The organism is Streptomyces sp. XH2 (assembly GCF_049725035.1).
In the GTDB taxonomy this organism is placed as follows: domain Bacteria; phylum Actinomycetota; class Actinomycetes; order Streptomycetales; family Streptomycetaceae; genus Streptomyces; species Streptomyces roseoverticillatus.
Genome location: NZ_JBMMMZ010000025.1, coordinates 1 through 53605 on the forward strand (window position 1 = coordinate 1; position 53605 = coordinate 53605).

A 53605-nucleotide genomic window follows, 5' to 3' on the forward strand; every position below is an offset into this window, starting at 1 on the left:
CAAGCGCGGGAATTGAATTCCGCAAGCGGAATTCTAAAAGCACATCAATTCGCGCAAGCGCGAATTGCGGGGAGTCCCGCAAGCGGGACTCCTTCGGCTGGCTACGAGAGGCAGGTGCATCACGCGCTGGCCTGTGTAGCTACTGGGAAACCCAGCCACCATCCCCACAACGAGAGTGACGGACCGTCGGCCCGATTGGGTGCCGACTCCACCGCAGTGACGGGCTCCGCTGCGCTCCACCCGAACCCCTCCCCCATTCTCGAACGGCTGGACACGTTCACCAATACCCTGTCAGCATACCCTATGAACCGTGAGCGCGGGGCGAGATTCAGCCAAGTATCAGCCTACAGAGCGAACCTGCTGCCTGGGTGATGCATCACGGGTGATGGCTGTGTAGAGTCTGGGGTCAGACACCACCACACCCGGCCCGCCACACACCGCGCCGGGCTTTCTTTCTTATTGCGCGCCACATTCCGCGAAAAGGAGAGCACGGGAATGGCCGTGAAACTGCGTGAACACCAGATTGAGGCCGTAGCCGCCATTGTGCGCGGTCTCGATATCCCGCCGGGCGGCATTCCTTTCAATGGCCTGCGCGGGCAGGTGCACGCCGCGTGCGGAACGGGCAAGACCATCATCGCAGCGGCGTCCGCGAAGCGGATTGTTCCCAAGGGCCGCGTTCTCGTCCTGGTGCCCACCCTGGACCTCCTGGCGCAGACGGTGAAGGCGTGGCACAACGCCGGGCACAAGGGGCCGGCCATCACGGTGTGCGGCCCCCTGGACGACCCGGAGCTGTGGAACATGCAGGTGCGGTCCACCACAAACCCAGTGCGCCTGGCGATGTGGCATGGCACGGGGCCTGTGACCATCTACGCGACCTACGCGTCTCTTCCCGTCCTCGTGGAAGCGTTCGCGGGCGTCTACGGGCAGCGGCTGACCCCGATGGACCTCGCGGTGGTCGATGAGGCGCACAGGACGTCTGGGTCGATGGGTAAGGCGTGGGCGGACATCCACGACCAGACGAAGATCCCGGCGCACCGTCGGCTGTACCTGACCGCGACGCCGAGGATCTGGCAGGAGCGGCCCCCGCACTGGGAGGTCGCCGAAGGTGTCCGTGACGCGCTGCCGGAGGAGATGGCGGCGAGCATGGACGACGAAGCCGTCTTCGGGCCCGTGCTCTACAAGCTCAGCCTGGCATCGGCCGTGTCGCGCCAACTGCTCGCGCGGTACCAGATCATCGTCCTGGAGCTCCAGGACCCGGTCGTCACGCCCGAGCGCCTGATGGGCGAGGAACGGCACACCGAGGAAGTCCGCGGGCAGCGCCTCGGCGCGCTCCAGGCCGCGCTGCTGCACACTATGGCGCAGCACGGGCTCCAGACCTGCATCACTTTCCACCACCGGACCATAGAGGCCCAGGCGTACGCGGAGGGCCTTCAGCGGGTCGCGGCGAAGCTGCACGCGGACCAGCCGGAGACGTACCCGGCGAAGGTCTGGGCGGACTGGCTGTGCGGGGAGCACGTCCCCGAGCGCCGGCGGGAGGTCCTGGGCGACTTCGGCACCACCACGCGGCGCGCCGTCCTGTCCAACTGCCGCGTCCTCGGGGAGGGCGTGGACATCCGGGCCGTGGACTCCGTGGCTCTGCTGGACCCCAAGGGCGCGCCGCACGACATCGTGCAGGCGATCGGCCGGGCCCTGCGGCAGAAGCCCGGACAGGGGAAACTGGCGTCACTGATCGTCCCGGTATTCCTCCAGCCAGGAGAGCAGCCGGAGGACATGTTCACCTCCGGGTCGTACCGACCTTTGGTGAAAGTCCTCGAAGGACTACGCGCTCACGACGAAGAGGCCGTGGAATTGCTGGCGATTCCGCAGGAGCCGCAGAAGGACGTGGCGCAGCCGTCGGTGAATATCGGCGAGGCTCCGGGGGATGGCGAGGCGGAATCCCGTCTGCTGCTGCGCTTTGCGGCTCCGCGTGATCCGGTGATGGTCGCGGACTGGGTGAGCTTCAACGTGATCGACACGGAGCGGCAGGACTGGGCGCGCGGCTGGGCGAAGCTCAAGGAGTTCACCGAGCGTGAGGGGCACGCCCGCGTGCCGTACGAGCACAAGGAGGGCGCGTTTCCGCTCGGGACCTGGGTCGCGGAGCAGCGGCGGGCGTTCGGGGCCGGGCAGATGACCGGCAAGCGCGCGGCGCGGCTGGAGAAGCTGGGGATGGTCTGGTCGGTCGCCGATGAGCGGTTCCAGGAGAACCTGGCGGCGGCGCGGGTGTACTTCGAGGAGCACTGGACGCTGTGTGCGCCCCGGTCGGCGGCGGCGCTGGGGAAGCCGGTGGGGCAGTGGCTGTCCAACCTGCGGCGGCCGGGAGCGCTGGCCGAACGCCCGGAGTGGGAGGCGGCGTTGCAGGCCGTGGACGAGGACTGGAACCCGGTGTGGCCGGCGGAGTGGCAGCGGCACTTCGCCGCGCTCCGCGAGCTGGTGCGCGACGAGGACGGCCCGGCGGAAGTCCTGCCCGGGATCACAGTCCACGGCATGGACGTCGGGAAGTGGCTGGCCCGGCAGCGGAAGCCCGAGGTGTGGGCGGCCCTGACGAAGGGTCAGCGCGAGCGCCTGGAGACCATCGGCGTCACCCCGCTGCCCACAGTCCCGGTGGAGCCGTACGTGCCCGCGGAGCCGTCCACGGCGCCCGTGAGCGCCTTCGAGAGGGGCGTTGCGGCCCTGGCTCAGTACAAGGCCCGCACGGGCTCTGTGACGGTCCCCCGGGCCCACGTGGAGGCGTTGCCGGACGGGTCCGAGGTGAAGCTCGGGGTGTTCCTCAGCAACAGCAAGAGCCGCCGGGCCAAGCTGACCGCCGACAAGCTCCGGGCGCTGGCCGACCTCGGACTGGAATGGGCCGCCCAGGAGGGAGCAGCGCGATGACCACTGGCGATGAAGAGCGGCAGGTGCAGGAAGCCGTGCGACGGCACGTCCGCAGCAGCGCCTTCGCGGAGGCGGAGGACGTCATCTCGTTCGTGCTGTCCGCCCCGCAGGTGCAGGAGGCGAGGGCACAGGTCGAGGCGGCGGAAACGCAGCTTGGCATGGAACTGCGCGCCCGCCTCCAGCCTTTCCAGGACCGCTACGACCAGGCCGTGCGCGACGGCGACGCGGCCCGGCTCGCCGGGATCTGCCCGGGCAAGCACGGCCGCTGGGGACGGATCTGCGTCCTGCCCGACGGGCACGAGACCTCAATGAAGGAACCACACTGGGGCCGCAACAGCGAGGGACAGCCGATCGCGTGGGTGGGCAGCGCACCCGACGACTGGTGAACGCACCAGGTCGCGCCGCCGCCCTCGCACTGGAGTTGGGGTGGTGTGAGGCCGACGGACAGGTCCCCGGGCGCGCTGGCGCCCGGGGCCCTTCGCTGCCCGGGGTCAACAACATCATGTCCCAGGACCTACACGCACTTGAGTGCGATGCCGTGGCTCTGAGCAGCGACATCGCACTGGCGTGCGTGTAGGTCCTGGGACCTTCGGCCGCTCCCCCTCTGCCGGCTACGTGACGGCCGGGACGTGCTCGATGAGATGGCTCAGCCGCATGTAGCGAGCCGATACAAGGCGGGCCCGGGCGAAGCGGGCGGTACCGCCCAGCGGTGCGGACAGGCGCCGGAGCCGAACCCGGGGATATCAGGCTCGATCCCCCGGGAGCCCGTGGGGTGTGCGACTCGGGGTCAGTTCTCCCCGGCCGCCGTGGCGGCGAGCCAGTCGGCGGCTTCGGCGTCGGTCATGAGGAGCACCTGCGTGGGGTGGGCGGTGCCCTCCTGGATGACGTGGGCACGGCCCGGGTGCGCGCTGCTCTTCGGGGCGGGGCCGGCTATCGGGGCAAGCCGCTGCCAGGTGTCGGCGGTGACCCGCGCGAGGATCACGGTGGCGAACTGCTCGCGGGCGGCGGGGGCGAGGCCACCGTCGACGGCCCGGCCGTTGTAGAGGACGTGGATGCGGGCCTGGCGTCCCGCGTACAGGACGTCCTCGAGCGCGGCGACGGCCGGGGACTGCTTGGGGTCGTCCTTCTGCCGGAAGGTCTCCCAGTAGCGGGTGAGCTGCCGCAGAGTGGTGTCAGCCTGGTCGAGGACGACCATCAGGCGCGGCACGTCGTCGAGGTCGCCGTCGAAGTTGATGCGGCGCTGCAGTTCGGCGGCGAGGCCGACCAGGGCGTCGTGGATGCCGGCGACGTTGCCGCGGTGCGTCACCGTGGGCAGGTCCTTGGCCCACAGGTGGGGGAGCAGCTTGGGGTCCAGGATCAGGGCGTGGGCGCCCTGGTGGAGGAACTGGGCGGTGAGGGTGCGCAGGATGGTCGTGCTGCCGCCGGTGCCGGTGCAGACCAGGATGTGGGGTGCGGTGTCGATGTCGACGGCGATGGCGGTGCCGTTGGTGCTGATGCCGATGAGGGCGGTGGAGTCGGGCAGGGCCTCCAGCTGCTCGCGCAGGCCGGGGTCGGTGAGGCGCAGCATCTTCGGGAGCGCGGTCGTGTTCGTCATGGTGCGGTGTTCCTTTTCTGTGCTGTGCCTGGTGAACCGGGTGTTCCCCAGGGCCATGGGGATCGTGTCGGCCGATCCGGACAGGGCCGGTTTCGCGGGTTCTGGGCGGGCCGGGGTGGTCAGGTGAGGTCGGTGGTGCCGGATGCGGCGCGGGGCCGGTTGCGGGCCCAGCGCTTGAGGTCGCCGAGGCGGTAGAGGAGTTCGGCGCCGCGCTTGTCGACCGAGCCGGGGAAGGTGGGGTCGTTGGCGCGGGCGTAGCGCAGGGCGGCGAGGGTGATGTCCGGCAGGTGGTGTTCGTGGGCCTCGCGCAGCCCGACCGCCTGGTCGTCGTCGACCGGGGCCGGGGCCGCCGGCGACGTCGCCGCTGGGGGCGCGTCGCCGGGACCGGCGGCCGGGGGCTTGAAGCTCCAGGCGTCGGCGAGGAGGCCGCGGTCGGCGGCCGGAGTCGGGGCCGGGCCAGGCGCGGCCGCCGTGGTGCTCCAGGCGTGGGTGTGGAAGTCAGCGGGCGCGGCGGCGGGCTGGGTTTCGGGGGTCGGCGGCTTCTGCAGCTGCACCGGGCCCGGCTGCGTGGGGAGGGCTGCCGGCTGCGGGCCGTCGGCGGCCTTCTTGCCGGTGGTGGCCCACTCGCGGGCTTCGGTCTCGGTGAAGAACAGCACCTGCGTCTCGCGGGCGGAGCCGCCGATGACGACCTGGGCGCGGCCGTGGTGCTTGGTGGACTTCGGCGCCGGGTGGACCTCGGGGGCGAGCATCCGCCAGGCGTTGACGCTGTAGCGGGCGAGGATGCGGGTGGCGAACTGCTCGCGGACCTCCGGGCCTCCCAGGGCGCGGGCGGTGGCGGACTGGGCGACCAGGAGCACGTGCATGCGCAGCTGGCGGCCCATGTAGAGGATCTCGTTGAGCGCGTCGACGGCCGGGGAGACCTTCGGGTCTCCGGACTCGCGGGTCTTTTCCCAGTAGCGGGCCAGCTGCTTCATGGTGGCGTTGATCTCTTCGAGGAGGATCAGCACCCGTGGGCCGATGGCTTTCGGGTCGGCGTCGATGCCGAGTTCGTCGGCGATCCGGGTGCGCAGCCGGCCCAGCTGGCCGAGCTCGATGAGCTGGTCGTGGATGTCGGCGATGTCGCGGCAGTAGGTGACGCCGTCGATGCCGTGGGCCCACGGGTGGGAGATGCGCTTGGTGTCGAGGACGAACACGAGCGAGCTGTGGTGGAGCATCTGGCAGGCGATGCAGCGCAGGGTGGCCGACTTGCCGCCGCCGGTGGAGGCGTTGACCAGGATGTGCGGGGAGTCGGCGTCCAGGTCGACGGAGACGATCCGGCCCCCGGACCCGAGCCCGATGATGGGCGCGGACTCCGGGGCCTTGGCCACCAGCTCGCGGACCTTGGGGTCCTTGAAGAGGGCTTTCGCCGGGGGTTTGCGGGTCTTCTTCACCCGCACGTACGGCTTGCGGCCCTCCGGGTGCCAGTCGAACGTCACGCCCTGAAGGGCGAGCTTCTGGGTGGTGAGGTCGGCGACGACGTCGCGGGAGAAGCCGAGGCCGGTGGGCAGGTCGATGCGTATCTCCGCGTCGTCGTCGGAGAAGTTCTTCGGGATGCGGAGGTAGCGGCGCGGGTCGGTCTGCTCCGCGTATCCGAGCGGCCGGTGGATGGCTTCGTGCAGCGGATGGACCCACTCGCGCATCAGCTCGCGGCGCTCGCGGGTGAGGACCATGTACGCCGCGGTGCCCACGGTGAGGACGGAGGCCGCGCCGATCCCGCCAGGCTCCAGCGCGGCGAGCGCCTGGTCCCGGTTCTCCCACAGCTCCTGGACGGCTTCCCGGGTGGCGTCCAGGTCCCGGGTGGACAGGTAGCCGGCCTCCGCGACGCCCGCACCGAGGGCGAGACGGAAGGACAGGCGCCGCCACCCGGGCTTGTAGGAGCGGCGCCGGACCTTGCCCTCCACCTTCGGCAGGACTCGGGTACCCGCGCGCCAGAACGTGGCGTCGGTCCGCTTCACGCCGTCCAGGTCCCGGCCGACCAGGACCCGGCCGATCCCGCGCACGAGGGAGTCGGCGGTCTCCTCCACCTGCTTGTCGAACTTCGTCTGCGCCATGGTCGTGCCCTTTCGGTGTGCGTCCAGGCACCTCACACCCAGAAGCGGACACCGAACGTAAATCAGGAGACCTGTGGATATTTTTCGCAAACGAGACGCGCTCTTGTGGATAAAGGCGTGATAAGGCACAAGTGCGTGTGAAGTGAGGCGACTCTGGCGCCCCACAGACATCAACCCGTCACGATTTGGCACCGCAAGACCCATCAGGCGAGGCCCCTCGCCCCGGGCCTCAACCGTGACCCCGTCCCCGCCACCCTGCCGGCACCGCGACAGTCGGCCTCGGCCACCTCATCCACTAAATAGAACACACATGCGATGCGGGGGTAGGATTGAGCCGCAATGGCTGATACCTATGACTTCCCCGCTTCGCTCCGCCAGGCGCAGCTCGAACTGCACCGGGTGACCGCCGATCTTGCCGCGCTCGGGCGGACGCTGCCGTGGTCGGTCGTCCCGCTGCCCGGGTGGAGCAGGCCGGACGGGCACTGGTCCCCCAGCAGCCGGCCCGACAGCCCCGGCTGGACCGAGGAGCAGCAGGAACAGGTGGCTGCGCTGCGGGCCCGTGCACGGGAGCTGTCGATCGCCGTCGGCACGCACCTCTTCTGGGACACGGTGGAGAAGGGGAAGCTGGTCGAGGCGCGGATGGCTCTCAAGCGCGTGCACGAGGATGCCGGCGGCGACGAGGCCGCGGCCGACGGCGCGGCGTAGGTCCAGGTCATGGACGGGCAGTTCCAGGGCGAGGTGCCGGAACGGACGCCCACACCGCAGATCTGGATCCGGCTCTACGACGGGCAGGAGCTCCTCGGGCGTCTCCTGCGCCGCTGGCAAGCCGCCAACGGTCTGTGGTTCTACGAGGTGTCGCTGACCCTCTGGGCGCATGCCATCGTCCGCGGCAAGGACACCGCCGAACCCGCCGACATCATCGTCTCCGTCCCCGCCACCCACGTCGCCCCCGTCGCCGAGGAGGCGGAGGCGTACAAGCGCGTGCCGGTACGGCGGCATCCCGCCGCCATCGCCCGCGCACGCACCGGCCACCGTCCCTCCGCTCCTCCGGCCTCACCGCGGTCACGTGCGAGTACGGTCATCAGGGAGCCGTTGTCTCGTTGGCCGGAGGTACGCGGGGACGACACCGACCGCTGGAAGATCACGTACCTCCGCCGTCCGTACAACGACACCGGCCCACGCCGCAGTGTCCTTCACCACGCGTCATGCTTCGTCACGGGCGGCGCTGCCGATCTCACCACCGACCAGGCACGGGAGGCACTGCGCCAACCGGGCGCGCAGGCATGCGACGCATGCGGCGCCAACCTGCTCGCCACGTAGACGCCGGGGGAGTCCCGCGTCAGGGGCCCCTCGGCTTTCAGCCGGTCCGGCGCTTCCGCCCGCCTGTCGTCTTCTTCGCCGCAGCCTTCTTGGCAGTCGTCTTCTTCGTCGGCGCTTTCTTCGCCCTGGTCTTCGCAGCCGCCGGTGCCCCGGTCTCCTTGCTGCCCTCGTCAGCGCGGTCGATGGACGCCTGCAGCGCAGCCATCAGGTCCACGACGTTCGACGGCGCGGCCGCCGTCGCCACCGGCTCCTTCGCGGGCCTGTCCTCGACCTTCGAGAGCACCAGCTCCCTCAGGGCCACCTGGTAGGAGTCCTCGAGGGCGTCGAGGTCGAAGTCCTTCGACATCCGGTGTGTTAACTGCACCTTCCCTGGCTCGTTGAGCGGGTTGATACGAACCCCCAAGGAGACTTGTGCAGGACCTTTGCCGCGATCTGATCGAGGGGCGGGCCATTGTGCCCCGCGTCGGCTCCGTCATCGAGCTGGAGACCGTGCACCCGCGGTACGCCGTTCTCGATGCCCTCGGTAACCCTGTCGAGCCTGTCGTTCCGTACCTGCGGGAGCTCGCGCTTGACGACAACCGACCGCTGACAGGCCGGAGCTACGCGTACGACGTGCTGCGCTGGTACCGGCTGCTGTGGTTCCTCGGAGTGCCGTGGGACCGGGCCACCGAGGCCGAGGCATCCGCCCTGGTGGGTTGGCTCCGTGTCGCCGCGAACCCACAGCGTCGCCGGAAGAACCCGGACACCCCGCCGCCCGGCTCGGTCAACGCCCGCACCGGCAAGCGCTACCTCAAGGCCGGTTACGCGCCGGCGACGATCAACCACAGCCTCACGGTGGTCAGCAGCTTCTACGCCTTCCACCGGCGCCACAACCGCGGCCCGCTGGTGAACCCGGTGCCGGAATCGCTGGCGCGTCGGCGGGCTCTGGCTCACCGGGATCCCGACACGGCTGTCCCGGTGTTCCGACGGGCCCGGTTGCGTCAGCGGGTCCGTCAGACGGACCCGCGAGCGATCCCGGACGCGATGTGGGACGAGCTTTTCGCGGCCATGACGCACGACCGGGACCGGGCCGCCGTCCTGCTCTACGTCTCCAGCGGCTCCCGGGCCGGCGAACTCCTCGGGGTCACGCCCGGTGACATCGACTGGGCCGGCCAGCAGTTCTACGTGGTGACCAAGGGAACCGACGACCGCGAACCAGTCCCGGCAAGTCCGCAGGCCCTGGTCATCCTGGCCGCCTATCTCGACCAGGTCGGCCTGCCGGCGGCTCACGAGCCGGTCTTCCGCACCCGCCGGGGCCCCGACAAGCCGCTGAGCTACTGGGCGATGAGGCGGGTCCTTCAGAGGGCGAACGAGAAACTCAAAACGAACTGGACCCTGCACGACCTGCGGCACACAGCCGCGAACCGGATGGCCAACGATCCCAATCTCACCCTCGCCCAGGTCCGCGCGATCCTGCGGCACACCGACCTGGCGACGACCGGCCGCTACCTCAATGCCCGCGTCGAGGACCTCTTCGACGCCTTGCAGCAGCACTACAACCGGCCCCGCGTCGAGCGGAGCTTTGCTCCGGGATACGACCCCGACGACTTCAAGGCGGTGTTCGGTGGCTAGCCGCACCACAGTCGAGGTCTACACGGTCCGCAACAGGCGTCAGAACTACCGTGAGGAACCCCGGCCGCAACAGCCGAGCCGGTTCACCCTTGCCACAATCAAGGCGGCTCCAGCACCGCGACCGGAGAACCCGCCGGCTCCGTTCGGTGACCTGTCGAGGGTCGGCATCACTGAGCTGTGCGATCTGTGCATGGACACCCTGCCGAACCGGTCCAAGGCGGTGGCTGAGAAGCGGCGGGCGGGTGTTCGGGTGTTGTTCGGTCACCTGGTGGCACTTCCTGGCGAAACCTGGCAGGAACGCTGGGAGGCCAGTGATTTCAATGGTGAGGACGCCACTCCCATCAATGTCTTGGCCCGGCCCGGTCGGCGCCTGGACAGTTACAACCTGTTGGCTGCACTGAAGATGGCGTTCGGGCTGCGGATCATCCAGCCTTCGCTGCCGGGCTTCAGAGCGAACAAGTTCAACGACTATGCCGAGCCGTTCCGCGTGATGCAGAGAGACCCGCAGCTGGACGAGTTCTTCAAGACTGCCGACTCCCAGGCACAGCTGGCTGCGGTCCACCAGCACCGCGCGAAGTTCGACCTCGCGTGCGCGCTCACCACACAAGGCATCGCCCTGGAACACCTGACGCCAGCTGCACTGCTGCACTACGCACTGGAGAACAGACGGCTCGGTCTGACCCACGGGGCCAAGAGCAACACCTCCCGTGTCGCTGCCCTTGGCACCTGGGAGGTGCTGCACCGAATGGGGCACTTCCCGCCGGATGTCCCCCCGACAATGCGGACATTCATCTACGGAGGACAGCTCACCGTTGAAGGGCTCGTCGACCGTTACAACATCAAGAACGCTGGTGTCCGCCAGCTCCTGATCGACTACCTGGCTCGCCGACGCTCGGACACCGACTACATCACCATCGAGGGGCTTGCCCGCAACCTGGCCAGCGTGTTCTGGGCAACGATCGAGCGCATCAACCCCGAGCAGAAAGACCTTGCGCTCAGCCAAGAGGTCTATGACCAGTGGCGGGCCGAGATCCAGTACCGGACGAGAGACAGAACAAAGCTTCGCAAGGACACCGCCAGCGTGCTGCTGGCCGTTCGCGGCCTATATATCGATCTCCACAGCTGGGCCATCGGCGAGCCTGAACGATGGGCTCAGTGGGTGGTTCCCTGCCCGATCCAGCCGCGAGACCTCAAGGGCTTCGGCAAACGCCGGCGGGAAGTCGTCCGGCAGATGGCCGACCGGACCCGGGTCCGCCAGCCGCTGCTTCCCGTGCTCGTCCAGCACGTCGAAGCCCGTCACGGGCACCTGGTCAGTCTGCTCGAAGCTGCCACCCCGGTCCCGATGGGTGCCTCTTTCGTCCACCAGGGGCGCCGCTACAGCCGCACCGACTCCACACAGGACCGGCGCCTGGCCAGGATCCACGGCGAGCCGCCCATCAGGGTCATCGACCACGGCACCGGTGAGACGATCCACCTCACCATGGCCGAAGACTCGGCCTTCTGGGAGTGGGCAGTGATCGAGGTCCTGCGGCACAGCGGCATCCGGATCGAGGAGCTCTGCGAGCTGACTCACCTCAGCATCCGTCAATACCAGCGACCCAACGGCGAGGTCATTGCCCTCTTGGTCGTCGCCCCTTCCAAGAGTGAGCGCGAGCGTGTCATCCCGATGTCCGCCGAGCTCTTCCACGCCATCGCTCAGATCGTCCGTCGCCAGACCCCCCACGGGCAGGCCATCCCCCTCGTTACCCGCTACGACGGTCACGAAAGGACCTGGTCAGAGCCCATGCCATTCCTACTCCAGCGGCAGCACGGAGCCGTCCGCGGGGTCCTGGCACAAGGCACCATTCAGGGCATGCTCAAGCGGACTTGCGAGGAGATCGGCAAGACGAACAAAGCGTTCGCCGCGACAAAGTTCACCCCGCACGACTTCCGCCGGCTCTTCGCAACCGAGATCGTCAACGGCGGCCTCCCCATCCACATCGGCGCCGCCCTGCTCGGCCATCTGAATCTGCAAACCACACAGGGCTACGTCGCGGTGTTCGCGGAGGACCTTGTCAAGCACTACCAAGAGTTTCTCGATCACCGCCGATCGCTCCGGCCCGAGGGCGAGTACGGCGATGTCACCCCCAAGGAATGGGCCGAGTTCGAGGAACACTTCGACAAGCGCAAGGTCGAGCTGGGCAACTGCGCACGCCCCTACGGATCGCCCTGCCAACATGAGCACGCTTGCATCCGATGCCCGATGCTCCAGGTCAACCCGAAGATGCTGCCCCGGCTCGCCGAGATCGAGAAGGACCTCATCCTTCGACGCAAAAAGGCTGAGGAAGAGCAGTGGCTGGGTGAGATCGAGGGCATCGATCTGACCTTGACCTTCGTCCGCAGCAAGCAAGCCGAAGCTGCACGGCTCACACGGCGGGCCCCAGTCGACCTGGGCCTGCCCCGACCCCGTCCAAGTCAGAACTAACCCCTCCAGTCGCCCCGCCGAGTGAAGTGCAGAGAAGCTCCATGAGGCTGGAGGCCATCTCGATCTCCTGTGCGCGTACCTTCACCGATGCGGGTGGTGCGAGGCCTTCCGGGTCGCGGATCTCATCGGGCCAGAGCATCGTGTGGACCGCCATCAGGTCTCCGTGGACCCGCAGCAGGGCGAGGGACTCCCGGGTGCGGATGGTGATCTTGCCGATGGCGACGCGGTCGGTCTGCCGGAGCGTGTCGCGAAGGAGGACGTAGGGCTTGTTCGCGGCGGCGCTGGCCGGGGCGAGGAGGTAGGCGCGGTCCATCTGGAGCACGTCGATCTCGGTGGCGTCGACGAAGGCCAGGACGTCGAAGAGTTTCTTGCTGGGCAGGGGCAGCTCGGCCATGTCCTCCTCGGTCAGGACCGCCTGCTTGCCGTCCTTCTCGATCCCCCGGGCGACGTGCTCGTAGGGCACGTCTTCTCCGCACACACTGCACTCGCGCCGGCGGCGCACCCGGCCGGCGTCGGCATCGTGCACCTCGTGGAGCTCTAGGCCGTGCTCGCTGATCGCGGGCACCAGCTGGACGGGCACGGACACCAGTCCGAACCCGATCGCACCTGACCACAACGCGTGCCCTCTCGGCATGCCACCAGCCTGCGGGAGGCGCCGGCATCCCGCAGCCCGGCACACTCTCTCCGGAGGCACAGGCCCGCCGCCGGGCGCTCGGCCACGAACGCCTGGCCTTGGAGAGGCAGAGGTCAGCGGACGGTGCGGTGTTCGTAGACCGCCAGGGTCAGATCCTTCACTGCGGCCTGAGCCTGCTCGGCGTCCAGTCCGTGGTCGATGGCCTCCAGAGCCCCGGCCGCCGCAACCCGCACCCGCAGAGGCAGGCCGTCATACGCACAGACCCGGTAGGCGAGAGTGCGGCGGGCGTCCCGCTCTTCCTCGCTCACCCCGTCGGGGACCAGAGGGAAGACGGCCGCGTGGTACGTCGCGATGCTCATCAAGGCCGCGTCGGCGATGCCCTCCGCGTACCCGTCGGCCAGCACGGCCTCAGCCCGGAAGAAGGACACCACCTGGCGGCGAGCCAGGAACGACCCGATCCCCGCACCCAGGCCGGCCGCACCCGCAGCAACCACCGCCCCCAGGCGCCCGCCTGCGAGAAGACCGAAGCAGGCTCCGCCCACCACCGCGCCCGTCACCAGCACAAAGGTGACCAGCAGATGTATCCGGGTGGCGAGGGAAGACTCCATGCCCAGCAGTATGCACACGGCCACCACGCCCCCGGCCAACACAATGGCGCTACCGGCTTCCGCTCGCGAGCGTGAACACACCACGAGGGCGTGACAGTGCCCAGGGCGGCGTCGTTGAACCAGACAGCGGCGGCCGCTTCCATGCGAACCCGGGTGCACACGCACAGAACCCGGCCGCCGCACCACCAGGCTCCGGCCGGTCCCCTGCCTCCCGACCGGCCGGCCCTCACGCCGAACCCCGCGCTGCAACGACCGCAACGCGACACCGGCATGGCAACCAGCAGCTGTCGTCGGTGCCCGGCATACCCAGCGGCAAGGCGGGAGCAGAAGGGGGCAGAACCTGCCGCCCGGTTGCGCGACCCCTGGAACGCCAAAGGGAACGGGCGGGGAGGGTCGCCTTCGGCTTGCCCGGGTCAGGTGCGGAAGCGGGACAGCCAGCCGCCGGACTTCTGCGCGGCCTGCTCCGCCTCCACCTCCGCCTCCTGGCGCCGCCGCTCGTGCTCCTGGCGCTCGCGCTCGTCGGCTTCGGCCTGCTTCTCGGCCACGATGGTCCGGCTCTGGCATGCGTCGCACAGGTGCGGATGGGATGCGCGGGGCTGGCTCCAGCCCCGGGAGTCGACCGCCTTCCACCGGGCGTCGGTGAACTTCTGCCCGCAGTCCGCGCACACGGGACGGCGGCCCTCCCGCTCCGCGGCCTCCTTCTCCGCGCGGCGCCGTTCCTCCGCTCGGGCGGCATCCCGGCGGCGGGCGAGGGCGGCGTCCCGGCGGGGGTTGCCGATCGCCTCCAGCAGCGGCTGACGGCCCTCGCGGCCGAAGCGCCAGAACGCGGGGCCGGCCGGGCCGTATTCGCGCAGCCACTCCAGCGTGGTCGCCACGATGGGGATGCGGCCGTCGTAGGAGTGGAAGCCGTCCCCGCGGTGGAAGGTGCCTTGCCAGTGCTGGCGGGTGAGTGCGGCGACCTTCTTCATCTGGCCGGTGGCGGGGCGCGGGCCGACCTGGTGGAAGACGAGCAGGACCGGCGGGTGCACGCGTTCGTACGGCTCCGACTCGGGTGCGGACCAGCGGGTGCGCCACAAGGGCTTGGCGATACCGTCGGCGTCCGTCTCCTTCCTCTGGAAAAAGCGGGCGTACTTGTCGAACTTCGCGGCGATGAGGGCGGCGTCCTCGAAGCAGTTGTCGGCCTCGATGAACAGCAGCGGCACCCCGGCCTCCGGCGCGGTCAGGACGATGTCGGCCCGGACGCTACCCAGGCCGGGGTTCTTCCAGGTGCCCTTCGCCGGGAGCGCGACCTCGGTGAAGTAAGAGGCGATGGTGCCGACACCGTCCGGGGCATCGACGGCGGCCCGGGCGGCGGCAACCGCGTCGGCCGGCTCTCCCGCGACCAGGGCGAGGCTAGGCTTGGGGCGGATCATCGCGATGACCGTCTCGGTGACCGTCATGGGATGTGACGCCCCAGAACGGCCCACGCCCTTGGGTATGCCGCCCATCTCCTCCGGCACGCGGTCCAGCTCGACCCCGGCGGCGGCCAGACCGGCCGGGGTGAGGATGCGCACCTCTTCCCCGTCCCGGGTGCGGCCGCCGCCCAGGACCAGGCCGTGCCTGCGCAGGTCGTTCGCCGCGCTCCGGTGGGAGGCGGTGCGCGCTTCCTTCCGCTTGGCCGCCGTCGGCTTGAGGGTATGCCGGTAGGTCAGGTGCGGAGAGGACAGCCGCTGGATCTGATCGGCGGTGGCGACCTTCAGCACCCCCAGGACGCGCAGCACATCAGCGCGCAGATCGTTCGACGACCCCGCCGGGTTCGCCTTGCGCTGGCTCGCCATCAGATCCGCCCTCCCGACGTCCACGACCCGTCAGCGGCCAGGCGCCGGCCCCCGGCCGGTGAGGGCTCTGGGTTCCCGGGCCCGATGCTCTCCTCCGCCACTAGTCCGTTCAGGTCCAGGAGCGGAGAAGAGGGTTGTGACGATCCGCCGCATCCCCGGAAAGCCGGGGTGAGCAGGGGAAATGCGAGCCTGGTGGGTGCCGGGCACGGAAGTGGCATCGGCAGTGGGAACGCAAGCGCCAGCAGCAGGGGCTCACCAAGGCTTGCCCTGGACCGGGCGTGGTGAGCGTGGCCGGGGCAGGCGGCGACGTCGCGGCGGCGTGCGCAGCTCCAGGATCTGGGACGGGCGCGGCGCGGAGAAGGGGCGGTGGGGTCGGGCGGGGGCACGGTGGGCCTCGCTTTCTCCCGGCCGGGGCCGGGATGGGGTGGCTGTTTGTCCGTCCCGCGCGCATCCGTACGCGTGCGGGACGGGCGCCACCCTGCGAGATCGCCCCTTGACCGCGGTCTGTTCACCCCTGCTAGCGCTGTCCGTTATGCCCCTTGACCACCCCTTGCACGACTGGTTTGTCCGTGACCGGGAACATCCCCGCGCGGGCGCGAGGGATCCGTAGCCCGCCGTCCTCACCGGGCGGGGCGGGTGCTGGACGGGGAGGAACCCAGCCGCCAGTCCGAGGGCTTGCGGGAGCGGAACGTCTCCCCGCTCTCGATCGCGGCCTTGTTCCGCGCGAACGCCAGCTCGGCCGCCGACATCCGGCGAGGCGCGCACCCCGGGTGCCCCCAGCCCTCGGTCACCTTCGTGATGACCTCACCCTTGCCGTAGCCCTTGGAGCAGGCCGGGCAGGTGCCCGCATACGCGGCGCGGACCGCACCACGCGGCAGCGATACCGCCTTCTTCGCCACGGCCTTCTTCACGGCCGGCTTGCCGCCGGACTTCTTCGCCGCCTGCGCCCGCTTGACCGCCTCGCGTTGCGCCTTGCCGTACCGCTTCTTCTTCGACTGCTGCCCGCCAGCCGCCTTGGCGCCTCTCTGCGCCGGAGTCTGTCCCACGGGCGGAGCGTAGGACCGCCGTACGGCGACAGCCGCGCGCCACGCGCACCATGACGCGCGACCTGGCATCGCATCGGTGCGCGGTGCGGTGCGCACCGATGCGATGCGCGTGCACGATGCACCGCACTCCCCCACCCCCGACGCGCACCCCGACGCGGCGCTCTCCCCCGGCGCGCATGATGCGGTGCACTCCCTCCGCGCGGTGCGCCGCCCGGTGCCGGGGTGCGCGCCACTCTCCCGCCCCAGTTGACACAGAGTGACAATGCGCGAGCCGGGGTGCGGAGGGAGATCTCTCCTCTCGGTGCGCCGCATCGCGCACACACAACGGGACAATGTGGGCGCCTAGCGGGGGTTGTCAAGGGGATTCACCCGCACTGACGACCCTGGTCAAGGGGTCGGTGCGGTGCGGTCCAGGGGCTGGTCAAGGGGCACCAACCTCCCGCACCGCCTTACCCACCGTGACCGCACGCCCGCACCAGTGCCGAGGACGCGACGCACTCGATGCGCACCGGGTACCCGACGGCGCATCGCCGGTGCGCTTCGCGGTGCACTCGGCGCACCGCACTGCCCGCACCGAATGCGCACTGGGTGCGCGCGAGAGTGCCGTGCATCGTCGGACGGCGCGCACTCGGTGCGGTACGGGACATCGTGCGGTCCACTCGATGGACGTTGCCCGGAACCGTCACCACTACCAGGTGCTGGATTGCCGCTCCCCTACTTCCCGCTGGTGGGGAAGTGGTAGTGGCCGAAGCCTCACCGGAGCACCCGCCGGACAGGCCGCCACGGCAGCCCGAGACGGTAAGCCGCCGCCCTGTGCACCCTCCCGCCCATGAGCTACCAACCCATTCACAAAGACCTCTGCCCGCTGTGCCGCCGACCGCTCCGGATCGAGTACGGCCGCACCCGCCCCTCCGGCCAGCAGGGCCACCCGGCCCGTGTCTGGATCACAGACCGCCGCTGCCCCGGCTGCGAGACCGTCCGGCCCCAGCAGTGGGCGGACGTGATGCGCGCCCTCTACGAGATCTGACCCCGGACGCGCGAATGCTGCACCCCGAGAACATGAGCCCCACCCGCCCCGGAATCGCACTGCAACCGGCTCCACCGCCATCGAGCGCACAACCGCGCGCGACTTCCGCGACCACCCACCACTACTGAGCGCACCGCGTCACCGACGCCTTCACACGAACAGCCACCCCCGCCCCCGGCCGCCGGCCGGGGGCTTCGTGCATTTCTGGAGGAGTTCGCTGTGCCTACGTACGAGGCCCTGCCCCGCTTCACCGCCGATCTTGGTCGCCTCACCCCCGAACAGCGCCGTACCTTCCGCCGCGTCGTCGCTCGCGCCTTCGTCCCCGACCTCCGCACCGGCCGCTTCCGCGCGGGCCTTCGCATCAAACGCGTCCGCTGCGCGCCGGGCGTCTACGAGCTCACGTGGTCCGGAGGGGGTCGTGCAACCTGGTCGTACGGGACGGAGCGGATACGAGGCGCGCAGCACATCGTCTGGCGGCGCATCGGCGGACACGACATCTTCACCGGCCCATGAGGCGCCCGCGAACGGCGAATTACCCGCGCCGTTGTGGTCTCCCGCGCATCCTGGGTCGAAGTTATCCACAGGCCGGAACGTGATCGGCGGTTCCTTCGTACCCTGCTGCCGAGCCGATCACATGGGGGGTGTGCGGGTGCGGTACGGCGTGGTGGTGGAGGAGCTCGCAGTCGAGGTCATGGCGCAGCTGCCCAGCGACGAGGCCCGATGGGAAGTCATGGCGCTCGTGGAGGTCGCCCGGATGGATCCGCGAGCCTGGCCCGACGTCCGCGATCCCGGCTCCGTGGAGGAGATCCGGGAGGCGTTCGGACGGCGGTGCTGGATCCAGTACATGCCGCATGCCGGAGCGATCGAGGTCCGGGACATCGGGTGGGCGGGCTGATCGGTCAGCGGTTGGACGTGTATCCCGGTGCTCCTGGACGTCGCGGACCGCACCGTCACCGCGCCACTGTGCACCAATGCCGAAGACGCGCCGTGCACGCGCTCGATCGCGTGGGAGGACCTCGGCCCCGGCCCTTGCTGGACCGTACGGCAGACTCCTGACGTGACCACAGCGCAGCCGCGTCGCGCCCTCGGCCGAGGACTCCGCACTCTTATCGCCCCCGTCCCCGAACCGCCCCTCGTGGAGCAGGCGATAGATCTCTCCGCCGGTGCCGCACCGGGTGTCGAGGAATACGCCGATGCCGTGGCGGAGGCGGCCTGCCGTCTCGCCGAGGCCGCGCACCCCACGGGCTGGAGCGCCGTCGCTGTCGAGGACGCCGTGGACGCGATCGACACCCTTGTGGAGGCGCTCTCCACCCTGGACGCGTACTCCGCGCAGCTCCTCGCCCCGATCACGGGTACGACCGCAGCACTGCTCGAGCACCTCACCCGAGCCCAGGGCAATGATCAGATCGCCGTGGTCGCGGACGTCCCCGTCCGACAACGGCGACGCCGGCTCGGACCCGGCCGACAGCACGAGGACCGGAGGGGATAACCGCATCCCTACGCCAGTTCTTGGGACGGCCAATAGGAGATGTAGCAGCATTCGGCTGCCTCTGGTCATCGGATCGAAGTCACGAGAGAGTGCGGACATGAGCGAGAGGAAGAGCCAAGCGCGGACGCCAAGAACCACGTGGGAATACGCCGTCAGCGCGGCCGACCAGATGGTGCTGTGGCACGCCGACGCCTCCCCCGGGATGAGTGGAGAGCCGCTGCGTACGCAGGCCGTGGTGCTGCTGGCCGCCTCGATCTCCCAGTGGGCAGCCACGGCCGGCCGGGAAGGCCCGGAGATCATCGGGGCACCGCTGGAGGCTTTGTCACAGAGTCTGCGTGAATGCCCGGTGAGCGCGCTGCGGGAATGCCCAGCGGTGGAATCCTGCGGCGCTGCCGAGCGGGCTCACCTCCTGGACGCCCACGGCGGCCCCGTCTTCGCGGCCGTCCAGCACGCGACTCTCGATGTTCTCCGGCACCACCTTCGTGACAGCAGTACTACCGGTTCTGCTGTCACCATCGCCGACCGGCGCGCTGCCCTGCAAGCCGCCGCCGCAGCGAGATCCCGGTACCAGGACCCTGACGAGGGAGACTTCTGACGTGACCAGCGACGCCGTGTCGTCCCTGCTCCAAGCCTCGAGCGACCTGCTGGACGACTACCGGGCCGGCATCTGGTGGCCCACCTCGCATGAGCAGACCGTCGTCACAGGACTGTTCCGCGCCGGGCTCTTCACCGCCCGGCACATTCACGGCTACCGCCAGCTCGCCGGTGAGACGACCCTGTCCAAAGGGCGGCTGATCGGGGCCCTGCAGCCGGCCGAGGCCGTCCTCGACGCTCACGACACCACCGACGGCACTCCGGCCCACGCCGCCCTCGACCGCTTCCAAATGCTCATCGACACCCTGGCCACCGACGAGCAGGGCCACAGCATCCGGCCTTCACGGCAGGAGCTCCATGTCCGCGGCACCATCACACTCACCTGGGACGCCGGACTCAGCCGCATCCCGCTGGAGTGCCCCCAGTGCCACGCCCGCACCAACGCCACCCTGACCGTCACCGATGGCAGCGTCACCTACACCTGCAGCGCGCAACACACCAGCCCCGACCACCGGCTGGACGCGGAATCCGTCGAAGCAGCGATCGGCAGCATGCTGGGCTTCCACCGGGTCCTGGGCGACCTCGCACTACCCGGCGCACCCAGCCCGACACCGTCCTAGAAGAAGGCGCCAACGCCTCGGCCCTGGCCGAGGCGTAAGGATGCCCCCTACCCGACGGTCTCCGCTCGTGGCCACCCTCGGCTATGGACCATCGGGCGCTGTCGGGAGCTACTTGGGCAACCGGGTCCGCGGCAACGGCGTCAATCGTCTGCGCCTTCCTGAAGCTTGTAGAGCTCGAAGAACAGGCCGCCCAGGGCGATGAGCTCGTCGAAGGTGCCCGTCTCGGTGACGCGGCCCTGGTCGAGGACGACGATGCGGTCGGCGAGGCGCGTGTTGGCCAGGCGGTGGGTGATGAAGAGAGCGGCGCGGCCGCCAGCAAGGCCCCGGAGCCGGGAGAAGACCTGGTGTTCGGCTCGGGCATCGAGGGCGGCGGTGGGTTCGTCCATGACGAGGACGGCGGTGTCGCGGTGGAAGGCGCGGGCGATGGCGATGCGCTGCCACTGGCCGCCGGACAGGTCGTGTCCTCCCCACCAGGAGCGGGCCAGTGAAGTGTCCAGGCCGTCGGGGAGGGCAGCGATGACCTTGTCGGCTCCGGCGGCCTGGGCGGCGGTGTGTACCGCTGCGTCGCCGGTGGGTTGGGGCTGGCCGAGGGTGATGTTCTCCCGGGCGGCGAGCGGCCAGCGGGTGTAGTCCTGGGGCACGAGCGAGACGGTGCGCATCACCGCGGTCGTGTCGGCGTCGGCGAGGTCGGTGCCGTCCCAGGCGATAGTGCCGCTGGTGGGCAGGAACAGGCCGGTGAGGAGCTTGGCGAGGGTCGTCTTGCCGGAACCGTTCTCGCCGACCAGAGCCACGACCTCGCCCCGGCTGATGGTCAGCGTGACGTCCTGCAGAGCAGGTGTGGCAGCGCCGGGGTAGACGAACGCCACCGCCGATGCGGTGATGGTGCGCGGACCGTCTGCGGGTACGGCGGCTGCGCCACGCTGGTTCGCCCAGTCCTTGGCGACGCTCAAAAAGCGCGCCCAGTCGTCCAGGAGCAGCGACAGCTTGAAGAGGCCGGCTCCGGCAGTGACGGCCGAGCCGAGGGCGGCGCCGCATGTCCGCATGCCCACGGCAGCTGCGCCGGCGGAGGCCGGGCTGATCCGGCCGGTGGCGATCAAGGCCACCAGCATGCCCCAGGCGAGCAGCATCGCGGCTTGCGCGAGGGAGTCGCCCGCGCCCTTGACGAAGAGGGCCTGACGGGCCGCGGTGGCCTGTTCGGCTTCCAGGCGGGTGGAGATCACCCGGTACTGGTCGGTGAGGTAGGGGGCCATGGTGCCCGCGCGGACCTCGGGGGCGGTGTTGCGGTCGGTGATGTGGTCGCGGAAGGTCTGCCGCAGCCGGCGGTCGGAGACGGAGCGATGGTGGGCCGCGTGCTCGGTCCTCGCTGCGCGCACCGCTCCCCACGCCCGGGGCAGGACGGCCAGGACGAGCAGGGGAAGCAGCAGGGGGTGGAGCACCGTGACCACGCCGACGGCGGCAACGAGCTGGGCCATGGCGGAGGTGAGGATCTGCGCGCCGGTGATGAGGTCCTTGGCGGCCTGGGCGCCTTCGCTACTGGCCCGGTAGGCGTCCATGAAGGCCGGGTCCTCGTAGGCGACGAGCTCGGCACTCGTGGCCGCATCGATCACCGCGAGGTCGGCTTCACGGACCGCCTTCGGGCCCAGCTGCGCCGCGGCCGCGCGGGCGAAGGCGTCGGCCACGTACCGGCCGGCGCCCGCCACCGCGACCACGATCAGGGGCACCGCGGCGTGGCGCAGCCCGGTGGGGATGTCCGTGCGGCTGGAGAAGGCGATGGCCAGGACGCGGGCGGTGGCTGCGAGAGCGAAGGCGGTCAGCACGGCCGCGGCGAGCTGGGCGAGCAGGAGGCGCAGCATGGCGTGCCGGTCGGTGTGCCAGCCGAGGCGGACTGCCTGCCGCAGGGCCTGCGGCAGGCGGCGGGCGATTTGCCGGGTGCTGAGGTTGGTGGAGGCGTCGTGGTGCCGGCCGGGTTTGAGGTGCATCACCGGGGCCGTGCCCGGGACGGTGGAGGGGTGTGTCACGTGCCTATGACGCTCGTAAATTCTCCGCGTCGGCAAGGGTGATTTGTCCCGGCCCGGGACCGTCTTCGCAGGCCACCCCTCCAGTGCGTCAACCTCGAAAGAGTTAATTCACCCTTGCGAGTGAATGGGGGTCAGGTGATCAGCACCGCCATCCACGGGCGGTCTGCAGCGTCTTGCCCGTCACGGCCCGATGCCCCGCCGGGGACCTCCGCCCACGCGTGCGCGGCGTGCGGCAGGAACCGGGCGCCCAGCACCCACCGAGCCCGGCGTCCCACCAGCGCGGCGGCCACGACCACCGTCAGGCTGGTCTCCATGCACGCGAGCCGCCCGCGCCACCACGGCGGCCGCACCGACAGCACGGCCGCGTGCAGCATGCCCAGGGTCTTCGGCGAGGCGTAGGGCAGATGGGAAGTGGCCCGTACCAGCCGTATGCGAGTGCGCAACGGCAGCCGCAGGACGACGAGCGCCAGGGCGAGCGCCACCAGCGCCACCAGACGGAATCGGAGGGGAACCTGCTCCGGGACGGCCACGGCGGGCGGCGCCGGCTGCTGCGCCAGGTCCTCGAGCGCGGGTGCCGACTGGCTCAGGGCGGTGTCGGTGAGCAGCCCGCGGGCCACCAGGTGCTCGACGGTCGACGCGACCGCAGGAGCGACGGTGGCTTCGTCCGCCCCGCACCATGTGACTATCTCGTGGGCGAGGCCGTCGGTGGTGCCGCGCGCGAGGAGTGTTTGCCAGATGCGGGAGGCGTCCGGATCGAGCATCACCCACCGGTCGGAGCGGGTGTCGAGGATCGCCGTGCCCTCGCAGCACGAGGCGTGATGGACCCCTTCGGGTGTGGTCAGCACCGTGTCGCCCCTTCCGTGTGTCCGGCGGCGGGCGCGGGTGTGGGCGGGTGGGCGAGCCAGTGGCAGGCCACGAGGAGCATGTGGAGGTCGGCCAGCCCCATCGAGTCCTCGCCCCGGGCCAGAACATCCAGCGACCGCATGGCCGCGCCCGCGTCGATGAGCCCCTCGGTGACCAGTGGGGAGGTGCGGATGAAGTCCCGGAGGCGGGGCAGGTGCCGGGCCAGGCCGGCGATTCGCCACGGGGTGAAGTTGCCCTTCGACTGGCGGCCGGTCAGCCACGGTGGCAGGTCGGGAAGCGCAGCGGCAAGCAGCGGCTTGAAGACGCGGGGACGGTCGAAGGGATCGACGGCGAACGCGGCCCGCACGACCTCGTTGTCGAGGAACGGGTGCTCGGGGCGTATCTGGCGGGAGGTGTCCAGCGGGGCGGCGGCCCGGGAGCAGGCGCCTGTGAAGTGCAGCGCATCCCACTGGGCGAACTCGACCGCCGGCCGGTCCATAGCCCGGTGCGCGGCCTGCCGCAGCAGATCCGCCACAGCTTCGCGCCCGCCGGCAGTCAGCCAGGATGCCGCAGCGCCCAGTTGCACCCACGACCAGGCCCTCACCCGGCCGGGCGCCGGGAGGCGCCCGGAAGCTACCTGGTCGGCGGCATGGGCGAGCGCGGAGGGGTACCCGGCGGACGCGTCCTTGACCTGCTGCCACACGGGGCCGGGCGCAGTGCTCTGGGCCCGCGCCCAGGCGACGGCCTTCCGGTGCGCCTCGCGGCGGTGACCGGCCTGCAGCAGGCCGACGAAGCGCGCCGAACCGATGCTCAGGACGACGTCGCCGCCGTGCCCGGTCAGGTGCCAGCGCAGCCCGGCGACCGGGGCGAGGTACGCGGCTTCCATCGCCGAGTTCGCCACGCTCAGGCACGGCTCGTCGCCGGCCGGGACGCCCTCGGCGAAGTCAAAGCACAGCTGCGCCGGGCCGCCGGCGACGACCTGGTGGCGTACGCCCGCGTGCTCGGCGACGCGGATGGCGAAGGCCGTGTCCTCGCTGCTGGTGTAGGGGTCGCTGTAGGTCACCGCGCGGACCTCGCCCAGGGGCGCGGCAAGCAGGACGGCGGTGGAGGAGTCGAGCCCACCGGACAGGTCCGCGCCGACCGGCCCCGGCCCGCTGCGCATGCGCAGGGCCACCGCGTCGGTGAGGGCCTGCCCGAAGACGGGGGCGCCCTCATCGAGGGACCGCCGACAGGGCACGGCCGTGACGTCGATCAGCCGCACCAGGCCGCGGGTCAGCAGCAGCGCCTGGCCCCCAGGCACGGCGCGCACGCCGGGGTAGAGGCTGCGGTCGGGCCAGTGGTCGGTGGCCACCAGGCGTGCGGCCAGCAGCGGCAGATCCGGCGATCCGTCAGCCAAGTCCCGAGCCCGGCTCGCCCACCGGGCGGTGTCTCCGGTGACCGTGTAGAACACGGCGCGCAGGCCAGCGAGATCCCCGGCAACCAGCCGCTCGCCGGGCCGGTCCCCGATGACCCAGTACGAGCCCGGCCACCTCGTCAGCTGCACCCACTGGCCGGCGGCGACCGCGCCCAAGGCCGCGTGCAGCTGCTCCTCAGTGGCGCCGCACTCCCCCACGACCGTCAGCCGCACCGGACCGTCGACGACCGTACGTACCGTGGCCCCGCCGCCGGACCGTACGGCCGTGCCGGGCCCGTTGCCAGCGGTCCACATCACCTCGAACGTGCTGCTCATCGCGCTCCTTCCAGGGCATGGGCCGGGGCCCAAGCCGTGTGCGCTTGGGCCCCGGAGGTGACGATCGATGTGCCTGAAGAGGCCGAGGTCAGGTGGTCTCGGACTCCCAGTACTGCGAGCCATCGGCGTTGTTGAAGGTCTTGTCGCCGAGGGTGAGCTCGTCCACGTCGTGCTCACTGATCTGCGGGTCGAACCCGCGGATGGGCTGCTCGTTCATCTGTGCCTCCGTGTGGCTGGTGAGCCGCCCTCTGGTGGTGCTGTGTGACGGCGGCCCTCGATGTCGGACAGGTGCACGTTGCGCCGTAGAGCAAGATCCCTGCTGGTCAGCGGGGCTGCTGCCCTCGGCCTGGTATCGAGTGAACCGCTATCAGGCGGACGGGGGCAGTGCCGGGATGTGTGCCAAGCCGTCTGCCAAAACGGGGGCGGCCGTCACGCGGGCGGAGCGTCCCACAGGGCGAGGACTTCGGCGATTTCCGGCACTCGGCGGTGATGCCGCAGGGCGGCGAGGACTACGTCGCCGCGTTCGGCCGCGCGCGCCGAGGGGACCGAGGCCGCCATCTCGAACATGCGATGCGCCTGGGCGGCTGCTTCTTCCGCCTCGTTCGCGTCCAGGAGCGCGGTGACCAGCCAGGACAGGTACAGGGCGTACTCGCGGACGTGGGTCGGGTCGTAGCCGCTCAGCGCGCGGCGCAGCAGCGGGACGGCCCGCAGGGGGCGGTGGAGCTGGGTGGCCACCCGGGCCTCCATGACCTCCTGCTCGGGCATGTCCACCCAGTACAGCCACAGCCGGTCGGCAGCCTCGCCCGGGCCGGCGTCGGTGATCTGCTCCATCGCCTCCCCCATCGCGCGCAAGGCTCCTTGGGCGTCGCCGGCCAGCGCACTTGTCCAGGCCAGCCGGGCCGCCGTCAGCGACCGCGCCACGAGCGGAGCATCGGTGCCGGCCGCGGCCTCGGCGGCGCGTACGAGTTCCAGGCCCCGGCGGGGGTTGCCGGTGTTCGCCGTCCAGTAGCCCCAGGAGCCGAGCAGGTGGGCGGCCAGGGCGCCGTCCTCGGCCTGGCGGGCGGCCGAGGCACCGAGCCGGAAGAGCGGTTCGGGGTCGACCCGACCGCCGGTGTCGGTGGCCACCCAGCCCGCGAGCTGTGCCATCTCGGCGACGGCGACCAGCAGGCGCTGCCCCACCACTTCGGTGTGGGAGGTCTGGTTGAAGAGGTTCACGGCCTGCCGCAGCTCGCGCACGCACGTCTCGACCAGGTCGCCCCCGGCGAGGACATCATCGGCCAGGCGCAGGCCGTGCACGCGTCGCAGGAGCGCCTCCGCGTCGTCCAGGCCGATCCGGCGCCCGGCATGTGTGCCGCACGGGGCGAGGGGTTCGCCGGGTGGGAGGAGGGAGGACAGAACCTCGGTGGGGGTGGCGGTGGCGATGTGGCCGATCCGGCGAGCCGCCTTCGAGGCCGCCCGCGCGGCTTTTAAGCGGGTGAGCGGGACGTTCAGGACGTGAGCGAGGTGCGGGAGCCAGAAGGGGCCCGTCGTGCGGCCCTCGTACTCCACCTCCCACCGCCACACCTCGGTCCGGGTGATCGTGGTCCGGCCGGAGTCGGCGACGAGGGCACGCGCGAGGTCGTCTTCCGTCCATCCCGCGCGCAGACGCAGCATGCGGATCAGCGGGCCCAGTCGCTCGCCGGTCACCGGAGGTTCAGGCATCACAGACATTCATACCCCTTCACGAACGAGTAGGGGAGAGGCCGGAGGTCAGCCAGTCGGCGAGGAGTCCGGCTGGCCGCCGGCGCCGGACCGGCACCCCGCTCCTCATGGTGGCGGCCGGCCTGGTCGTGGAGCACGACAGCCGGTCCCGCGAGGCCGATCACCAAAAGGAGAGGATCAGGGCGCCCCGTAACGGTGGTCGATGATCCCGGCGCGGGCGTTCACCACGTCGTAGCACCACCGATGCGAGTCCGGCGCCGAGGACGTGATGGGAGGAGACGAGCATGCATCTGGAGGGATGGCAGCCCCGACGAGCAGGACCAGGACGGCGCGCAGCGGATGATCGACATCGATCAGCTCGCCCTCGTTGGCGTGAAGCCGCTCACCGGCCGCCCGCCTTCTTCAGCGCCTTCGGGTTCTCCACGACCCATTCCCGGCCGCCGCTCACGGGGCGCAGGAAGATCGCCTGCGGGATGCGGCGCCGTGTGTTGGGGTCCTCCCACTCCCCGATGAACTGCACGATCGCCTCCGTCTCCGCAACGGAGTCGAAGATGTGCGCTCCCTCGTGCAGCCATGCGGGGAGCGACGGGCGGGAAGACATGCGAGGGTTCATGGCGGGTGACCTCCAAGCGGGAGGGCAGCTCTGATCGCACGAGGGGGAAGCACGGGAGGGCTGCCGGCGTGGGTGCCGCCGGATGCGGGGAGTCGTGCCGGAAGCTGGGAGCCGGCGGCTTCCATGACGGTAGGAAGAGCTGGCGGGAACCCTCAATGAAATTGCGGCTGATTGCGGAAACTCACCCGAGAGCGTTGATCGCTGCGGTGATCAGTTGCCGGGCCTGCGCGCCGTGGACGGCCATGCTGGCCAGGTCGGTGAACATCTGGGTGTAACCGGCAATCTCTCGGGGCTGGGTGATGCGCAGGTAGCCGGAGGTCAGCTCGACCGCAACCTCGGCCTCGTCGAACATGTAGAAGTCCTCAACCGGCAGGTGGGGGCGGTCGCATGCGGTGGGAATGACGCCGAGGCTGACGAACGGGTGGGCGCTCACGCTGATCAGGTGCCCGAGCTGGCCCACCATCGTCTCCGCATCGCACACCGCCGCGTGCAGCACGTACTCCTCGATGAGCAGCCCGAACCGGTGCCGGCCGGAGAACAGCTTCTGCTGCCGTTCCACGCGGGCCTCGACGGCCTCTTCGACGTCATCGACAGCCACGCGCTCGCGCTGGATGGAGCGCAGCACGGCCGCGGTGTACGCGCGGGTCTGCACCATGCCGGGCATCACGCGGCTCGCGTAGACGCGGAAGAGGCCGGTGCGCTCGTAGAGGCTGTTCACGGACTCCTGCGCGGCACGCAGTCCGGTGCGCTCCATGCGGCGCCACTCGGTGTACATCGTCTGCACCGCTCGGGCCTCGGCTATCAGGTCGGGGACCTGACCTTCGGCCCCACACGTGGCACACCACGCCTTGATGTCGGCCTCGGACGGGGTGGACTTCCCGCTCTGGATGCGGCTGGTCTTGGCGGGGTGCCAGCCGCACTGGGCAGACAGCTGGTCCCCGCTGAGACCGGCGTCCTTACGGATGTCGGAAAGGCGGCGTGCGAGAGCCTGACGCGCTTCAACGACGCTGGAGGACGAGGACATGGCTGGCTGCCGGGTGCGGTCGGAGGATATTGCTCAGACGGTGTACTGCTCGTGCGGGATGGCACGCTCCCACACGGTTTCGAAGGCGGTGGTGACCATCTTCACCACGGCGGGGTCATCGTTGAACTCGTGCCCGGCCCAGTCGCCGTCCCCGGTGAACCAGTGGAACATCACCCGGCGGTCGTCGATCAGCCACAGGTCGTTCCCGGGCAGCGCGATATCCGAGGCGAGACGACGCGGGAGCCAGCGGACCTGCTCGCCGGCCGCGATGTTGTGCTCAGTGGTGATGGCGTGCTCCCACCGGATGTAGTCGGTGACCGGCTCGGAGACGATGCGTGCCCGGCGCAAGGTCACGCCCCGGCCCACGGTCTCCTTCACCAGACCCGACCACTCCTGGTACTCCTCCGGCAGCTCGCCGGTCCGCCCGTCGCGCCAGGCGGTGAACACCGGGTCGTCCATGTAGGAGTCGCGCATCTCCAGGTGCGCCGCCGAACGCTCAGCACTCCTCAGCAGGGCGGTGAAGTCCGGCACGTTCTGCTGCATCGCACGCCTTCCTCAAAATCGGGATCATCCGGACGGGAATGCGCACCACGGCCTCATGGTCGGGCACACCGATGGGGTGGCCCTGCACCCACTCCGTCTCACTGATCTTGGTGCACGTCTCATCGTCGGGACGCCAGCCCTGGACGAGGATCTCGGCCTTCTCCGTCTCCAGCCACACCTGCGGGGACCCGCCATTCGGTGTGTCCGGGTCTATGCCCATGAACTGTAGGTCCACAATCGCCTCCTGTACCAAGCAAGTTGCGCGGACTTGCGCCAGGCTTCTCTCGCTGCGGCAGCTCGTCAAGCGCCTCGATGGAGACTGGGCTGCGGTCGGTGCCGGCCGCTCCCCCGCAGACCAGCAGCTGACCTAGACCCCTCACCTAGCCCGTCCAGGTTCTCCAGGTCGCCGGTTGCCCTGCTGCTTCTGACCGCCCCGCCCCGTTGCAGGGCATCAGCCGGACGGGTGGCCCCGGGATGGAACCTCCGCCCTCGCCGCCGACGCCTCTCTAGGTGTGCCGTCTCATGAGGTTGGTGCCACGGCCGCGATCAACGGGCGGCCGGGCCCGCCTTCCTGCTGACCTCCTCGCAATCCGCTGAAGCCGGGCGAGCGGGGAGGTCGTTGGTGTCGCCGACGAGCCAGCGCAGGAAGCCGATGATGTGCGCGTTCATGTCGGAGCCGACGTCGGCGACGGCGGTCTTGGCGCGCTGGTGGAGCTCGGGGTCCGGACGGTAGACCGCGGCGGGGTTCCGGTGCTGGCTGGGCATGGATCTCAGCATTTCATGGTGGCTAGCCACCGGTCCATCATGTCCGTAAAATAGAGGTGGCTAGCCACCTTGAGCAGGGACATTGCATCCATCGGACAGGAGGATCTCTTGAACGAGACACTGCTTGATCACGTCGCACGCGTCCTCGGTCACGTCCCAATCGACCAGAGCGATGGCGTCAACGTCACCTTGGGTCCGTCCATCTGCCATGAGATGGCTTATGCCGCTCTCGCGGTGGTGCAGCCGGAGATTGATCGGCTTCGTCAGCGGATCGCCGAGCTGGAGCCCGATCAGTCCCGGGTCCTGCCGGCGAAGTTCATCACCGATGCCATGGCCCAGATCCCTGACGCACTTCCGCCTGACTTCGCCTGACCACACCGAAACTGCTGCGTGGAGCGCATCGCATCCACGTGACCTGCGTCCACGGGCCGTTGTCAGTGGCACCGTTCACCATGGACTGTCAGATGGCCCAGTGGTGAACGGTGAGGTGCACATGGTTCAGCACGACGGTGGCCGCGAAGGCCCCGGCATAGCCCAGCCCGGCAAGTCCAGCCGGCACGGGGGACCATGGCCGGGCACCGCAACGCCCCGCTAACCCCGGAGGGCCGCCTGCGGCTGTGCCTGCGAGTCGACGCCGGACGACCGATCGCCCACGTCGCCGCCGAAGCCGGCATCTCCCGCCGCTGCGCGGCCAAGTGGTACGCCCGCTGGCGAGCCCACGGTGAGGACGGCCTTGCCGACCACTCCTCCCGCCCCGACCACAGCCCCCACCGCACCCCAGAGGACATCGCGGACCTCGTGGAGGCGCTGCGACGGCAGACCAAACACGGGCCCGCCCGCCTCGCCGCCGATCTGCACCGCCTCCACGGCGTCACCGTGGCGCCGGCCACCATCCACCGCGTCCTCGTGCGCCGGGGGCTGAACCGGCTCCGCGACCTGGACCCGCCCACGGGCGAGCAGCTCCGTGAGGTCATCCGCTATGAACACGAGCGGCCCGGCGACCTGGTCCACGTCGACATCAAGAAACTTGGCCGCATCCCGGACGGCGGCGGCTGGCGCATGCACGGCGTCGGCACCGACGCCGCACGCGCCTCCAAACGCACGGGACCAGGCACGGGCAAGGTCGGATACACCTACCTGCACTCGGCACTCGACGACCACTCCCGACTCGCCTACACCGAGGCCCTGGAAGACGAGAAGGCCGTCACCGCGGTCGCGTTCTGGCACCGCGCCGTCGCCTTCTTCGCCGCCCACGGCATCACCCCGATCAGCCGCTGCCTCACCGACAACGGCTCGTGCTACCGGTCCACGACCTGGGCCAACGCCCTCACCGCGACCGGCACGAAGCACAAGCGGACCAGGCCGTACACACCGCGCACGAACGGGAAGGTGGAGCGGTACAACGGGACGCTCGCCCGCGAGTGGGCGTATGTGCGCGACTACACGTCCGAGCACGACCGCCGCGTCGCGCTCGCCGAGTTCGTGAACTACTACAACCACGACCGGCCGCACGCCGCGCTCGGCGGCCGACCGCCCATCAGCCGGACCGCCGGGAGCGACTACCGGCTCGTCTTCGACCAGCCGCCCGAACCGCTCGTCGACATCCCGCAGCAGCTCAGCTTCGAGGACTTCGTGTAACCAACGTCCTGAAACACCACATCTAGGGTGGGCGGAGTCCACCCCGGCACAACCGGCTCTCCGACCTCTCGGAGAACCACCGCCCCAGCCTCGGCAATTCACGTCTGCAGTGGGCACCCGGGAAAGGGAGAGGCACGGCGCCCGGCCGCAGCCCCCCATCTGGCGACGAAATGAACGGTCGCTGCTACTTTCACGCGTGAAACCAGAGGGGTCTGACTGAGCCCCGGGCGCCCGGACGCTAGGGTTCCGTCGAACAGGTTGCACCATCTCGGAGGATACGAATGACGACGCCGCTGCCTCGGCCGAAGCGCAAGAAGAAAGGCGAAGGCGGCAGTAGCAGCACGCTAAGGGCCGACCGCGAGAAGGCTGGTCTGACCGGTGGCAGCGGAGACATCCACGCGCTGCCGCCTGAGGACGGTGAGCTGCTGGAGCTGGATCCGGAGACCATCTCGCCCAACCCGATGAACATGCGGCTTGAGCTGCGCGACATGGACGCGATGATCGCGGATGTGCGGGAGCGCGGCGTCCACACGCCGGGCATCGTGATGCACACCAAGGTCTTCCTGGAGTGCTACCCGCAGTGGGCGTCCAGGGTGAAGCACCCCGAGCGGCAGTTCATCCTCGGTCCCGGCCATCGGCGGCACGCCGCCGCACTCGCGACCGGGCGCGTCATGCCTGCGGTTCTCCGCGATGACCTCGCCCGGGACCGCCGCGTAGAGGAAGAGCTGGTCTCCGAGAACAACAGCCGCGACGGTCTGTCCCCGATCGAGCAGGCCCTGGCGATCGACCTGCTGAGGCAGCGCGTTCACGAAGACGAGGACCGGACCCTCAGCTTCGACGAAGTCGTGGAGCGCGCCGGGTACACCGGCGGGACAGTGTCGAAGTACCTCGCGCTGCTCAAGCTCCCCCAGGAGGTCCAGCAGGCGATCCACGTCGGCGACCTGTCGATGCGCGCCGGCTACTCGCTCTCCCTCCTCAAGGACGCCGCCGGCTCGAAGGAGTCGGAAGAGGCCCACGCCCTGCAGCTTCGCGGCTGGCGGCTGATGCAAGACGAGAAGCTGTCCGTGGAAGCGGCGAAGAACAGGCTGGCTCTGGAGGGGCAGAAGCAGTTTCACGCGGGAAAGTCGCCCGCTGCGCCTGTCCCCCTTCCGGAGCCACGCGAGGAGAGCAACGCCGAGGCCGGGGAGGTCCAGGGCGCTGCTGGTGAGCCCGCGAAGCCAGTGACGACCTCCGGCGGGAGCGGCGAGGCTCCGCAGGGCGAGAAGGCCGCTGCGCCGGCTGCCGTCGCAGTGCTTGAGAACACGGAGACTTCGAGGCCCGCAGCCCCGGAGCCCACGGCCGTCGACCCCAAGGCCCTCCGGAAGGCCGCTGCGGATCTGCGGGACCTGGCATGCCGACTGCTGCTCGCTGAGGACCGGTACGCGAAGGGAGCGGAGTCGAGCGCCCGGCTCGTCACCGTGGTGCTCAACCCGAACGAGTGGAAGCAGGCCGCGGCCAAGGCCCATGGGTGGCTGGTGGAGCTCAAGAAGGGGCCGTCCAGCAAGAAGCGACCCACCGAATACTTCGCTGCCGTCGCCGCGTCCGAGGAGCCCGGCCTGATGCTCCGCGCCGCCTTCGCGATCGGTCTGGCCGCTGACGAAGTGCGCGCCGCTCAGCTGGACCGGGAGTGGGACGCTCGCGATGTCGCGCACGTTCAGTTTCTCGCCGCCAGCCGCGCCTCGTACCAGCTCAGCGAGTGGGAACAGCAGCAGGTTGAGCGACTTTCACGCGTGAAACAGTGACCGCGCGCCCACGACAGGACGGCTCAGCCTCCACGGAGACCAGATGACCAGCACACTCGCGAAGACCAGGGCGCAAAACGTCGCGCGCGCCTACAAGGTGTTCATCTTCGCTCTCAAGGCCGGCGGTACGGCCAAGACCTCCACGACCACGGCACTCGCCGTGCAGCTGGGCCTGCGCGGCTACCGCGTCCTCGTCATTGACCTGGACCCGCAGTGCAACGCCACCCGGGTGCTGGGCCGCCGCGTGTTCAAGCCGGGGCAGAAGAGCCTCACCGACGTGATGGCGGACAAGGCGCAGCTCAAGGACATCATCGTCCAGGCCCGGTACCGCATCGACCCGGACGGCGACGGCGACGACTGCTTCACGGAGATCCCGAACGTCTGGATCGCTCCCGGCGACCTTGACCACCCGGACATCGACGACGCGGAGCGGATCCTCAATGCTGAGGATGGGAACGTCTTCTGGCTCAAGGACGGCCTGGACGACCTGGCGGAGGAGTTCGAGGTCGACGTGGTCCTCATCGACCCGCCGGCCACCTACGGCCGTCTGACGGTCACGGCGCTCGTGCTCCTGGACGAAGAGACCGAGGGCGCGGTGATCCCGCCGGTGTTGTGCACCTACAAGGAGGCCGATGCGCTGGTCCGGCTGGAGAAGAAGCTCAAGGAGATCAGTGAGCGCCGCATGTACCAGCGGCGCGGCATCCGGCCTCAGATGAAGTACGTGATGGCCTGTGCCGCCCCCACTGCTTCCTTCGGCACCGAGGAGCACTGGGAGACGTTCAACGAGCTCAAGGAGGAGTACGGCGACATACTGCTTCCGCCGGTGCATTGGTCGGGTGTCGCCACGAAGATCTACCGCAACGAGTGCGCGGTGCCGATCCTGTCGCCGAACTCCCGGCCGTCGCAGGACTACGCGAAGGTGGCGACGGCGCTGGGCTTCCCTCAGCGCTGACTTTCACGCGTGAAAGTGGCCTGAGCGGCCCCTGAAACGCAAGAAGGCCCGGTTCCCCCGCGATCACCTGCGGGGGAACCGGGCCTTCGGCTGTCAGGTCGCCCAGGTCGCGGGCGCGCCTTCATCGGGGTTGGGGATGCTGGCGGCGGTCGCCAGAGCGGCGGGGTGCCGCAGGGCGGTGATCGGCACGGCGCCGGGTTCGGTGGCCGGCGCCCAGACCATGCGCCAGGTGTCATCCCACTCGCACCCGCAGCCGTGGTCCGGGTGCGGGTGCCGTAAGAAGACGCCGTGGGTGTGGACGGCGCGCGGGATGCGGGGAATGAGCTCCGAGGGGTCATCGCCGGGGTAGAGGTGGAGGTTGCGCCAGCCGTGGACGCGGGCCATGTATGCGGCGGCGGCCTCGATGATGTCGGCCCACTCCTGGTGTCCGAGGACGATGAAGCCGACCGGATAGAGGTGATCATCGGTGGCGTCGTCGATCCCTGTGACGTACAGACCGCGATGGGCGAGGAAGCCGCTGTCAGCCGCGTCGTCGGCGCAGGGGTTCCAGAGCTGTTCGACGGGGTGCATGGTGCCGTCGTCGCCCTCGCTGGTCTCGATCTCGTACAGGGTGGCGGTCATGCGCTCACCCCCGCGACGGCGGCGTCCAGGAGTGCCACGGCGTCAACCTCGTACGGGTCGGCGAACAGCTGGTGGTCGCTGACGTCGAGCGGCGAGTACCGAGCGTCGATGCGGTAGCCGGGCATGAGGGTGGTCTCCTGCCCGTCCAGCGCGGCGGTGAGCCGGTCGTAGTCCTGCTCGGCATGGCGGGTCTGGGTGTACGGGCCGAGGCGCAGCAGGGTGAAGCCGTCGCGGCTGTCGTCGCGCTTGCGGGCCTCGATGTAGAGGGCGTAGTGCGCGGGTTCCATGCCGATGTCGTCAGGCAGGGGTAGTCCGGCGGCGGCGTGGGTGAGCATCACGTAGCCGGGCTGCCAGAAGCCGAGGATCGCGCTCGTCTTGCAGCGCAGCCAGCCGCGTTCGGTGTAGCCGAGCTGGCGGCTGTGAAGGTAGGCGCCGGCGTGCGGGGTGCCGGGGTGGACCAGGGCGACAGCGATCATGTCGGGGCCGTGGTCGTCGCCGGGCCGGGTGTGCGCGCGCTCGATGAACGGCCCAACGCGCACGGCGATGTCCTGGGCGCCGCCGGGAGTCCAGGGCTGCGGGTTGCGCAGGGCGGTGAGCATCGCGCGGAACTGGTCGATGTCGGCCTGGTCCTCGGGGGAGAGGGCTTCGGGGCCGTGGCCGCAGCGGCGGAAGCGACGGATCATCGGGCGGTCTCCTGCTCGGTGTTGGCGGTGCGAGGGCCGGCGGGCGTCTCGAGGACGCGCGGCAGGTGGACGTGCAGGTGCTCGACTACGACCTCGCGGCCGCGGTCCCGGAGTGCTCGGGCAAGGAGTTCGGTAAGACCGCTGGCCCTGTGCCTACCTCCCGCACAACCGATGGCGATGCGGCTGGGGCCGGCGGGCAAGTCGGCGTAGTCGGCGAGGTTGGCGAGCAGCTCGCGGGCGCCGGGGGTCTTCAGGACGACGTCCTGGACGCGGGGGTTGAGGCCGTCGAGGTCGAGGATGTCGCGGGCGGCGGCCGGGTCGCGGAGCCGGTCACGGACGTCTTCGATCCGGTCGGCGGCGGGCGGCACGGGGGAGCCGTCCGGGCCGGTGGGCAGGTGCAGGTAGCCGAACGAGGTCAGACAGATCGGGCGCAAGGGAGAGCCTCCTGCTCGGTGGTGAGGGGCGGGAACACACGGAGCGCCGCGCCCGGCCGGGAAGGGCGAGGCGCGGCGCTCTGGGGTGGTGCTACTGGGTGGTGGTGTCGGTGACCACGAGGAACTGGTCGCTGGGTAGGTCCATCACGACCTGTGCGTTGGTGCCCTGGGCGCGCTGGGCGGCGGCGTACTCTTCGGCCGGCCAGGAGCCGCGGGGGCCTCCGGCGGGGAACCGTTCCAGGACGGTCCGGGCCTGCGCGGTGGTGGCGGTCATCAGGCGTCGCCGCCGTTCACGCGCTCGTGGATGTCGATGAGGGTGGCGATGGCGTCGGGGTTGTCCGCCCGGCCGACCCACGCCCCGTGCGCGGTGAAGACGGGCACTGCGTCGGTGTCGGCGTCAAAGATGACGACGTAGTCGCCGTACCTGTCGAGCACCATCTCCCGCAGGACCGGGACCGGCGCGGTGTCCAGGACCTCCAGGGCGTCGACGGTGAGCCGGGCGGGCTCGCCGGGCGCCGGCGGCTGGACCAGGGTGCCGGTCGCGCGGAGCAGGTCGCCGGGCTGTATGCCTTTCAGCAGCTCGTGGGTGATCTGGGGGTTGTCGCTGGTGCAGGTGACGACCGTGTCGGGGGCGTCGTCGGCGAGCGCGTCGATGTCGGCGGGCCGGACGACCAGGTCGAAGGAGGCGGTGCCGTGCGGGCCGGGGACGGGGATCGCGTCGACCCAGCCGTCGACGGCGCAGTGCTTGGTGTCCATCAGCTGGCCTCCGCCAGGGTCTCGGCGGGGCGAGGGGAGCGGGGTCGGGTGGTGCGCTGGGCGATGTCCAGCAGCTCGCGGTTGCGCCGCTGCTGTTCGGGGGTGATCGGGCGGGCCTGCGCGCCGTGGCGGTGCCACAGCGGGGAGGCGGGCGGCTCGGGGTAGGCGAGGGCGTGGTCGACGTCGCGTTCGGTGCTGCTCATGGGGGCCTCCGTCTGGAGGGGAAGTTCAGGCGTGGTCCTTGCTCTTGCCGCTCTTGGGCGGGTCGGAGACGAACCGGGTCTCGCCGGGATTTCACGCGTTCCAGAGCTCCGCGCACGTCTTGTGCACGGCCTCTCCGGCGTGGGACCTCAGCGGAGTGGTCTTCCGGCACAGCACGCACCGCTCGGGCCAGGCGAAGTGCCTGCCCTCGTGCCAGTCCAGGAGTGGGACCGGCACGGCGGGCGGCTCGGGCGGTGCGGGTGCGGGGCGACGGCGGGCAGGTTCAGGACCACGGCGAACTCATCGCCTCCGAGACGGCCGACGGCGGCGAGCGGGCCCGCCCAGGCTGTGAGCCGGGCGCCGAACGCAGCGAGTACGGCGTCCCCGGCCGGGTGCCCGGCCGTGTCGTTGATCCGCTTGAAGTGGTCGACGTCGACGATGACCACGGCCGTGGTGTCGCCGTGGCAGGCGAGGATCCGGCAGGCGCGGGCGGTGTAGGCGTCGCGGCGTAGCAGGCCGGTCAGCGGGTCCTTCCGCGTGGCAGCGAGTTGCTTGTGCAGCGCGATGGCGTGCACCGCCCAACTGGCCAACGGAACGACGGCGGTGGCCAGCAGGAGTGCGTGCGAGCCGATCCTGCCCCGATTGAGTGGGACGGAGTCCATACTGAGGGTCTCCCTCTCGTCTCGTACGGGTTGGGTGGGCCCGGGACAGGCGGTTGGTTTCCACGCCTTGGCGCCTGTCCCGGGGCAGAGCTACAGCTCGACGTCGCCGTCGTCGGCGCGGGTCCAGCTGTACGGGTTGTTCCAGCGGCCGGCCGTCGCGGCGGGCCAGTCGGGTTCCCAGCCGGGCCGGTAGCCGCAGGCGCACCAGCCGTCCGGCCGTCCGTGGGGGATCTCGAGTCCGGCGTCCTGGGCTGCGCGTGCCGCGTCGTAGACCTCGTGTGCGATCCGTACGGCCGCGCTGCGGCTGTCGGCGCGGCCGGTGAAGACGTGCACGCCTCTCAGGCCGGGTTGATCGGTGCGGTGTATCGGGACGTCGACCTCGAAGTAGGGCAAGGGCATGACGTCCATCTCCTCTCGTGCTGCCGGTGGTTGAGGGGCCACTGCGACCGCCCCGGCCCGGCAGTGCGCGTCCGGGGCGGCACAGAGTGCGCTCATCTCGGGCAAATCAGCTGGCCGTCGCGATGCCGTCGCGCAGGTGGGTGCGCGCCCAGGCCAGAAGCGAGCGCTGGTCGCCGTCCGGGCTGGTCAGTGCGTCGGTGAGGTAGCTGACGGCGGAGTCCAGTTCCTCGCTGGCGTCCTGCCAGTGGCCCAGGCTGGACGAACCGAGGACGTCGCGGACTTCTTCGACCAGGTCGATGAAGTCGTTCGGGGTGGCACCGCGCTGCGACTGGTCGCCGATGAGGGCGGCGAGGTCGGTGGCGAAGCAGTCGCGGAGCGCGGCGAAGGTGTCGGTCCTGGTCTGGACGGCCATGAGGATCTCCTTGTCAGAAGTCGAGCTGGATGGTGATCGGGGGGCGGGGGTCGTCGCGGTGGTGATGGGCGGTACGGCGATGAGCGGCGAGACCGGTGCTTCCGCCCTGGATCGGCAGGTGGCAGTCCGGGCAGCTGTGCCACCACTGGTCCCCGGCTGGCAGGTCGGCCGGGGTGAGCGGGTGCGGGTGGGCAGGAGTACTCACGCGTTGCCTCCTGTGCGGGCCAGTCTTTGGGCGAGGGCGAGGAATTCGATGCCGAGGTCCGGTGCGGACAGGACCGTGCGGAGTACCGAGGCGAGGCCGTCCCGCTCGGTGGGGGTCAGGCCGTCCCATACGGCGTGCGCGTCGGTGTGCACGCCGACGGCCTGGAGGTAGGCCGCTTCCGTGGTGACGGTGTTCTCGGCACCGCACCGGCCGCACCGGTAGGTGGCCTGGTCCCAGCCGGAAGCGATGTCGGTGGGCTCGGTGGTCATCCGCGGGCCGCTTCCATCGCCTGCGCTTCGAGGTCGGCGCGGCCCTCGAGGTCGACGGCCTGGGCGTGGTCGTCGGCTTCCGGGTCGGTGTTGTGCGGGAATCTGCCGTGGAGGGTGCAGACGATGTCCTCGTTGTTGTCCAGCTCACCGGTGAGTGCGCGGTGGAGGCAGCTGATGCTGTAGGCCGGCGCCCAGGCGTAGCCGCGGCATTCCGGGTCGACCGGGCAGGGGACCATGACGTCGAAGCCGACGTCGCCCTCGCCGTCGGTGTTCTCGCGGAGGGCGAGGGTGAGGTATTGCTGCCCGAGGCGGATCTCCGCGACGCGGTCCCCGCCGGCCACGGTGGAGCCCGGTTTCCAGCGCCACAGCGGGAGGATCTCCGGGCCGAAGAAGCGGCGCGCCATCAGCAGGTTGCCCAGGCCCTCCCTGCCGTCCAGTCCGAGCTCGGCGTTCCGTGCCTGGCTCAGGCGCTGCAGGTGCGGCTCCAGGCGGTAGAGGCTGTCGGCGAACACCACATGGTTGAAGCCCTCACCAGCAAGGCGCGGGTGGGAATGGACCATCGCCTTGTGCTGTGCGAGGACCGTGGTGTCGGGCACGCGCCGGTTGGTCGGGCGCGGGCTCTGCCGCTCCACGCACACGGAGGCCGGCGTCGCGACGATGACCGCGATGGCGGGCATGCCGTGCTGCTGGGCGGCCGCGACCAGGGGTGCCCTGGCCGATCGCTCGACGTTCGTCGCGTCCACGATCGTGGTGCACTTCCTGGCCATCCGCCGGGCCAGGATCAGGTGCAGGACGTCGACAGCGTCGGCGGTCGCCTGCTGGCTGCCGGGGTCGTCGCTGACCGTGCCGCGCAGGGCGTCGAGTGAGAGGACCTGGGTGGCGGGCCAGGTGCTGGCCAGGGTGCTCTTCCCAGCCCCGGAGGCGCCGATCAGCACCCACAGGGCGTGCTTCGGCAGGTCCGGATACAGCAGCCTGGTCATACGCGTTCTCCTTCGGGTCGAGGGTGCGAGGGACAAGCGGTCGTCGTGGTCACCGCGCGAGGCCGGCGGCGGCCAGCGCGAGCAGGGTCAGGGCGGCGAGACTGAGGTCGACGGCTCGGCGCAGCTGGGTGAACTTCTGCATGGCGAGGATCGAGAGGGACCGGATGCGCGCGGCACGGGTGTCGTCTTCCATGCAGGCGCGGATCTCGTGTTCGTCCAGGCTGGCCCAGTACGGGAAGGACGTCTGGTCGTTGCCGCGCAGCCGGGGGCGGACGACCAGGAGCAGCAGGGCAGCGGAGGCGCCCAGGGTGATGATGGCCAGTGCGCCGAAGACCTTGGTTGCTGGCGGCAGGTCCTTGTCGCTGACGGAAGCGAGTCCAGCGAGGACCGCGCCGTTGAAGGCCAGCAATAAGGAGCTCTTGCTGTCCGTGCGCGAGATCTCCTGGACAACCGCAGCGCAGGCGGCGTCCAGGTTCTTGTCGGTGTCGGGGGCCGTGGTGGTCATGGGCCGGGTTTCTCCTTGTCGTAGACGAAGCCGGGCGGCCGCAGGCTCGGGCGCCCGGGTACGGCGTCTTAAAAAGGCGGTTCGTCGGGGCACGGGCTGAGGGGCAGGAGCCGGATGCGGAGCTCGGGCCGGTCGGACCAGCACGGGCACGCCTCCATCTCCGGGTTGGCGCCGCCGACCCACCAGCCGCCGTCTCCGTGGCAGCGCGGGCAGCCCTGGCGGGGCCGCGCGGTGAACTCGAGGCGGTGCCGGTCCGCGGACAGCTGCCAGTGGCCTGCCTTGAGGACGGCGAACGGCAGGGCCGCGGCGGCGGGTACGACCGCGATCAGCGCGGCAGTTCGAGTGCGTACCGTCGGGCGGACCGGACAGGGCCGGCCGATCCGGCGGCGCAGGCGGATAAGAAGCACGAGCGGTTCCTCCAGATGTTGGTGGGCAGCAAGCAGCGCACCCGATGACGGTGTTGGTCAGCGGGCGCGGGCTGGGCGGCTGGTCGGCCTGTCCGGTCCTCGCGCACCGAAGTGGGTGGGCGAGGGCCAGGCGGAGCGACCGGGATCAGCGCTTCTGCAGTGGGCGGACGTTGTCGAGGGTGTCGTCGGCGGGTGGGTCGGCCGGGGCCGGGATGTGGATCTCGGGCCGGATCTCGTGGCCGGCGTTGTAGATGTGGTTGACGACGACCGGGCGCAGGCTCAGGCCGCGCAGGGCGAGCACGGAGGCGAGGGTCCAGGCGAGGGCGGCGATGCCCGTGGCGACGGTGCGGTTGGCGGCGGGGGAGGCGGACCAGACCATGGCGATGCTGGCTGCGCCCCAGGTGATCCAGGTGATGCGGGCGCCGGTGCTGCGGAAGAAGCCGCCGATGAGGCCGAGGAGTCCGGCGATCTCCCAGGCGGTGTAGAGGGTGGAGCCGCTGATGGCGAGACCGGTCGACCGTTGCGCGATGTAGGAGCGGACCGGGTTGTCGATCACGCCCCACACGCCGGAGGAGGTGTCGGTGCCGACTTGGACGGCCGGGGCGGCGGTCAGCAGGCGGGTGACCGCGTTGTCGATGACGTCGGCCGCGGCGTCCAGGAGGACCAGGACAGCGCAGACCCCGGCGAGGCCGAGCACCGCTTTGATCCAGTTGGCCATCTCGTGCCATCCGGCACGGCGGGCGAGCAGGATTTCTTCCCACCGCCGGTAGAGGACGCCGCCCTCGCTCCAGGCGGTGGTCCACCACGTGGCCACGGTGGTGCGCCGTGGCAGTTTGACGGTTTGGGGCTTCGGGTTGTGGCGGTTGTCGGTCATGGCCGGCTTCTCCTTCGATCGCTGGTGGACGGGCGGGCGGCCTGGCCCGTACTCGGCTCCCCGCCCGTGCGGGCGGGTGCGAGTGCGAGCCGGGTGGCCCGGGTCAGCAGTGGGTGGAGGACTTGCCGAACCACCGGTTGGTGTTGATCACGGTGGTCTCGTTGTGCACATACGTCGTGGCGCTGCCACGGCGGCTGGCGGCCTTGGCGAGGAGCAGCAGGGCGAGGATGACGACCAGGGCGCTGCTGCCGCTGACGGCGGCGATGCCGGCGGCGGCCTGCCCGATGCCCCAGCCGATGCCGGCTCCGGCTGCCCCGGCGGCGACACCGCCGGCCAGGACGATCTGGGCGCGGGGGTCGATGAGCGGCTGCGGGGTCAGGTCCCGCTGGGGCGGGGCGGGCATGACGGTGGAGTGCAGGTAGCCGGCCGGGAGCATGTCGCGCGGGACGCCGACGAAGTTGCCGTCGGGTCCGGGCACCCACACCATCGGTCCGCGCTCGCTGTACGGCTCGACCGCGGCAGACACGGGGACAGCAGGCAGTGCGGGCTGATGGTAGGTCTCGTAGAGGTCGGGCTGGGTGCCGTGGAGGCGGGCCGTGTCGTACGGGGTCATCGGCCGGGGTTCCTTTCGCAGACGAAGGCGCCCTCCTGGCCGTCGTGGCCGGGAGGGCGCTGGGGGAGGGGGGTCGTCAGATGCTGGCGATCCACCCGGCGACCGTGCTGATGGCGTCCCTGATGGTGGGGGCGACGCCGGTGGAGGCGAGGAGGAAGCCGAACCCGGCGCAGGCCAGGGCGGGCCAGATGCGTACGGAGCCGCTTCGGATCAGGACGAAGACGACGATGCCGAGCAGGAAGACGGCGGAGACAGATACGGCCACGAGCGGGGTTTCCCTACAGGTGCGGGCAGGGCCCGGCCAGCGTGGCCGGGCCCTGCGGGTGATGGCGGGGGCGGGTCAGACGCCGGAGAGGTTCTTGATGGCTTCCAGCGCCTGCCGGGGTGAGGTGACCGCGTCGCGGCGGGCGGCGGACTGGGTGCCGTCGCGGCGCTTGCCGCCGCCCTTGCGGGGTGCGCCGTCGCCGTCCTCGTCGTCGCTGGGCTCGGGTCCGAACTCGCCGGGCCGGGGCGGCTCGGTCCAGTCGAACCAGAGGTCCCGCGCTTCGAGCTCTCGGATCTCGTGATCGGTCAGGGTGGCGATGGTGTCGGGGAAGTAGCCGTCGATGCCGGCCTTGAAGTCCATGAACAGGGTGCGCAGGACGTCGGGCTGCTTGGCTTCGACGATCCATCCCGCGCCGCCGGTGTTGGAGTTGGCGGGTGGCTCGGGCTCGCCGCGCATGACCCGCTCGATCCGGCCTGCCTCGGCGGGGGAGAAGGAGCGGGGGAGCGGGTCGGGGATGTACTCGGGCGGGATGCCGAGGGCCTTGAACATGTCGGTGACCTTCTTCGGCGCGACCTTCAGCACGACCGGGATGCAGTTCTCGCGGAGGTTCTCGCACAGCAGCTGGGTGAACCCGTCCTGCACGTAGATGGACTGGCCAGCGACCTTGAGGCCGATGCCGTACTTGCGGCCCTTGACCGATACCCGTTCCGCGAGGTCCATGATCTCCGCGCCGTAGAGGCCGTCGCGGGCGGCGGAGAGGAACTCGTCCAGGTAGGCGGACAGCATCCGGTAGGGGCAGCCCGGCAGGCTGGGATCCCATTCGTGGACCTGTCCGTCCTCCCACGGCATCTGGCCGCGGATCTCCATCAGCGCATCCAGGGCCCGCAGGAGCCGGAGCATGTAGAGGGCGCCGACGCCGTAGCGGGCGGTGTGCTTGCCCAGGGCGGCCGTCTTCTCGTCCGGTGCCTCCGTGGCCAGCATGACCACGGCCCCCCACAACGCGTCGGCTGCGACGTGCAGGGCCATCAGCTGGGTCTTGCCGCCGCCGGAGGGGGCGACGAACAGGCCGTGGGCGGCGCCCCGGTCGGTGTAGACGCGGTTGCGGGCGGGCTGGCCGTTGCCGAGGTAGCCGGTCACCCAGCGCCCGTCCGCATCCGGGGTGAGCAGCTCCCTCGTTGCGGGGAAGACCTGAGCGAGCGGCGAGCTGTCCCACAGGGAGACCAGGACCTGGCTGCCGTCGACGGTGACGAACAGCCGGCCTTCGTCGTACTTGGTCTTCAGCGCGGCCGCGAGCGCGTGCAGGTTGATGCGCGGCTCGCCCAGTTCGTCGGGGACCTGGGCGATGTAGTGGGTGACCTTGCGCTCGTTGTCGCGGACCTCCTTGACGAACTGCGACTCGGGCACGGGCCCGCTGCCGATCCGGTCGGCCCACCACTCGTGGGCGGTGGGGGCCTTGCGGCGCCGCTCCGCCGCATCGGGGGTGACGTGGACTTCTTTCCAGGCGGGCCCGCCCTCGCGTCCGTACTGCCGGACGACCTCCTTGATGGTCACGTCGGCGGCGTCCACGCCGAACGCGGCGGCGATGTCCTCCTCCTTGAGCCCGGTGATGGGCCGTCCGGCTTCGCAGGCGCGCAGCAGCAGCGACAGGTCGTTCGGCACGCCGGGGTGCGGGGTGGCCGTCACGACGACGGTGCGGCCGGGCATGCCGCGGTTCTCCCACAGCCGGCGGACCTGGCGGGTGAACGGGTCGGCTCCGTCGTCCGGCTGCGCCGGGGACGGCTCGGGAACGGGCTGCAGCTGCGGCGGGGGAGCCGGGGCGGCGAGGGCGGGCCGGTGGTGGCGGCGGGTGTGCCGGGAGAACGGCATCAGCAGCAGGCCGGCCGCGGCCCATCCTGCGGCGAGCAGGGCGTCCAGGCAGTAGGGGCCCCAGCCGGGCGTGTGCCTGGCGGCGACGTCGACGGCGGCAGCGAACACGAGCGGCGACCAGCGCAGGATCTTGCGCCCCGTGCCGGGCTTGTCGCTCTTGGCAGCCAGGATCCAGCCGCTGATGCCGGCGGCGCCCGCCAGCTGCACGACGGTGTTGGCGGGGCTGTCGGGCACAAGGTTCGGGGCCGCGGCGAGGACCGGGGCGGCCAGGGTGTACAGGGTGCGCTCCAGTGCGACGCTGCGCGGCACGGACACGGCGTGTCTCCTTCGGTAAGAAGCGCGCTGGGCGGCCCGCGCCGTGCTGGCGGGGCCGCCCCGCGCTGGGGCCGGGGGTGGGTCAGTGGGCGAAGAAGCCCGGCTTGGGGGTGCGCTCGGGGCGGCTGGAGCGGATGTCGTCCAGCGCCTCGTACAGCCGCGCGTGCGTACGCTGCGCATCGTGGGCGAGGCCGGAGACGTCTTGGGCGGTCTCGTGGAGCTTGTGGACCTCTCCGGCGGCGCCGCCCAGGGCGACGGCCACCTGGTGGGTCATCTCGATGAACTTGCGGTCCAGTTCGGCGTTGGCGATGTCTACCGCCAGGCCCTCCGTGCGCTGCGCGTTCATGCGCATGCCGCGCAGCAGCAGCTCGAGATCGTTCGCGGCCAGGTCCATGGCCGTGCCCAGGGTCTTGAGCTTGTGCTGGACGGCCTTGTAGCGGTTGTCGCTGTCCGTCGGGGCAACAAAGGTGCCGGGGCGAGGGGCGGGAGTGCTGCTCATCAGCAGGACCTCTCTAGTCGTGGTGGGCGGCGGCGGAGGCGTGGGCCAGGCCCGCGTCGTCCATGGCCTGGATGTCCTGGCCGTACGTGCGGCCGACCGCCATGGCGGCGATCCGGGCGGCTTCGGAGGCGATCTCGCACTCGGTGGCGCACCGCTCGGCCAGCTGCTTCATGCACATCGCGCCATCGGCGAGGTTCGTGATCTGGTCGACGACCTCGGTGGCGATGTTGTGGTCGCCGACCAGGTCGACCGCCATGTCGCGCAGGGCGTCGGCGACCTTGCGGAGCGAATCGGCCAGGTGCTCGGCGCGTTCACTGTCGTGTGCGGCGGAGATCGCGATGTTCGCGATCTCCATCAGGTACTCGTCGAAGGTGATGTCGGTACGGTGCCGGGCCGGCGTGCCGGCCTGGCCGGACACGGTCTTGCTGACCTCCGATGCCATGGGGTCCTCCTGTTCGGGGGGTCGGGTGGTGCCGGGACGCTGGGTGTGGGGTTCCGGGGCGCGGGGGAGGCTCGCCGGGCTGGTGACGTGCGCCCCGAAGGGGTCGGACGGGTCGTCGACGATGACCGCGTCCGGGATCTCTTCCTCAGCCGGCTCGGTCCTCGGGGGATGGCTCGGGCGGCCGGGACTGTCGACGGTGAACCCGAGGTCTTCCGGCTTCGCCCTCTGGGACGGCTCCTCCGCCTCGGGCGGGGCGGTGCCCTCGCCGCCCTTGGCGAAGAAGTCCTTGAACCGTTCCTTGAAAGAGCGCCCGTCGCCGCTGGCGTCAGCGCCCGGCGGGCCCTTGACGTCGTCAGGCTTGGGGACGTCACCCGTGCTGGTGCTGTCCTTCGCGTCCTTGTCGCTGGAGTCGTCGGACGGTTTCTCGCCGCTCTGCTTGTCGTCCTCCGCCGCCTTGCCTTTCGGGCCGTCAGCGGCCGCTTCAGGGCCGCCCTTGGGGCCCTTCTCGGTGGTGGCGTCGGCGCCCTTGCCGCCGTCGCCGTCCTTGGCGGCCTTGTCTTTCGCGTCCGCGCGGCGCTTGTCCCAGCGACGCTGGGCTTCCTCCGCCACGGCCGCGCCCAGGGTGGTGCGGCCGGTGACGGCGGCTTTCGCCGCGTCCCGCTTGGCTTGCTTCGCAGCAGCCCGTTCAGCCTTGGACCTGCGGCGTTCCTCCCGTCCGGCCTGCTTATCCGCGCGGGCCTGGTCGCGGTCCTTGCTGCGGTCCGCGAGGCCGGCCGCCTGGGCGGCGCTGCGCCGCTGCTGGCGTGCCGCCTGCCGGGCCGCGGCCCGTTCCTGGCGGCCGCGGGCCCGCTCCTGGGCCGGGCTGGAGGCGGAGGAGCGCGGCGGCTTGCCGCCGCCGCCCTTCGAGCCGCCGTTGCCGGACCCGGAGCTGCCCGAGCCCTTCTTGCCGGAGCCGTCCGAACTCCCCTTGCCGGTACCGGCCTTGCCTGAACCGGAACCGCCAGAGGCGTTCTGACGCCCTCGGGAGCCGCCGGACGACTCATTGCCCTTCGAGCCGCCTTTACGGCCGCTAGCGGAGCGGTCAGGGCCCTTCCCGGTGCCCTTGGGGGAGTTGCCGCTGCCCGAGCCGCGCCCCGGGCCTGTGGCAGACCCGTTCGTCCCTGATCCCCGGCCGCTGCCGTTCCGGCCGGAACCGCCGGAGCTGCCGCCCCCGCGGGAGCCGCCCGCGCCGCCGGCCTTCGAGCGGCCCTTGTCGGCGCCCATGCCGGAGGCGGAGGATCGCGCCGCGTCGGCCTTGCCGCGTGCCGCTGCCTTGTCGGATTTCGCCTTCATCATCGCGGTGCGGAGCTTGCCGTTCTGCTCCATCATTGCGGTTTCCTGTGCGGTGCGGGCTTCCAGAAGCGCCGCCTTGCGCGCAATTTCTGCCTCACGGAACGACGCTTCTCCGGCGTGCCGGTCCCGCGCGACGTCCAGCCGGAATTCCAGCCAGTCACCGAGACGGTCAGCGAGAGAACGAGACTGTACGTATTCACCTTCCTCGTATTCGTCGGAATCCGAGGGGCCGGGGATTCCCGTTTCCCGCAGAGCCGTTTCCGGGGAAATCGGCCCGCGAACCGGGGGGAGTTCCATTGTCGTCTCCGCCGGGGATTCCGGAGGGACAACACTGCCCGGACTACTGTGGGGCGGTTCGGAATAAAAGAGATCCCCGCCGTCGGGAGCGTCCGGCATGCCGCCGGAATCGCTGCCCCGGGCGGGGAGGTGGACCACGTTGTTGCCGGTGTCGTCGGACACGCGACCCCTCCTCCTAGGCTTGACAGTCGGCACCGGCCTCGCGTACACGCGTGCGCGGCACGCGTGACACGCGACACGCGCGGCACGCGTTGGGACCGCCGAAGGGCCGCCCCCGGGGGTCGGGGACGGCCCTTCGTGCGGGACTCGGTGGGCTAGCCGGCGTGGCGGCGGTAGACGTTCTCCAGAGCGAGCGCGACGTCACGGATGAAGGCCGTGTCTCCGTCGCGGTAAGCCTGGGTGCCCCGGATGTTCATGATCCGGAGCCAGTAGTAGAAAGTGCCGAGGTCATTTCCGTGCTGGGCGATCAGATCCTGCCTGATTTTCCGCTCGTGTTCCGCACGGTTGAATTTCTTCCGCTCAGCTTTCGTGAGCGGGCGACCTGCACTCACGCCGACTCCCTGCGGTCCAGGTTGTAAATCGACGTGGCACCACCATAGCCCATATTCGCGCCCTGCGCACCCGGCTGCTGCGGGTTCTGCGGAGCGGCCTGGAGCGGCGGATTATTCTTCCGTACCTTGAGCAGTTTCTTTTCCTTTCGCTGCTTCTTAACCTCCGCCACCTTTTCATCATGGGCGTGGCGCTTATGGGCGCTCTTTTCCAGTCCCGAAGTGACGCTCTTGAGGTTCTTGATGACGTCATTCAGGGACTTTTCCACCGGGAAGGAACGCAGAAATGCCTGGCCCATCTTGTCGCCCTCCACGCGAGTCCCGCGGCAGTGCACGCGGGTCTCGCGCTGGAGGACCTCGAGCTTGGCCGCCATGTCCAGCACGACCCGGTGGAAGTCCGCGAGGTAGCGCGCGTAGGCGGCGGGGTTCTTCGCGATCTCACGCAGCGCCTCGTTCGGGTCGTCGAAGAAGGGCGTGTCTTCGGTACTCACGGGGTCCTCCGTGGGGCTCGGATCTGCTGTACTCAGGGGGCTGGGACTGCTTCCGGCAGTCGCAGCGAGGGCCAGCCCATTACCGGTGGGCTGGCCCTCACTGATGTGTGCCGGACGGTGTGATCAGGGGCGGTAGCCGTCGGCGAGCAGCGCGACGGCCTCCTGGCGATACTTGGACGCGGTGTCCGTGGACGACACGTCGAACGCACGCTGGACGTCTGCGATCGAGATCCGCTCGCACAGTTCGTGGTGGATGTCGTCGTACGCCAGGCCGTCGGGCACGACGCCGGCCGCGAGCGCCATGCGGGCGACCTTGCGGACCGCGCGCTGCCGCGAGGTCAGCTTGGCCTCGTCCTCGATTTCGACCGCGCGCCGCTCGATTTCGGCAGCGGCCAGGCGCGTTTCGGCAGCGCGCCGCTCAGCTTCGGCAGCAGCTTCACGGGAAGCCAGCTTCTCGGCGAGAGCAGCCTCTCGGCGTGCTTCCTCCTCCTCCGCCTTACGGTCCTTTTCGGCAGCGACCCGGCGCGTTTCGGCAGCAGCCTTCTCCGTTTCGGCAGCACGCCGGTTGGCTTCGGCAGCAGCCCTGCGGGCTTCGGCGATGGTCTTCGTGTCGACCGCCAGGGCTTCCGCCGCGGCGACCCGGTCGGCATCCGCGGCCTCCTTCCGCTTCTGCGCCGCCTGGCGCTCCAGCTCAGCTGCCTCCAGGTCCGCGGCGGCCTTCACCTCACGGTCCTGGGCCTCCTTGCGCTCCGCCTCTGCCTGCCGGGCCCGGGCCTCGGCCATCACGGCCTGGTCCAAAGCCTCCCGCTCCAGGGCGGCGGCCCGCTCTGCGGCGCTGACCTGGGCGCGGGCGTGGGCGCGAGCCTGGCCGGTCTGGCCGTCGACTTCGGCGCGCACCTTTTCGACCTTGCCCTTGGCCCGCAGGCGGTCGGCCTCGGCCTCGGCCTTGGCGACCTCGCTGCGGGTCTGAGCGTCCAGGCGCCGGCGCTCGGCCTCCTCCTCACGCTCCTGAGCTGCACGCTCCTGCTCGTCGGGCATGGCCAGGGCCTGGGCGACGGTGTAGCCGTAGGGGGCCATCTTCATGGGCAGCAGTTCGTCCTCGGTGGCCTGGGCGAGGTCGCCGCCGTGCTTGCGCTTGAGCCACTGCTCGTAGGCGATGAGCTCTTGGTCCCGGCGGACCATCTCCGGGTAGGAGGCCACGCCCCACAGCCGCATCCGGCGGTAGATCCGGGCTGTCGCTACGGGGGCGAGCAGCCAGCGGACCAGCGGGATGGAGTCGCGCTCCAGGTCAGGGCGGACGACGCGGTCGATGGCGTCGCGGCCGACCTCCACCACCATGATGAAAAGGACCGGGACGGTGCCGTGCGCGCCGGCGGCGATGTAGTCGAGCGTTTCCCAGGGGCCGCGTGGGGCGGCGGAGGCGGCGTTGAGGACCACCGTGGCGGCGGTGAGCAGCCATACGGGGTAGCGGACCCAGCTGATGGGGCGCTTGAGCCAGGCCATCAGCAGGTCGACGGCGATCATCACCATGATGCCGGTGTCGACGCCGCCTGCGAACAGTTGTCCCTTGCCCAGGCTGTTGAAGTGCAGTCGCTCGAAGGCGAAGACCGCGACGTGCCCGAAGCTGAGGTACAGGCCGATGCCCGCCAGGACGAGCGCGGCGGCCACGATCCCTGCAGTCGTCCACTTCTGGGAGGCGGTCAGCTTCCCCTCGGAGGATTCGGCTCCGCTTCCGTTTTCCGTCTCCGAAACGCCCTCCGGCGTCTCCGAAACGACGTCGGGTGTCCACGAAACCGGCTCGTGCGTGTCCGAAACGGCGGCCGGTGGAGCCGAAACGGGGTCGGGTTCGGCCGCGGTGCGCGGCCACTCGGTGAGCGTCATGGGGGCCTCCGGAATGGGGCGTTCAGGGTGTGCGCGAAACGACGGGGGCCGCTCCCGAAACGCGGGCGGCTGCTCCCGAAACGGCTGCCGATGGAGCCGAAACGGGGCCCACAGCGCCCGCGGCGGGCTCAGTCGAGCGTGCGGTGGTCCAGGCCGGAGTCGCCGGCGAGCTCGGCGACCTCCCGGAGCCGCTCGCGCTGCTTGCCGATCTCACCGGTGACGTGGTCCACGAGCGGTGTCTCCCGCCGGCGGTAATACGAGGTGGACTCGTACTCGGAGATGTGGTCAATCCACCACTGCGTGGCGTCCAGGCCGATCTCCTTGGCGACATCCTTGAGCTCGAGCGCCTCCCACTCCCCGGCGGCGCGAACGTGCTCATCGGCGACCTTCGCAAGCTTCGCGGCGATCTCGTCCCACGCTGCGGCGGCCTGCTTCGCGGCCTGCTCGGCATCGGTCAGGCGCAGCAGCTGCGCGCGCCACGAGCCGTCCGAGGTCTGCCAAAACGCCTTGAAGACGGTCTGCAGATCGGTCTCCGCCTGCGTCCACGCCTCCCACAGGGGCGCGGCCTGACGCAGGAGCGGATGGGCCTGCAGGCGGAAGCGGGCCTTGGACCAAGTGATCCGCGCCGCCTCGTACTGGCTGCTCAGCGCACAGCGCTGCTCCCAGGTCACCGTCTTGTCCTCGTAGACGGCCCGGGGCATCTCGGGCTCGGGCTCGCGACCGGTGAACGGCGCGAAGGTGTAGACGGTCCAGCCCTCGTGCCGGCCGGGCTCAGCTCGCACGAAGTGCGGGTGGTGGTACGCGCTCAGGTCGGCGACCGCCGGGGCGGGAGCAGGGGGTGCCGGCTCGGTGGCCTCCTGACGGTGGGGCAGGCCGGGGTCCAGGGGGTGCTTCAGCGGGATGGTGCCGGGCATGTGGTCCTCCTGCGGTCGAGTCGGCTCCGGGACTGTCCCGGGTCGGGGCGTACGGAAAAGCCAGCCGCCCGTCGTGCGGGCGCCCGGCCGGGGCATGTGCTGTGTGGGGCGGGAAGGAATGGCCTTGGCGGACCTGCCTGGCGAGAGCAGAAGGTCAGGCCGAGGCGGCGGGCCAGTGGTCAGTGCTGTAGCCGCGGGCGACCAGGGCGGCGGCCAGGTAGTCGGCGGCCTCGGCCTCGTCGATACGCAGCTGGTACCGAGCAAACGCCAAGCAGGCCACCTCCACGGGGCTGACCTTCTCCGGCACCTGCTTCACCCCCGCCTCCCGGACCAAGTCCTCGGCCACGCCCATCAGGCGGCTGTGCCGCTGCCTTGCCTGAAGCCTGATCTGCCGCGCGCGCAACTTCTTGAACATGCGTGCCCCTCCTTCTGTAGCCGGGCTGTCCGGCTCCCCTTCACCGCCCGCCCCGACGCAGGGCCGGTGCGGGCGGATCAGGCAACCGTCAGTCAGGCGGGGGAGGGGGACGGCACGGCCGTCGGTACGCGGCGGGCGCTCAGCACCCGGTCGGCCACTCCACCCGGGGTCACCAGCAGCACGCCGCCGGCCTTCCGCACCCCCGCGTCGACGTCGGCGATCAGGGCGGCGGTGTCCGCGCGCAGGGCGGACGGGCTGTACCTCCAGTCGGCAACGCGTTCGAGATAGACGGCTGCCAGCAGGGCCTGCCACCGGTACTCGAAGCCAGCGATGTTCCGACCGGAGTGGTGGGTCAGCCGCCAGCCGGGCAGGCCGACCGCGCGGTGCACGAGCAGGCCGTCCGCGACGGTGCGGTGCACCTGGACGGCAACCCGCCCGCCTCCGCGCACCGGGACGAGCAGCACGGCAGGCGCGCTAGGCGGCGTAGTCGGGTTCGGGTTGAAGGAGGCGAGGATCTGGGAGGTCTCACACTCGGCGGCGCTCCACGAGAGGGGATCGCCGTGGGTCTGGGAGAAGCGGATGCTGTCCACTGCAGCTCCTGACGGATGTGGGTGTGCGGTGAGGCAGGCGGCACGTGGTGATCTCGCCCCGGGCACCGGGGTGACCTTCCGCGCGCCGCCTGCAGAGGTGAGTTCAGCGCCGACGCTGCTGCGCCTGGCGCTGGCGGTAGGCGTCCTGAAGACGGGCGAAGCGCTCGTAGAGCGGCGCCCCGACCGCGCATTCGTCGTCGGCCTGACAGGCCAGGCAGTCGGCGGTGTGTTCGCTGGAGGTCTCGAAGGCCTTCATGTACCGCTGAAACAGATCATCCGCGGGCACGCCGAGCCTCCTCGCTGCGCCGGTTCACCTCGTGCAGTTCGTCTCGCAGGCGCTGCCGTTCGGCGTCGGTCATGCCGCACCTTCCTTCGCGTGACGGGCCCGGTTGCGGGCGGCGCGGCGCTTCATCGCGCGCCGTTCGTCCTCGGACAGGCCGCCCCAGACGCCGTGCTCCTGGCCGGACTCCAGGGCCCACCGCAGGCACTGCTCCATGACGGGGCAGCGGCGGCAGACCGTCTTGGCCTCCTCGATCTGGAGCAGGGCCGGGCCGGTGCTGCTGATGGGGAAGAACAGCTCGGGGTCTTCTTCGCGGCAGACCGCGTTGTGACGCCAGTCCATTCCGCTCACCGCCCCTCGCGGACGCGGCGCAGCGCCTCGTCCATGTTCGGGTCGGAGTCGCCGTCGTGCTGTGCGATCCTGGTGCGCATCAGGTCCTCCACTCAGGTCCTGGACAGCCCCAGGGCCCTAATCCCTGGGGCTGTCGCTTTTCTCGGCTGCCAGTACGAGCAGCCACGGTCGCCCCCACCCGGCCGAGAGGTGGGAGCGACCGTGATCGCTCGTCCGGAGTCAGTGGCCGACGGTCGCCCCGGACAGGCGGCTCACCTTGGCGACGTGGGCGTCGTGTTCCTTGATCAGGGTCTGGGCCTGGCCTGCGATGGTGTGGGGGTCGTACTCCCCGCGGTAGTTCTTGCCGTAGTAGTCGTCGGACGCGATGTGCCAGTCCTTGGCCTCCGGGTATCCGGCGGCCACCAGGGCTTCGTCGCAGCCCAGCATGTATTCGTGGAAGTTCCGGCTATGGACGTCCGCGATCTCCTGAGCGCGGACGTCGAAGGCGATGGCCGCGGCCAGGTAGGCGTCCTGGGCATCGACAAGGCGGGAGATGGCGGCGGTCCACTCCTTGGCGGCCTCCGGGGCACGGAGGTAAGCGAAGGCGGCCTCCACGGCGTGCTTCGCCTGGCTGTGGGCCTTCCACCGGTCACCGGTGTCCTTGACCACGGCCTTCAGCTCCGTGACGTGGGCGGCGTTGCGCCACTCGATGCGGGCCTGGCGGTAGACCTCCGACAGGAAGAAGCGGGCCTTCTCTCGGAGGTCGTATTCGTCCTCGCCGGCCTCCGGGCGCCCGGCCTCCTTGTCGACGTGCCGATACGCCAGCTTCGGGTCCTCCCAGTAGCACTCCGGCTCCTCGGGGCGGGCCTCCCTGCCGGTGAAGGGCTTGAAGGTGTAGCTGTTGCCCCAGCCGGAGGGGTGGGGCTCCACCTTCTCCAGGTTGGCGGGGAGGTAGGGGGCCAGCCGCACGTTGAAGATGTTCTTCAGTTCGTCGGCGGTGACCTTGAAGGTTTCACCCAGCATGTGGTCGCTCCTGTTGGTCTCGAAGAGCTTGTTGAGGGTCTTGCAGGGACGGCAGTCCGGTTTGTGCGGTGGCTGCCGCGCAGATGAAGGCCGTAGCAATCCCACTGTTCGTATGAGCAGCCACGGCCCCGGCCGCCACGCGTGCAACGGGGGCGGCCGGGGCCGTGGTCGATCGTCGCGGGTGTAAGTCAGGCGCTGATGCGCAGCGGCGCGGTCGGGACCTCGGGGCCGCGGAACTCGGAGACCGTGCCCTGCGGGTGCTGTCGGCACTGGTTGTTCGCGGTCTCCACCGCCTTGCCGCCGCGCTCGGTCCACTGCGCCTTGCGGATGGCCGGCGCCGACTGCTTCCGTGCGGCGCGCCGCTCCTGACGCTCCTGCTCCGCGCGAGCCTCACGGCGGGCGGGCTCCTCCTGGAGGGCGAGGACATAGCGGCGGGCGAGGACGCCGCCGTCCGTGCAGTGCTGGCCGCCGACGCACCGCGTGCAGCCCTTGCGGTGGGCGAGGTAGGACTGGCGGGCCGTCTCCAGCGTGACCTCCGCCTTGATCCGGGAGACCGGGGCGGCCGGGGCCGGGAGCGGCTTGTAGAACTGCTGCGCCGCGCGCCGGTTCTCCTGCGGCATCGCGTCGCGCAGCAGCCGGTTCTGACGGGCCTGCCAGCGCCGGAC

General features: G+C 70.5%; 63 protein-coding genes (1 of these 63 cut by a window edge). 16 read left to right on the plus strand and 47 right to left on the minus strand.

Going from position 1 to position 53605, the window contains the following annotated elements:
• Positions 1 to 495: 495 nt before the first annotated feature.
• Together ACOTKD_RS36145 and ACOTKD_RS36150 are read left to right on the plus strand one after the other, a co-directional pair.
• Complete coding sequence (locus ACOTKD_RS36145) at positions 496 to 2910, plus strand: Helicase associated domain protein (protein ID WP_424893235.1); 2415 nt, start codon at positions 496 to 498, stop codon at positions 2908 to 2910.
• Positions 2907 to 3296: a hypothetical protein gene (locus tag ACOTKD_RS36150; RefSeq protein ID WP_424893236.1), complete on the plus strand. Its 390-nt coding sequence runs from the start codon at positions 2907 to 2909 to the stop codon at positions 3294 to 3296. The genes ACOTKD_RS36145 and ACOTKD_RS36150 overlap by 4 nt, the downstream gene beginning before the upstream one ends.
• Before the next feature lie 401 nt (positions 3297 to 3697).
• Here ACOTKD_RS36150 and ACOTKD_RS36155 read toward each other — a convergent pair whose 3' ends face one another.
• Both ACOTKD_RS36155 and ACOTKD_RS36160 read right to left on the minus strand, forming a co-directional pair.
• Complete coding sequence (locus ACOTKD_RS36155; RefSeq protein WP_424893237.1) at positions 3698 to 4504, minus strand: hypothetical protein; 807 nt, start codon at positions 4502 to 4504, stop codon at positions 3698 to 3700.
• Between the two features lie 119 nt (positions 4505 to 4623).
• Positions 4624 to 6594 (minus strand): pRL2-11, encoded by a 1971-nt coding sequence (locus tag ACOTKD_RS36160; protein WP_424893238.1) that lies wholly within the window; start codon positions 6592 to 6594, stop codon positions 4624 to 4626.
• A gap of 339 nt (positions 6595 to 6933) precedes the next feature.
• Here ACOTKD_RS36160 and ACOTKD_RS36165 point away from each other — a divergent pair, with 339 nt between their 5' ends.
• Both ACOTKD_RS36165 and ACOTKD_RS36170 read left to right on the plus strand, forming a co-directional pair.
• Positions 6934 to 7299 carry a hypothetical protein gene (locus ACOTKD_RS36165; protein ID WP_424893239.1) on the plus strand — a complete coding sequence of 122 codons (366 nt, stop codon included), beginning with the start codon at positions 6934 to 6936 and terminating at the stop codon, positions 7297 to 7299.
• Positions 7300 to 7308: 9 nt separating this feature from the next.
• The gene (locus ACOTKD_RS36170; RefSeq protein ID WP_424893240.1) at positions 7309 to 7914 is read left to right on the plus strand and encodes a DUF6233 domain-containing protein; all 606 of its coding nucleotides are present in this window, start codon (positions 7309 to 7311) and stop codon (positions 7912 to 7914) included.
• Between the two features lie 37 nt (positions 7915 to 7951).
• Here the strand turns inward: ACOTKD_RS36170 and ACOTKD_RS36175 are convergent, their stop codons facing one another.
• On the minus strand, positions 7952 to 8278 hold the full coding sequence (locus ACOTKD_RS36175) for a hypothetical protein (protein WP_424893241.1): 327 nt from the start codon (positions 8276 to 8278) through the stop codon (positions 7952 to 7954).
• Between the two features lie 47 nt (positions 8279 to 8325).
• Here ACOTKD_RS36175 and ACOTKD_RS36180 point away from each other — a divergent pair, with 47 nt between their 5' ends.
• Entirely contained in the window at positions 8326 to 9525 is a 1200-nt protein-coding gene (locus ACOTKD_RS36180; protein WP_424893242.1) for a tyrosine-type recombinase/integrase, read from the plus strand.
• Positions 9518 to 11989, plus strand: a complete 2472-nt coding sequence (locus ACOTKD_RS36185) for a tyrosine-type recombinase/integrase (protein WP_424893243.1) — start codon at positions 9518 to 9520, stop codon at positions 11987 to 11989. Before ACOTKD_RS36180 ends, ACOTKD_RS36185 begins: the two co-directional genes overlap by 8 nt.
• On the opposite strand, the gene ACOTKD_RS36190 is transcribed toward ACOTKD_RS36185, so the two are convergent.
• The 4 genes from ACOTKD_RS36190 to ACOTKD_RS36205 form a co-directional block, all read right to left on the minus strand.
• Positions 11931 to 12623, minus strand: coding sequence for a Ku protein (locus ACOTKD_RS36190; protein WP_424893244.1), 693 nt, complete (start codon positions 12621 to 12623; stop codon positions 11931 to 11933). The genes ACOTKD_RS36185 and ACOTKD_RS36190 overlap by 59 nt on opposite strands.
• A 113-nt stretch (positions 12624 to 12736) precedes the next feature.
• On the minus strand, positions 12737 to 13231 hold the full coding sequence (locus tag ACOTKD_RS36195; RefSeq protein ID WP_424893245.1) for a hypothetical protein: 495 nt from the start codon (positions 13229 to 13231) through the stop codon (positions 12737 to 12739).
• A gap of 413 nt (positions 13232 to 13644) precedes the next feature.
• A complete protein-coding gene (locus ACOTKD_RS36200) occupies positions 13645 to 15048 on the minus strand; it encodes a replication-relaxation family protein (protein ID WP_424893246.1) in 1404 nt (467 codons plus the stop codon).
• 620 nt (positions 15049 to 15668) lie between these two features.
• Complete coding sequence (locus ACOTKD_RS36205) at positions 15669 to 16094, minus strand: hypothetical protein (RefSeq protein WP_424893247.1); 426 nt, start codon at positions 16092 to 16094, stop codon at positions 15669 to 15671.
• Between the two features lie 829 nt (positions 16095 to 16923).
• On the opposite strand from ACOTKD_RS36205, the gene ACOTKD_RS36210 reads away from it, so the two are divergent.
• The 6 genes from ACOTKD_RS36210 to ACOTKD_RS36235 all read left to right on the plus strand — a co-directional run bounded on the left by ACOTKD_RS36210 (position 16924) and on the right by ACOTKD_RS36235 (position 19824).
• Positions 16924 to 17121: a hypothetical protein gene (locus ACOTKD_RS36210; protein ID WP_424893248.1), complete on the plus strand. Its 198-nt coding sequence runs from the start codon at positions 16924 to 16926 to the stop codon at positions 17119 to 17121.
• 219 nt (positions 17122 to 17340) lie between these two features.
• Positions 17341 to 17634, plus strand: a complete 294-nt coding sequence (locus ACOTKD_RS36215) for a hypothetical protein (protein WP_424893249.1) — start codon at positions 17341 to 17343, stop codon at positions 17632 to 17634.
• A gap of 136 nt (positions 17635 to 17770) precedes the next feature.
• Positions 17771 to 18016 carry a hypothetical protein gene (locus tag ACOTKD_RS36220; RefSeq protein WP_424893324.1) on the plus strand — a complete coding sequence of 82 codons (246 nt, stop codon included), beginning with the start codon at positions 17771 to 17773 and terminating at the stop codon, positions 18014 to 18016.
• 162 nt (positions 18017 to 18178) lie between these two features.
• A complete protein-coding gene (locus ACOTKD_RS36225; RefSeq protein WP_424893250.1) occupies positions 18179 to 18610 on the plus strand; it encodes a hypothetical protein in 432 nt (143 codons plus the stop codon).
• A 97-nt stretch (positions 18611 to 18707) separates the two neighbouring features.
• Positions 18708 to 19205: a hypothetical protein gene (locus ACOTKD_RS36230; RefSeq protein WP_424893251.1), complete on the plus strand. Its 498-nt coding sequence runs from the start codon at positions 18708 to 18710 to the stop codon at positions 19203 to 19205.
• Between the two features lies 1 nt (position 19206).
• Positions 19207 to 19824, plus strand: coding sequence for a hypothetical protein (locus tag ACOTKD_RS36235; protein ID WP_424893252.1), 618 nt, complete (start codon positions 19207 to 19209; stop codon positions 19822 to 19824).
• Between the two features lie 140 nt (positions 19825 to 19964).
• Here ACOTKD_RS36235 and ACOTKD_RS36240 read toward each other — a convergent pair whose 3' ends face one another.
• From ACOTKD_RS36240 to ACOTKD_RS36285, 10 genes are all read right to left on the minus strand, one after another.
• Positions 19965 to 21842 carry an ABC transporter ATP-binding protein gene (locus ACOTKD_RS36240; RefSeq protein WP_424893253.1) on the minus strand — a complete coding sequence of 626 codons (1878 nt, stop codon included), beginning with the start codon at positions 21840 to 21842 and terminating at the stop codon, positions 19965 to 19967.
• A 131-nt stretch (positions 21843 to 21973) separates the two neighbouring features.
• Positions 21974 to 22687, minus strand: a complete 714-nt coding sequence (locus ACOTKD_RS36245; RefSeq protein ID WP_424893254.1) for a lasso peptide biosynthesis B2 protein — start codon at positions 22685 to 22687, stop codon at positions 21974 to 21976.
• Positions 22681 to 24414, minus strand: a complete 1734-nt coding sequence (locus ACOTKD_RS36250; RefSeq protein WP_424893255.1) for an asparagine synthase-related protein — start codon at positions 24412 to 24414, stop codon at positions 22681 to 22683. Before ACOTKD_RS36250 ends, ACOTKD_RS36245 begins: the two co-directional genes overlap by 7 nt.
• Positions 24415 to 24502: 88 nt before the next feature.
• A complete protein-coding gene (locus tag ACOTKD_RS36255; protein WP_424893256.1) occupies positions 24503 to 24631 on the minus strand; it encodes a hypothetical protein in 129 nt (42 codons plus the stop codon).
• A gap of 212 nt (positions 24632 to 24843) precedes the next feature.
• Entirely contained in the window at positions 24844 to 26115 is a 1272-nt protein-coding gene (locus ACOTKD_RS36260; protein WP_424893257.1) for a transcriptional regulator, read from the minus strand.
• Between the two features lie 382 nt (positions 26116 to 26497).
• Positions 26498 to 26716 (minus strand): hypothetical protein, encoded by a 219-nt coding sequence (locus ACOTKD_RS36265; protein ID WP_424893258.1) that lies wholly within the window; start codon positions 26714 to 26716, stop codon positions 26498 to 26500.
• Between the two features lie 193 nt (positions 26717 to 26909).
• Positions 26910 to 27752, minus strand: a complete 843-nt coding sequence (locus tag ACOTKD_RS36270; RefSeq protein WP_424893259.1) for a helix-turn-helix domain-containing protein — start codon at positions 27750 to 27752, stop codon at positions 26910 to 26912.
• A 33-nt stretch (positions 27753 to 27785) separates the two neighbouring features.
• Positions 27786 to 28295, minus strand: a complete 510-nt coding sequence (locus ACOTKD_RS36275; RefSeq protein ID WP_424893260.1) for a DUF6879 family protein — start codon at positions 28293 to 28295, stop codon at positions 27786 to 27788.
• On the minus strand, positions 28249 to 28530 hold the full coding sequence (locus tag ACOTKD_RS36280; protein ID WP_424893261.1) for a hypothetical protein: 282 nt from the start codon (positions 28528 to 28530) through the stop codon (positions 28249 to 28251). Before ACOTKD_RS36280 ends, ACOTKD_RS36275 begins: the two co-directional genes overlap by 47 nt.
• A 311-nt stretch (positions 28531 to 28841) precedes the next feature.
• Positions 28842 to 29060, minus strand: coding sequence for a hypothetical protein (locus tag ACOTKD_RS36285; protein ID WP_424893262.1), 219 nt, complete (start codon positions 29058 to 29060; stop codon positions 28842 to 28844).
• Positions 29061 to 29168: 108 nt separating this feature from the next.
• Here ACOTKD_RS36285 and ACOTKD_RS36290 point away from each other — a divergent pair, with 108 nt between their 5' ends.
• The 4 genes from ACOTKD_RS36290 to ACOTKD_RS36305 all read left to right on the plus strand — a co-directional run bounded on the left by ACOTKD_RS36290 (position 29169) and on the right by ACOTKD_RS36305 (position 33431).
• Entirely contained in the window at positions 29169 to 29432 is a 264-nt protein-coding gene (locus tag ACOTKD_RS36290; RefSeq protein WP_424893263.1) for a hypothetical protein, read from the plus strand.
• A gap of 195 nt (positions 29433 to 29627) precedes the next feature.
• The gene (locus tag ACOTKD_RS36295) at positions 29628 to 30698 is read left to right on the plus strand and encodes an IS481 family transposase (protein WP_424893264.1); all 1071 of its coding nucleotides are present in this window, start codon (positions 29628 to 29630) and stop codon (positions 30696 to 30698) included.
• Between the two features lie 281 nt (positions 30699 to 30979).
• Complete coding sequence (locus ACOTKD_RS36300; protein WP_424893265.1) at positions 30980 to 32479, plus strand: ParB/RepB/Spo0J family partition protein; 1500 nt, start codon at positions 30980 to 30982, stop codon at positions 32477 to 32479.
• A gap of 43 nt (positions 32480 to 32522) precedes the next feature.
• Positions 32523 to 33431 carry a ParA family protein gene (locus tag ACOTKD_RS36305; RefSeq protein ID WP_424893266.1) on the plus strand — a complete coding sequence of 303 codons (909 nt, stop codon included), beginning with the start codon at positions 32523 to 32525 and terminating at the stop codon, positions 33429 to 33431.
• A 93-nt stretch (positions 33432 to 33524) separates the two neighbouring features.
• On the opposite strand, the gene ACOTKD_RS36310 is transcribed toward ACOTKD_RS36305, so the two are convergent.
• The 30 genes from ACOTKD_RS36310 to ACOTKD_RS36455 form a co-directional block, all read right to left on the minus strand.
• The gene (locus tag ACOTKD_RS36310) at positions 33525 to 34052 is read right to left on the minus strand and encodes a hypothetical protein (protein ID WP_424893267.1); all 528 of its coding nucleotides are present in this window, start codon (positions 34050 to 34052) and stop codon (positions 33525 to 33527) included.
• Positions 34049 to 34735, minus strand: coding sequence for a hypothetical protein (locus ACOTKD_RS36315; protein WP_424893268.1), 687 nt, complete (start codon positions 34733 to 34735; stop codon positions 34049 to 34051). The genes ACOTKD_RS36310 and ACOTKD_RS36315 overlap by 4 nt, the downstream gene beginning before the upstream one ends.
• Positions 34732 to 35169, minus strand: a complete 438-nt coding sequence (locus ACOTKD_RS36320) for a RapZ C-terminal domain-containing protein (RefSeq protein ID WP_424893269.1) — start codon at positions 35167 to 35169, stop codon at positions 34732 to 34734. The genes ACOTKD_RS36315 and ACOTKD_RS36320 overlap by 4 nt, the downstream gene beginning before the upstream one ends.
• Before the next feature lie 91 nt (positions 35170 to 35260).
• Positions 35261 to 35443 (minus strand): hypothetical protein, encoded by a 183-nt coding sequence (locus ACOTKD_RS36325; RefSeq protein WP_424893270.1) that lies wholly within the window; start codon positions 35441 to 35443, stop codon positions 35261 to 35263.
• Positions 35443 to 35925 (minus strand): hypothetical protein, encoded by a 483-nt coding sequence (locus ACOTKD_RS36330; protein WP_424893271.1) that lies wholly within the window; start codon positions 35923 to 35925, stop codon positions 35443 to 35445. Before ACOTKD_RS36330 ends, ACOTKD_RS36325 begins: the two co-directional genes overlap by 1 nt.
• Positions 35925 to 36128, minus strand: a complete 204-nt coding sequence (locus ACOTKD_RS36335) for a hypothetical protein (RefSeq protein ID WP_424893272.1) — start codon at positions 36126 to 36128, stop codon at positions 35925 to 35927. The genes ACOTKD_RS36330 and ACOTKD_RS36335 overlap by 1 nt, the downstream gene beginning before the upstream one ends.
• Positions 36129 to 36275: 147 nt before the next feature.
• Positions 36276 to 36788 (minus strand): GGDEF domain-containing protein, encoded by a 513-nt coding sequence (locus ACOTKD_RS36340; RefSeq protein ID WP_424893273.1) that lies wholly within the window; start codon positions 36786 to 36788, stop codon positions 36276 to 36278.
• Positions 36789 to 36878: 90 nt separating this feature from the next.
• Positions 36879 to 37187 (minus strand): hypothetical protein, encoded by a 309-nt coding sequence (locus tag ACOTKD_RS36345; RefSeq protein ID WP_424893274.1) that lies wholly within the window; start codon positions 37185 to 37187, stop codon positions 36879 to 36881.
• Between the two features lie 106 nt (positions 37188 to 37293).
• Positions 37294 to 37599: a hypothetical protein gene (locus tag ACOTKD_RS36350; RefSeq protein ID WP_424893275.1), complete on the minus strand. Its 306-nt coding sequence runs from the start codon at positions 37597 to 37599 to the stop codon at positions 37294 to 37296.
• Positions 37600 to 37612: 13 nt separating this feature from the next.
• Complete coding sequence (locus ACOTKD_RS36355) at positions 37613 to 37804, minus strand: hypothetical protein (protein WP_424893276.1); 192 nt, start codon at positions 37802 to 37804, stop codon at positions 37613 to 37615.
• Entirely contained in the window at positions 37801 to 38073 is a 273-nt protein-coding gene (locus ACOTKD_RS36360) for a hypothetical protein (protein WP_424893277.1), read from the minus strand. Before ACOTKD_RS36360 ends, ACOTKD_RS36355 begins: the two co-directional genes overlap by 4 nt.
• Complete coding sequence (locus ACOTKD_RS36365; protein ID WP_424893278.1) at positions 38070 to 39053, minus strand: AAA family ATPase; 984 nt, start codon at positions 39051 to 39053, stop codon at positions 38070 to 38072. Before ACOTKD_RS36365 ends, ACOTKD_RS36360 begins: the two co-directional genes overlap by 4 nt.
• Positions 39054 to 39102: 49 nt before the next feature.
• Positions 39103 to 39558, minus strand: coding sequence for a Pycsar system effector family protein (locus ACOTKD_RS36370; RefSeq protein ID WP_424893279.1), 456 nt, complete (start codon positions 39556 to 39558; stop codon positions 39103 to 39105).
• A gap of 68 nt (positions 39559 to 39626) precedes the next feature.
• Positions 39627 to 39965 (minus strand): hypothetical protein, encoded by a 339-nt coding sequence (locus ACOTKD_RS36375; protein WP_424893280.1) that lies wholly within the window; start codon positions 39963 to 39965, stop codon positions 39627 to 39629.
• A 145-nt stretch (positions 39966 to 40110) separates the two neighbouring features.
• Complete coding sequence (locus ACOTKD_RS36380; protein ID WP_424893281.1) at positions 40111 to 40839, minus strand: hypothetical protein; 729 nt, start codon at positions 40837 to 40839, stop codon at positions 40111 to 40113.
• 103 nt (positions 40840 to 40942) lie between these two features.
• Positions 40943 to 41452 (minus strand): hypothetical protein, encoded by a 510-nt coding sequence (locus tag ACOTKD_RS36385; RefSeq protein WP_424893282.1) that lies wholly within the window; start codon positions 41450 to 41452, stop codon positions 40943 to 40945.
• 76 nt (positions 41453 to 41528) lie between these two features.
• Entirely contained in the window at positions 41529 to 41717 is a 189-nt protein-coding gene (locus tag ACOTKD_RS36390) for a hypothetical protein (protein WP_424893283.1), read from the minus strand.
• A 75-nt stretch (positions 41718 to 41792) separates the two neighbouring features.
• Complete coding sequence (locus ACOTKD_RS36395; protein WP_424893284.1) at positions 41793 to 43898, minus strand: chromosome segregation protein ParM; 2106 nt, start codon at positions 43896 to 43898, stop codon at positions 41793 to 41795.
• A gap of 82 nt (positions 43899 to 43980) precedes the next feature.
• The gene (locus ACOTKD_RS36400) at positions 43981 to 44397 is read right to left on the minus strand and encodes a conjugal transfer protein TraB (RefSeq protein WP_424893285.1); all 417 of its coding nucleotides are present in this window, start codon (positions 44395 to 44397) and stop codon (positions 43981 to 43983) included.
• Positions 44398 to 44410: 13 nt separating this feature from the next.
• The gene (locus ACOTKD_RS36405; RefSeq protein ID WP_424893286.1) at positions 44411 to 46630 is read right to left on the minus strand and encodes an ATP/GTP-binding protein; all 2220 of its coding nucleotides are present in this window, start codon (positions 46628 to 46630) and stop codon (positions 44411 to 44413) included.
• A gap of 152 nt (positions 46631 to 46782) precedes the next feature.
• Complete coding sequence (locus ACOTKD_RS36410; RefSeq protein WP_424893287.1) at positions 46783 to 47019, minus strand: hypothetical protein; 237 nt, start codon at positions 47017 to 47019, stop codon at positions 46783 to 46785.
• Positions 47016 to 47507, minus strand: a complete 492-nt coding sequence (locus tag ACOTKD_RS36415; protein ID WP_424893288.1) for a hypothetical protein — start codon at positions 47505 to 47507, stop codon at positions 47016 to 47018. The genes ACOTKD_RS36410 and ACOTKD_RS36415 overlap by 4 nt, the downstream gene beginning before the upstream one ends.
• A gap of 123 nt (positions 47508 to 47630) precedes the next feature.
• Positions 47631 to 49388 (minus strand): DUF2637 domain-containing protein, encoded by a 1758-nt coding sequence (locus ACOTKD_RS36420; protein WP_424893289.1) that lies wholly within the window; start codon positions 49386 to 49388, stop codon positions 47631 to 47633.
• A gap of 128 nt (positions 49389 to 49516) precedes the next feature.
• A complete protein-coding gene (locus ACOTKD_RS36425; protein WP_424893290.1) occupies positions 49517 to 50302 on the minus strand; it encodes a hypothetical protein in 786 nt (261 codons plus the stop codon).
• Between the two features lie 154 nt (positions 50303 to 50456).
• Positions 50457 to 50717, minus strand: coding sequence for a hypothetical protein (locus ACOTKD_RS36430; RefSeq protein WP_424893291.1), 261 nt, complete (start codon positions 50715 to 50717; stop codon positions 50457 to 50459).
• Positions 50718 to 50809: 92 nt separating this feature from the next.
• Complete coding sequence (locus tag ACOTKD_RS36435; RefSeq protein ID WP_424893292.1) at positions 50810 to 51307, minus strand: hypothetical protein; 498 nt, start codon at positions 51305 to 51307, stop codon at positions 50810 to 50812.
• 103 nt (positions 51308 to 51410) lie between these two features.
• On the minus strand, positions 51411 to 51593 hold the full coding sequence (locus ACOTKD_RS36440) for a hypothetical protein (protein ID WP_424893293.1): 183 nt from the start codon (positions 51591 to 51593) through the stop codon (positions 51411 to 51413).
• Positions 51594 to 51662: 69 nt separating this feature from the next.
• Positions 51663 to 51929: a WhiB family transcriptional regulator gene (locus tag ACOTKD_RS36445; protein WP_424893294.1), complete on the minus strand. Its 267-nt coding sequence runs from the start codon at positions 51927 to 51929 to the stop codon at positions 51663 to 51665.
• Positions 51930 to 52157: 228 nt separating this feature from the next.
• Positions 52158 to 52940 carry a hypothetical protein gene (locus tag ACOTKD_RS36450; RefSeq protein WP_424893295.1) on the minus strand — a complete coding sequence of 261 codons (783 nt, stop codon included), beginning with the start codon at positions 52938 to 52940 and terminating at the stop codon, positions 52158 to 52160.
• A 188-nt stretch (positions 52941 to 53128) separates the two neighbouring features.
• A protein-coding gene (locus tag ACOTKD_RS36455) for a hypothetical protein (RefSeq protein ID WP_424893296.1) crosses the window boundary here: on the minus strand, positions 53129 to 53605 show its 3' portion. 267 nt of this gene lie beyond the right edge of the window; 477 of the gene's 744 nt are visible here — the last part of the coding sequence; its start codon lies off the right edge, out of view — the gene reads right to left on this strand; its stop codon occupies positions 53129 to 53131.

What these genes read in the sequence shown, in the direction of transcription:
- ACOTKD_RS36265 (WP_424893258.1), bottom strand. Translation starts at nt 26,716, where the DNA reads ATGTCTTCCCGCCCGTCGCTCCCCGCATGGCTGCACGAGGGAGCGCAC.
- ACOTKD_RS36150 (WP_424893236.1), top strand. Translation starts at nt 2,907, where the DNA reads ATGACCACTGGCGATGAAGAGCGGCAGGTGCAGGAAGCCGTGCGACGG.
- ACOTKD_RS36195 (WP_424893245.1), bottom strand. Translation starts at nt 13,231, where the DNA reads ATGGAGTCTTCCCTCGCCACCCGGATACATCTGCTGGTCACCTTTGTG.
- ACOTKD_RS36370 (WP_424893279.1), bottom strand. Translation starts at nt 39,558, where the DNA reads ATGACCACCACGGCCCCCGACACCGACAAGAACCTGGACGCCGCCTGC.
- ACOTKD_RS36285 (WP_424893262.1), bottom strand. Translation starts at nt 29,060, where the DNA reads ATGCCCAGCCAGCACCGGAACCCCGCCGCGGTCTACCGTCCGGACCCC.
- ACOTKD_RS36340 (WP_424893273.1), bottom strand. Translation starts at nt 36,788, where the DNA reads ATGGACTCCGTCCCACTCAATCGGGGCAGGATCGGCTCGCACGCACTC.
- ACOTKD_RS36330 (WP_424893271.1), bottom strand. Translation starts at nt 35,925, where the DNA reads ATGGACACCAAGCACTGCGCCGTCGACGGCTGGGTCGACGCGATCCCC.
- ACOTKD_RS36305 (WP_424893266.1), top strand. Translation starts at nt 32,523, where the DNA reads ATGACCAGCACACTCGCGAAGACCAGGGCGCAAAACGTCGCGCGCGCC.
- ACOTKD_RS36315 (WP_424893268.1), bottom strand. Translation starts at nt 34,735, where the DNA reads ATGATCCGTCGCTTCCGCCGCTGCGGCCACGGCCCCGAAGCCCTCTCC.
- ACOTKD_RS36385 (WP_424893282.1), bottom strand. Translation starts at nt 41,452, where the DNA reads ATGACCCCGTACGACACGGCCCGCCTCCACGGCACCCAGCCCGACCTC.
- ACOTKD_RS36155 (WP_424893237.1), bottom strand. Translation starts at nt 4,504, where the DNA reads ATGACGAACACGACCGCGCTCCCGAAGATGCTGCGCCTCACCGACCCC.
- ACOTKD_RS36295 (WP_424893264.1), top strand. Translation starts at nt 29,628, where the DNA reads ATGGCCGGGCACCGCAACGCCCCGCTAACCCCGGAGGGCCGCCTGCGG.
- ACOTKD_RS36300 (WP_424893265.1), top strand. Translation starts at nt 30,980, where the DNA reads ATGACGACGCCGCTGCCTCGGCCGAAGCGCAAGAAGAAAGGCGAAGGC.
- ACOTKD_RS36425 (WP_424893290.1), bottom strand. Translation starts at nt 50,302, where the DNA reads ATGCCCGGCACCATCCCGCTGAAGCACCCCCTGGACCCCGGCCTGCCC.
- ACOTKD_RS36360 (WP_424893277.1), bottom strand. Translation starts at nt 38,073, where the DNA reads ATGACCACCGAGCCCACCGACATCGCTTCCGGCTGGGACCAGGCCACC.
- ACOTKD_RS36250 (WP_424893255.1), bottom strand. Translation starts at nt 24,414, where the DNA reads ATGAGCAGCACGTTCGAGGTGATGTGGACCGCTGGCAACGGGCCCGGC.
- ACOTKD_RS36160 (WP_424893238.1), bottom strand. Translation starts at nt 6,594, where the DNA reads ATGGCGCAGACGAAGTTCGACAAGCAGGTGGAGGAGACCGCCGACTCC.
- ACOTKD_RS36210 (WP_424893248.1), top strand. Translation starts at nt 16,924, where the DNA reads ATGAGCTACCAACCCATTCACAAAGACCTCTGCCCGCTGTGCCGCCGA.
- ACOTKD_RS36420 (WP_424893289.1), bottom strand. Translation starts at nt 49,388, where the DNA reads ATGACGCTCACCGAGTGGCCGCGCACCGCGGCCGAACCCGACCCCGTT.
- ACOTKD_RS36450 (WP_424893295.1), bottom strand. Translation starts at nt 52,940, where the DNA reads ATGCTGGGTGAAACCTTCAAGGTCACCGCCGACGAACTGAAGAACATC.
- ACOTKD_RS36380 (WP_424893281.1), bottom strand. Translation starts at nt 40,839, where the DNA reads ATGACCGACAACCGCCACAACCCGAAGCCCCAAACCGTCAAACTGCCA.
- ACOTKD_RS36200 (WP_424893246.1), bottom strand. Translation starts at nt 15,048, where the DNA reads ATGGCGAGCCAGCGCAAGGCGAACCCGGCGGGGTCGTCGAACGATCTG.
- ACOTKD_RS36445 (WP_424893294.1), bottom strand. Translation starts at nt 51,929, where the DNA reads ATGGACTGGCGTCACAACGCGGTCTGCCGCGAAGAAGACCCCGAGCTG.
- ACOTKD_RS36190 (WP_424893244.1), bottom strand. Translation starts at nt 12,623, where the DNA reads ATGCCGAGAGGGCACGCGTTGTGGTCAGGTGCGATCGGGTTCGGACTG.
- ACOTKD_RS36430 (WP_424893291.1), bottom strand. Translation starts at nt 50,717, where the DNA reads ATGTTCAAGAAGTTGCGCGCGCGGCAGATCAGGCTTCAGGCAAGGCAG.
- ACOTKD_RS36255 (WP_424893256.1), bottom strand. Translation starts at nt 24,631, where the DNA reads ATGAACGAGCAGCCCATCCGCGGGTTCGACCCGCAGATCAGTGAGCAC.
- ACOTKD_RS36350 (WP_424893275.1), bottom strand. Translation starts at nt 37,599, where the DNA reads ATGGCCGTCCAGACCAGGACCGACACCTTCGCCGCGCTCCGCGACTGC.
- ACOTKD_RS36170 (WP_424893240.1), top strand. Translation starts at nt 7,309, where the DNA reads ATGGACGGGCAGTTCCAGGGCGAGGTGCCGGAACGGACGCCCACACCG.
- ACOTKD_RS36145 (WP_424893235.1), top strand. Translation starts at nt 496, where the DNA reads ATGGCCGTGAAACTGCGTGAACACCAGATTGAGGCCGTAGCCGCCATT.
- ACOTKD_RS36165 (WP_424893239.1), top strand. Translation starts at nt 6,934, where the DNA reads ATGGCTGATACCTATGACTTCCCCGCTTCGCTCCGCCAGGCGCAGCTC.
- ACOTKD_RS36365 (WP_424893278.1), bottom strand. Translation starts at nt 39,053, where the DNA reads ATGACCAGGCTGCTGTATCCGGACCTGCCGAAGCACGCCCTGTGGGTG.
- ACOTKD_RS36260 (WP_424893257.1), bottom strand. Translation starts at nt 26,115, where the DNA reads ATGCCTGAACCTCCGGTGACCGGCGAGCGACTGGGCCCGCTGATCCGC.
- ACOTKD_RS36400 (WP_424893285.1), bottom strand. Translation starts at nt 44,397, where the DNA reads ATGAGCAGCACTCCCGCCCCTCGCCCCGGCACCTTTGTTGCCCCGACG.
- ACOTKD_RS36275 (WP_424893260.1), bottom strand. Translation starts at nt 28,295, where the DNA reads ATGCAGCAGAACGTGCCGGACTTCACCGCCCTGCTGAGGAGTGCTGAG.
- ACOTKD_RS36325 (WP_424893270.1), bottom strand. Translation starts at nt 35,443, where the DNA reads ATGACCGCCACCACCGCGCAGGCCCGGACCGTCCTGGAACGGTTCCCC.
- ACOTKD_RS36345 (WP_424893274.1), bottom strand. Translation starts at nt 37,187, where the DNA reads ATGCCCTTGCCCTACTTCGAGGTCGACGTCCCGATACACCGCACCGAT.
- ACOTKD_RS36230 (WP_424893251.1), top strand. Translation starts at nt 18,708, where the DNA reads ATGAGCGAGAGGAAGAGCCAAGCGCGGACGCCAAGAACCACGTGGGAA.
- ACOTKD_RS36270 (WP_424893259.1), bottom strand. Translation starts at nt 27,752, where the DNA reads ATGTCCTCGTCCTCCAGCGTCGTTGAAGCGCGTCAGGCTCTCGCACGC.
- ACOTKD_RS36335 (WP_424893272.1), bottom strand. Translation starts at nt 36,128, where the DNA reads ATGAGCAGCACCGAACGCGACGTCGACCACGCCCTCGCCTACCCCGAG.
- ACOTKD_RS36310 (WP_424893267.1), bottom strand. Translation starts at nt 34,052, where the DNA reads ATGACCGCCACCCTGTACGAGATCGAGACCAGCGAGGGCGACGACGGC.